At 35.9% G+C, this 57,671-nt stretch carries 50 protein-coding genes (1 of these 50 only partly in view); 8 read left to right on the top strand and 42 right to left on the bottom strand.

All coding sequences use genetic code 11. The features are described 5' to 3' along the window. Positions 1–232: 232 nt before the first annotated feature. The 7 genes from RTL21_RS03945 to RTL21_RS03975 all read right to left on the bottom strand — a co-directional run bounded on the left by RTL21_RS03945 (position 233) and on the right by RTL21_RS03975 (position 7,734). The gene (locus tag RTL21_RS03945) at positions 233–1,051 is read right to left on the bottom strand and encodes a carbohydrate ABC transporter permease (RefSeq protein WP_312093525.1); all 819 of its coding nucleotides are present in this window, start codon (positions 1,049–1,051) and stop codon (positions 233–235) included. A gap of 20 nt (positions 1,052–1,071) precedes the next feature. After that, positions 1,072–1,989 carry a carbohydrate ABC transporter permease gene (locus tag RTL21_RS03950; protein ID WP_312093527.1) on the bottom strand — a complete coding sequence of 306 codons (918 nt, stop codon included), beginning with the start codon at positions 1,987–1,989 and terminating at the stop codon, positions 1,072–1,074. 59 nt (positions 1,990–2,048) lie between these two features. Beyond that, positions 2,049–3,332: a sugar ABC transporter substrate-binding protein gene (locus tag RTL21_RS03955; protein ID WP_312093529.1), complete on the bottom strand. Its 1,284-nt coding sequence runs from the start codon at positions 3,330–3,332 to the stop codon at positions 2,049–2,051. 23 nt (positions 3,333–3,355) lie between these two features. After that, positions 3,356–4,837, bottom strand: a complete 1,482-nt coding sequence (argH, locus tag RTL21_RS03960; protein ID WP_312093531.1) for an argininosuccinate lyase — start codon at positions 4,835–4,837, stop codon at positions 3,356–3,358. Further along, entirely contained in the window at positions 4,824–5,771 is a 948-nt protein-coding gene (locus RTL21_RS03965) for an amidohydrolase family protein (protein WP_312093533.1), read from the bottom strand. Before RTL21_RS03965 ends, argH begins: the two co-directional genes overlap by 14 nt. A 26-nt stretch (positions 5,772–5,797) precedes the next feature. Then, a complete protein-coding gene (locus RTL21_RS03970) occupies positions 5,798–6,979 on the bottom strand; it encodes an ROK family transcriptional regulator (protein ID WP_312093535.1) in 1,182 nt (393 codons plus the stop codon). A gap of 317 nt (positions 6,980–7,296) precedes the next feature. Further along, the gene (locus RTL21_RS03975) at positions 7,297–7,734 is read right to left on the bottom strand and encodes a MarR family winged helix-turn-helix transcriptional regulator (RefSeq protein ID WP_312093537.1); all 438 of its coding nucleotides are present in this window, start codon (positions 7,732–7,734) and stop codon (positions 7,297–7,299) included. A 183-nt stretch (positions 7,735–7,917) separates the two neighbouring features. Here RTL21_RS03975 and RTL21_RS03980 point away from each other — a divergent pair, with 183 nt between their 5' ends. Next, positions 7,918–8,373: a CBS domain-containing protein gene (locus RTL21_RS03980; protein ID WP_312093539.1), complete on the top strand. Its 456-nt coding sequence runs from the start codon at positions 7,918–7,920 to the stop codon at positions 8,371–8,373. 47 nt (positions 8,374–8,420) lie between these two features. Continuing rightward, positions 8,421–9,662, top strand: a complete 1,242-nt coding sequence (locus RTL21_RS03985; protein WP_312093541.1) for an MFS transporter — start codon at positions 8,421–8,423, stop codon at positions 9,660–9,662. A gap of 158 nt (positions 9,663–9,820) precedes the next feature. Here the strand turns inward: RTL21_RS03985 and RTL21_RS03990 are convergent, their stop codons facing one another. The 3 genes from RTL21_RS03990 to RTL21_RS04000 all read right to left on the bottom strand — a co-directional run bounded on the left by RTL21_RS03990 (position 9,821) and on the right by RTL21_RS04000 (position 12,846). Then, positions 9,821–10,495, bottom strand: coding sequence for a DNA alkylation repair protein (locus tag RTL21_RS03990; RefSeq protein ID WP_312093543.1), 675 nt, complete (start codon positions 10,493–10,495; stop codon positions 9,821–9,823). Positions 10,496–10,522: 27 nt separating this feature from the next. Continuing rightward, positions 10,523–10,906, bottom strand: a complete 384-nt coding sequence (locus RTL21_RS03995; RefSeq protein WP_312093545.1) for a DUF1398 family protein — start codon at positions 10,904–10,906, stop codon at positions 10,523–10,525. A 281-nt stretch (positions 10,907–11,187) separates the two neighbouring features. After that, positions 11,188–12,846 (bottom strand): M20/M25/M40 family metallo-hydrolase, encoded by a 1,659-nt coding sequence (locus RTL21_RS04000; RefSeq protein ID WP_312093547.1) that lies wholly within the window; start codon positions 12,844–12,846, stop codon positions 11,188–11,190. Positions 12,847–13,140: 294 nt separating this feature from the next. On the opposite strand from RTL21_RS04000, the gene RTL21_RS04005 reads away from it, so the two are divergent. Both RTL21_RS04005 and RTL21_RS04010 read left to right on the top strand, forming a co-directional pair. After that, positions 13,141–13,347: a hypothetical protein gene (locus tag RTL21_RS04005; RefSeq protein WP_312093549.1), complete on the top strand. Its 207-nt coding sequence runs from the start codon at positions 13,141–13,143 to the stop codon at positions 13,345–13,347. Then, positions 13,344–13,673 carry a hypothetical protein gene (locus RTL21_RS04010; RefSeq protein WP_312093551.1) on the top strand — a complete coding sequence of 110 codons (330 nt, stop codon included), beginning with the start codon at positions 13,344–13,346 and terminating at the stop codon, positions 13,671–13,673. Before RTL21_RS04005 ends, RTL21_RS04010 begins: the two co-directional genes overlap by 4 nt. Positions 13,674–13,863: 190 nt before the next feature. Here RTL21_RS04010 and RTL21_RS04015 read toward each other — a convergent pair whose 3' ends face one another. From RTL21_RS04015 to RTL21_RS04030, 4 genes are all read right to left on the bottom strand, one after another. Continuing rightward, entirely contained in the window at positions 13,864–15,303 is a 1,440-nt protein-coding gene (locus tag RTL21_RS04015) for a glycoside hydrolase family 1 protein (protein ID WP_312093553.1), read from the bottom strand. Positions 15,304–15,367: 64 nt separating this feature from the next. Next, the gene (locus RTL21_RS04020; protein ID WP_312093555.1) at positions 15,368–17,236 is read right to left on the bottom strand and encodes a beta-glucoside-specific PTS transporter subunit IIABC; all 1,869 of its coding nucleotides are present in this window, start codon (positions 17,234–17,236) and stop codon (positions 15,368–15,370) included. Between the two features lie 152 nt (positions 17,237–17,388). Continuing rightward, positions 17,389–18,234 carry a BglG family transcription antiterminator LicT gene (licT, locus tag RTL21_RS04025; protein WP_312093557.1) on the bottom strand — a complete coding sequence of 282 codons (846 nt, stop codon included), beginning with the start codon at positions 18,232–18,234 and terminating at the stop codon, positions 17,389–17,391. A gap of 209 nt (positions 18,235–18,443) precedes the next feature. After that, positions 18,444–19,928, bottom strand: coding sequence for an aldehyde dehydrogenase family protein (locus RTL21_RS04030; RefSeq protein WP_312093559.1), 1,485 nt, complete (start codon positions 19,926–19,928; stop codon positions 18,444–18,446). Between the two features lie 420 nt (positions 19,929–20,348). Here RTL21_RS04030 and RTL21_RS04035 point away from each other — a divergent pair, with 420 nt between their 5' ends. Then, the gene (locus tag RTL21_RS04035; RefSeq protein WP_312093561.1) at positions 20,349–21,083 is read left to right on the top strand and encodes a hypothetical protein; all 735 of its coding nucleotides are present in this window, start codon (positions 20,349–20,351) and stop codon (positions 21,081–21,083) included. Between the two features lie 431 nt (positions 21,084–21,514). On the opposite strand, the gene RTL21_RS04040 is transcribed toward RTL21_RS04035, so the two are convergent. The 4 genes from RTL21_RS04040 to RTL21_RS04055 form a co-directional block, all read right to left on the bottom strand. After that, the gene (locus tag RTL21_RS04040; RefSeq protein ID WP_312093563.1) at positions 21,515–21,652 is read right to left on the bottom strand and encodes a hypothetical protein; all 138 of its coding nucleotides are present in this window, start codon (positions 21,650–21,652) and stop codon (positions 21,515–21,517) included. A 194-nt stretch (positions 21,653–21,846) separates the two neighbouring features. Continuing rightward, positions 21,847–23,466, bottom strand: coding sequence for an ATP-binding cassette domain-containing protein (locus tag RTL21_RS04045; protein ID WP_312093564.1), 1,620 nt, complete (start codon positions 23,464–23,466; stop codon positions 21,847–21,849). 26 nt (positions 23,467–23,492) lie between these two features. Further along, the gene (locus RTL21_RS04050) at positions 23,493–24,296 is read right to left on the bottom strand and encodes an ABC transporter permease (RefSeq protein WP_312093566.1); all 804 of its coding nucleotides are present in this window, start codon (positions 24,294–24,296) and stop codon (positions 23,493–23,495) included. A 357-nt stretch (positions 24,297–24,653) separates the two neighbouring features. Next, positions 24,654–25,865, bottom strand: a complete 1,212-nt coding sequence (locus tag RTL21_RS04055; protein WP_312093568.1) for a glycosyl hydrolase family 28-related protein — start codon at positions 25,863–25,865, stop codon at positions 24,654–24,656. 624 nt (positions 25,866–26,489) lie between these two features. On the opposite strand from RTL21_RS04055, the gene RTL21_RS04060 reads away from it, so the two are divergent. Further along, positions 26,490–27,329, top strand: a complete 840-nt coding sequence (locus RTL21_RS04060) for a DUF6270 domain-containing protein (protein WP_312093570.1) — start codon at positions 26,490–26,492, stop codon at positions 27,327–27,329. A 138-nt stretch (positions 27,330–27,467) separates the two neighbouring features. On the opposite strand, the gene RTL21_RS04065 is transcribed toward RTL21_RS04060, so the two are convergent. The 15 genes from RTL21_RS04065 to RTL21_RS04135 all read right to left on the bottom strand — a co-directional run bounded on the left by RTL21_RS04065 (position 27,468) and on the right by RTL21_RS04135 (position 47,958). Next, on the bottom strand, positions 27,468–28,262 hold the full coding sequence (locus RTL21_RS04065; protein WP_312093572.1) for a DUF6270 domain-containing protein: 795 nt from the start codon (positions 28,260–28,262) through the stop codon (positions 27,468–27,470). Between the two features lie 383 nt (positions 28,263–28,645). Beyond that, on the bottom strand, positions 28,646–32,101 hold the full coding sequence (locus RTL21_RS04070; protein WP_312093574.1) for a CDP-glycerol glycerophosphotransferase family protein: 3,456 nt from the start codon (positions 32,099–32,101) through the stop codon (positions 28,646–28,648). Positions 32,102–33,135: 1,034 nt separating this feature from the next. Next, positions 33,136–33,837 carry a D-allulose 6-phosphate 3-epimerase gene (gene alsE, locus RTL21_RS04075; RefSeq protein WP_312093576.1) on the bottom strand — a complete coding sequence of 234 codons (702 nt, stop codon included), beginning with the start codon at positions 33,835–33,837 and terminating at the stop codon, positions 33,136–33,138. Positions 33,838–33,862: 25 nt separating this feature from the next. Further along, on the bottom strand, positions 33,863–34,135 hold the full coding sequence (locus RTL21_RS04080) for a phosphocarrier protein HPr (RefSeq protein ID WP_312093578.1): 273 nt from the start codon (positions 34,133–34,135) through the stop codon (positions 33,863–33,865). A gap of 53 nt (positions 34,136–34,188) precedes the next feature. Then, positions 34,189–34,737 carry an SIS domain-containing protein gene (locus tag RTL21_RS04085; protein ID WP_312093580.1) on the bottom strand — a complete coding sequence of 183 codons (549 nt, stop codon included), beginning with the start codon at positions 34,735–34,737 and terminating at the stop codon, positions 34,189–34,191. A 13-nt stretch (positions 34,738–34,750) separates the two neighbouring features. Then, positions 34,751–35,863 carry a galactitol-1-phosphate 5-dehydrogenase gene (locus RTL21_RS04090; RefSeq protein ID WP_312093582.1) on the bottom strand — a complete coding sequence of 371 codons (1,113 nt, stop codon included), beginning with the start codon at positions 35,861–35,863 and terminating at the stop codon, positions 34,751–34,753. 13 nt (positions 35,864–35,876) lie between these two features. Further along, positions 35,877–36,347, bottom strand: a complete 471-nt coding sequence (locus tag RTL21_RS04095; RefSeq protein ID WP_312093584.1) for a PTS sugar transporter subunit IIB — start codon at positions 36,345–36,347, stop codon at positions 35,877–35,879. A 12-nt stretch (positions 36,348–36,359) separates the two neighbouring features. Next, positions 36,360–36,764, bottom strand: coding sequence for a PTS sugar transporter subunit IIA (locus RTL21_RS04100; protein ID WP_312093586.1), 405 nt, complete (start codon positions 36,762–36,764; stop codon positions 36,360–36,362). Between the two features lie 138 nt (positions 36,765–36,902). After that, positions 36,903–37,766: a PTS system mannose/fructose/sorbose family transporter subunit IID gene (locus tag RTL21_RS04105; RefSeq protein WP_312093588.1), complete on the bottom strand. Its 864-nt coding sequence runs from the start codon at positions 37,764–37,766 to the stop codon at positions 36,903–36,905. 2 nt (positions 37,767–37,768) lie between these two features. Further along, on the bottom strand, positions 37,769–38,521 hold the full coding sequence (locus RTL21_RS04110; protein WP_312093590.1) for a PTS mannose/fructose/sorbose/N-acetylgalactosamine transporter subunit IIC: 753 nt from the start codon (positions 38,519–38,521) through the stop codon (positions 37,769–37,771). Between the two features lie 94 nt (positions 38,522–38,615). Further along, positions 38,616–38,876, bottom strand: coding sequence for an HPr family phosphocarrier protein (locus tag RTL21_RS04115; protein WP_312093592.1), 261 nt, complete (start codon positions 38,874–38,876; stop codon positions 38,616–38,618). Positions 38,877–38,886: 10 nt separating this feature from the next. After that, positions 38,887–40,908 (bottom strand): BglG family transcription antiterminator, encoded by a 2,022-nt coding sequence (locus RTL21_RS04120; protein WP_312093594.1) that lies wholly within the window; start codon positions 40,906–40,908, stop codon positions 38,887–38,889. A gap of 229 nt (positions 40,909–41,137) precedes the next feature. After that, on the bottom strand, positions 41,138–44,464 hold the full coding sequence (locus RTL21_RS04125; RefSeq protein ID WP_312093596.1) for an Ig-like domain-containing protein: 3,327 nt from the start codon (positions 44,462–44,464) through the stop codon (positions 41,138–41,140). 280 nt (positions 44,465–44,744) lie between these two features. After that, positions 44,745–47,252 (bottom strand): bifunctional diguanylate cyclase/phosphodiesterase, encoded by a 2,508-nt coding sequence (locus RTL21_RS04130; protein ID WP_312093598.1) that lies wholly within the window; start codon positions 47,250–47,252, stop codon positions 44,745–44,747. Between the two features lie 205 nt (positions 47,253–47,457). Continuing rightward, complete coding sequence (locus tag RTL21_RS04135; RefSeq protein WP_312093600.1) at positions 47,458–47,958, bottom strand: sigma-70 family RNA polymerase sigma factor; 501 nt, start codon at positions 47,956–47,958, stop codon at positions 47,458–47,460. Between the two features lie 300 nt (positions 47,959–48,258). On the opposite strand from RTL21_RS04135, the gene trmL reads away from it, so the two are divergent. Beyond that, the gene (gene trmL, locus RTL21_RS04140) at positions 48,259–48,729 is read left to right on the top strand and encodes a tRNA (uridine(34)/cytosine(34)/5-carboxymethylaminomethyluridine(34)-2'-O)-methyltransferase TrmL (RefSeq protein WP_312093602.1); all 471 of its coding nucleotides are present in this window, start codon (positions 48,259–48,261) and stop codon (positions 48,727–48,729) included. A gap of 49 nt (positions 48,730–48,778) precedes the next feature. Here trmL and RTL21_RS04145 read toward each other — a convergent pair whose 3' ends face one another. From RTL21_RS04145 to RTL21_RS04175, 7 genes are all read right to left on the bottom strand, one after another. Continuing rightward, positions 48,779–48,964 carry a hypothetical protein gene (locus RTL21_RS04145; protein WP_312093604.1) on the bottom strand — a complete coding sequence of 62 codons (186 nt, stop codon included), beginning with the start codon at positions 48,962–48,964 and terminating at the stop codon, positions 48,779–48,781. Between the two features lie 61 nt (positions 48,965–49,025). Beyond that, positions 49,026–50,423 (bottom strand): dihydroorotase, encoded by a 1,398-nt coding sequence (locus RTL21_RS04150; protein ID WP_312093606.1) that lies wholly within the window; start codon positions 50,421–50,423, stop codon positions 49,026–49,028. Positions 50,424–50,461: 38 nt separating this feature from the next. Further along, positions 50,462–51,379: a dihydroorotate dehydrogenase gene (locus RTL21_RS04155; RefSeq protein ID WP_312093608.1), complete on the bottom strand. Its 918-nt coding sequence runs from the start codon at positions 51,377–51,379 to the stop codon at positions 50,462–50,464. Then, complete coding sequence (locus tag RTL21_RS04160; RefSeq protein WP_312093610.1) at positions 51,376–52,161, bottom strand: dihydroorotate dehydrogenase electron transfer subunit; 786 nt, start codon at positions 52,159–52,161, stop codon at positions 51,376–51,378. Before RTL21_RS04160 ends, RTL21_RS04155 begins: the two co-directional genes overlap by 4 nt. 101 nt (positions 52,162–52,262) lie before the next feature. Further along, positions 52,263–53,498: a Zn-dependent hydrolase gene (locus tag RTL21_RS04165; RefSeq protein WP_312093612.1), complete on the bottom strand. Its 1,236-nt coding sequence runs from the start codon at positions 53,496–53,498 to the stop codon at positions 52,263–52,265. A gap of 96 nt (positions 53,499–53,594) precedes the next feature. Continuing rightward, positions 53,595–54,368: an IclR family transcriptional regulator gene (locus tag RTL21_RS04170; protein ID WP_312093614.1), complete on the bottom strand. Its 774-nt coding sequence runs from the start codon at positions 54,366–54,368 to the stop codon at positions 53,595–53,597. Positions 54,369–54,606: 238 nt separating this feature from the next. Further along, positions 54,607–55,836, bottom strand: a complete 1,230-nt coding sequence (locus RTL21_RS04175) for an MFS transporter (RefSeq protein WP_312093694.1) — start codon at positions 55,834–55,836, stop codon at positions 54,607–54,609. 497 nt (positions 55,837–56,333) lie between these two features. On the opposite strand from RTL21_RS04175, the gene RTL21_RS04180 reads away from it, so the two are divergent. Beyond that, positions 56,334–56,903: a sce7726 family protein gene (locus RTL21_RS04180; RefSeq protein WP_312093616.1), complete on the top strand. Its 570-nt coding sequence runs from the start codon at positions 56,334–56,336 to the stop codon at positions 56,901–56,903. Here the strand turns inward: RTL21_RS04180 and RTL21_RS23215 are convergent. Together RTL21_RS23215 and RTL21_RS04185 are read right to left on the bottom strand one after the other, a co-directional pair. Next, the gene (locus RTL21_RS23215; protein ID WP_396954418.1) at positions 56,895–57,113 is read right to left on the bottom strand and encodes a beta family protein; all 219 of its coding nucleotides are present in this window, start codon (positions 57,111–57,113) and stop codon (positions 56,895–56,897) included. The two genes, RTL21_RS04180 and RTL21_RS23215, sit on opposite strands and share 9 nt — an antisense overlap. Before the next feature lie 81 nt (positions 57,114–57,194). Continuing rightward, on the bottom strand, positions 57,195–57,671 hold the 3' portion of the coding sequence (locus RTL21_RS04185; protein WP_312093618.1) for an amidohydrolase family protein. Its footprint extends 762 nt past the window's final position; the window shows 477 of its 1,239 coding nt (coding positions 763–1,239); its start codon lies beyond the right edge, outside the window — the gene reads right to left on this strand; its stop codon occupies positions 57,195–57,197.

A 57,671-nucleotide genomic window follows, 5' to 3' on the forward strand; every position in this document is an offset into this window, starting at 1 on the left:
AATCTCCGCATTGAATGCTCAAACTTACCTTTTGATGTCAACTGAAATCTGGCATACTTCATATATCTAATATTGCATCAATTAATCTCTTAAGATTTCTATACAGTGTCACCACCCAGAGCATAAAAAAAGAAACCGTAATGGTTCCTTTTCTGTTAACAAATTCAAGTAAAGTAATTATTTTCTTTAACGTCTGTGATGGGACAAGGAACCTGACCCCCATGTCCCATCCTCACTTCAACCCCGTCAACGTAATCCCCTTAATAATATGACGCTGGAAGATTAGGAATACGATGATAAGTGGTACGACTGCAATAGTTGCGCCGGCCATGACAATTTCCCAGTAGGTTTGGTTTTCTCCTGAGAAAAAGGCAAGTCCGACTGGCAGTGTACGCATTTCTTCTGTTTCGATGACGATAAGTGGCCATAGATACGCATTCCAGTTTCCTAGGAAAGTGAAAATACAAAGTGCTGATAAGGCTGGATAAACCTGTGGGATGGCGATTTGAAAGAAAATCTTGAATTCATTTAAGCCATCAATTCTTGCTGCATCAAGCAAATCATCTGGGATGGATTCCATAAACTGCTTCATCAGAAAAATACCAAATGCTGATATGACGCCTGGAAACATAATTCCCCAGTAGGTGTCGACCCATCCTAAATCGGTAGACATAATATACCAAGGAATAATAAGCATTTCGGTCGGAATCATAAGGGAACTTAAGATGAATAAAAAGATAATATTTTTCCCAACAAACGAAAATTTAGCGATAACATACCCAACAAGGGTGTCAAATAAAGCAACGCTTAAGGTAGTAATAATCGCAACGATAAAGCTATTCAAGAACCATTTATTAAATAAAGTATCCACCATGATTTTTCGGTAATTATCTAAGGTAGGGTGGTCGGCGAGTAGTTTTAATCCATATACTTCCGATGGTGGCTTAAAGGACGTTGATACCATCCAAATAAATGGAAACAACATAAAAATAGCACCAACGATTAATAAAAAATAGACAATCGATTTTTTAAAGTATCTTCTTTTTTTCAAGACATCACCCCCATAACGTACTAGTATTCAAATTTCTTCGTTAATACCTTCATTTGAATGATGGTAATGATCAAAATAATGATAAATAATAGAACAGTTGCCGCAGAAGCTAAGCCCATGTCAAAATGCTGGAAGGCTAATTCATATATATAAAGAACAACCGATATCGTCGAATTCAGTGGACCACCCTGTGTCATATTTTGGACTTGGGTAAAAGTTTGTAAGAAGCTAATACTTCCGATGACTGCGGAAAATACGATTGTCGGATTTAATAATGGCAAGGTAATATGAATAAATTTATTCCAGCTGTTTGCTCCATCTATTTCTGCTGCTTCATAGAACATTTTTGGGATATTTTCAAGGCCAGCTAAGAAAATAATCATTTGGAAGCCTAATCCTTGCCATATCATCGTTAAGATAATAATATAAATCGCTTGATCCGGCGATTTTAGAAAAAGCTGTGCTTCAAATCCCAGTTTCATCAAGATATCATTTACAATTCCGTTGTTCATCAGAATCCATTTAAAAACCCAGCTTACAGCGACAATGCTTGTCACATAGGGGATAAAATAAATCGCACGGAGCACACCGACAAATTTATTGATCCTTTGAAGGAGTAAAGCTACCCCTAATCCGCACAGCAGCTGCCCAATGACACCAAAAACAACATAAATGAACGTATTTACTAGTGCTTTTCGAAAAATTTCATCCTTAAAAAGGGCTACATAATTATCCATCCCGACAAATGGTTTATCCTCGGAGAGAATGTCCCACTCCCGAAATCCAATATTAAATGTATAAAGGGTTGGCAAAAATCGAATCGAGATAAAAAAGAGAAGAGGAATAAGCAAGCATGTATACACAAATATGTATTTTTGCTGTTTCAGCGTAAATCTAGCAGTCTTTTTTTTGACAGTAGAATGATTCTTACTAGCCATGAAGCCCCTCCTTTCTGAATAAAGAAAGACGATAATCGCCTTTCTTTATCCCGTCTAATTTACTTTTCACTCCAATAATCGTCATAGAGCTTCTGTGACTTCGCTGCGAATTCCTTATATGCCTCCTCAATCGAAACCCCATTTAGCAATACTTCATTAACAGCATCAATAACGTACTGTCTTTGGGCTGTTTCATCGACATAGAATTGGGCATTCGCATAAGGAAGCTGTTCAATAAATGGCCCATAGAATGGATCATTTACGTATTTATCCTGTGTGGCCACAGCTTCTTTTGCTGGTAATTCCCCAACTTCATCAATCCATCTTTCCATTACTTCGTCGCTTGTTAAAAATGCTAAGAATTTTTTTGATGCCTCTAATTTTTCTCCTTCTACTTTTGCAGTAATGCCATTTGCCCAGAACGAAGATTGCGTTGCTTTCTCTTTATAGGATGGCAGCGGTGCAACTCCATAGTTTAAGTCTGGTGCTTCTGTTGCCAATGTTCCTAAACGGAAGGAACCATCAATATTCATCGCCGCATTGCCTGTTTTGAATGCCGTTACATCATCTGTATAAAAACCACTTTCGCCAACTTTATGTTTGGAACCAAATTCAACTAAGTACGTAAATGCTTCTAACCCAGCTGGAGTATCGTCCCAAAGCACCTGCTTCCGATCCTCACTTAATCCTTGACCGTCGGCTTGATAAACAAGGGCATCATAAAACCAGTTATTCAGCTGCGCACCAACTTCGTACGCCATCCCTTCTGTTACCAATTTTCCATTTTCTCGCACTGTCAGCTTTTTCGCATAGTCTACTAATTCATCCCATGTTTCTGGTGGACTGTTCGGATCTAATCCTGCTTTTTCAAAAAGATCTTTGTTATAGAAAAGCGCCAGCGTACGAACAGCAGTTGGAATAGCCCAATACTTATCATCTAATTTCGCTGCATTTACTAGGGAGAAGTATTCACTTTCGATTTGATCAACAGGGAAGGCATCTTCCGGAAGTGGCTGCAAATAGCCAGAATCAATATATTTAGGAAGCCATCCATAATATAAATTAATGACATCTGGACCTCTTCCAGCTGGAACTAATGTAGCAACCTTCTCATTGTATTGCTCATAAGGGAATGTTGTTTGCTTTACTTTAATGCCTGGGTTTTCCTCCTCGAATTCTTTAATAAGCTCATCCATTAGATCAACCTTGGCTTTATAGGCATATTGCCAATATTCTATCGTTACCGTATCACTATCTTCTCCCCCTGATTCTTTCCCTTTTGAACAGCCAACAACTACCATTAACACCATGAGAAAAAGAAATAATCCTAGAATTTTTTTCAATAGAACCCCTCCTATTAAACAAGTTAATTATTATTGCTTAACATGTTGTAGCTATTATGGCGCAGTAATTGCTTATAAGAAGTAAATTTATGTCTATATGCTTCTACTTCTTTTGAAAAAGCATCTAGATTTTGAGTGGAGCGTATCCGTTGCCTCTCTGTTTCTTTCGGATTAGGACCTCCTAGAACAGAGCGAACCATCACAAATTGATATGGATCAATCGCACTTTTATAGTTTGCTTCTGTTAAAATAAGTGGGATTCCTAAAACTTCCTTGGCGATTTCTTTAACCAATTCAGCGGACCCATCTTTTATTTTTTTCCCAGAACTAGATAAGCGTTGGACCAAAACGCTGACAATTTGATGGGAATCGCGGAAGGACAAATGGCATTCCCTAACCAGTACATCTGCTAATTCCGTAACAGTGGAAAAGCCTTCACAGCAACGGGTAAAAAGCTTATCTACATTCACCTCCATAGATTTAAGGATTTCTGTCAGTAGTTCAATGATTTGATAAGAATGAGAAAATCCATTAATAAGAATCGGCTGGATATCATCCCCTATATCGACGATGTCCCCAAAGGGTGCATTATGTGTCATCATAAAAACTGCATTTAATTCTCCAATTGTTCTACTTATTAGGGATTTGGTATGTTCTAAGGATGATGGGTTTCGTTTTTGAGGCATGATGCTGGATGTTTGCACTAAACTTTCATCTAGTCTGATTGCTTCTACTTCATTTGTGGCAAAAAACATTAAGTCATGTGTAAAGCGCGATAAGGTGCTTAAACTGATTTTAATCACACTAGCTATTTCCAGCATATAATCTGCAGCACTAATAGAATCATAGGAATTATCCATCGGTTTATCAAAGGCCAATTGCGTTGCCATAAAAGGACGATCGATTGGAAAGCCAGACGTACCTAAAGCAGCAGCTCCCATTGGCGACTGGTTGATTCTTTTTAAAAGGGAAAAGCCCCGCTCCAAATCTCTCTCTAAACTACTGTCAACAGCTAAGAGATAATGGGCAAAAGTAGTTGGCTGTGCCTGCTGATTATGTGTATAGGCTGGCATAATCGTCAGTTCATGTTCTTTTGCCAAACGCAGCAATACCTTTTTTAATTCGGAAATCAGCGTGAGAAAATGCGAAAGTTTTTCGCGAGATAACATCCGATACATCGTGGCATCCATATCATTGCGACTGAAAGCAATATGCATATTCCCAACAAGCTCTTCGCCAATTTCTTTTTTCAAATCCTCTTCAATCATAAAAAATAAGTCTTCAAAGACAGGATCATATTCCTTTGCATAGCCTGTTGCTAATAACGCTTGGTTTGCTTTGATGATTTTTTCGGTATCTTCTATTTTTAAAATTTTTTGGCGGGCTAGCATCGTAGCATGTGCGATATTAATTTCTAATAAATAAGGAAGGAAATGTTGTTTGGTAAAATCGTAGGTAGGTTCTAGGATATGGTTTACATATATATTCGATCTACTGTCTGGCATTAAGCTGCTTCACTCCAATCTCCAAATTGAGTAAACGGCGAGCATTGTTTCCAAAAATATTCTCGATATCATCCTCTCTCATATTTATTTCTCTGCAAACTCTTACTTGATCTTGTAAATAACGATAAGAAAAACCTCTCGGAAAGCCATTGGAATCTGTACCGAATATAATCCTCTCCGATCCAATCAATTCAAATGTTTTTCGAAATAGCGTTTCTAAATCTAAGGGATATGGCATCCATCTCACCCATTGATTAGAGCCAGAGGTATCGACATAAACATTTGGGCAGCTCCAGCATAAATGCAATAGCTCTTTGAAATAGCCTGCGCCGAAGTGGGGAATAATAATTGGCAGATCTGGAAATTCTCTCGCTACTTGAAAAATGGCAAGGGGAGACATATTTTGGTGCTCCACAATTCCACCCGCTCTACCTAATAAACCAAAATGGATTAAAACTGGTAGTTGATTATCCGATAAATATTGCCAAACCGGCATTAAGTCTTTATCGTACAGGGGTCTATTCACAAGGGGACCAAACATTTTATAGCCTCTTAATCCTAATTGTTCAATCGCTCTTTTCAACTCTGGCAAGGCATCGTTTTTTTCGATAGCATGATGGGCAAAGCCAATAAATCGCTCGGGATGCTCGCTAATTTTCGCAGCCATATCATCATTGTCCTCTGCCGTAAGAAAGTTCATGATTTCCACACCATATGTATCAAGCTCTGCTAGCCATCGTTCCATGAGCGGGGTGGCTTTTTGCTCTTCTGTCTCCTCTGAAGGATGAGGAAAATCCCAGGTTAGCCTCATTCTTTCCGATCTTTCTGCATTATACGCATCCCCAGTTTTTGATCTTTTAATAAAACTACTTCCCTTTTTCCCAGGCAAATGTCCATGTATATCAAGCACTTTAAACTTATTTTGAAAGAGCATGTATATCTCCCTTCTAATCTATTTTTTCAACTAGGCAATAATGCATGTTTTTTCATACAAAGAACGGTTGCACCTAGCAATGAAGCTTGCGGCAGCTTTGTTAGCATGATCTCTGTCCTGCTTTGTTCAGGTAAATAAAGCTCCAGTTTCTCTTGCAGTTTTGGCAAAAACCAATAGCCTGATTTGGATATCCCTCCGCCTAACACAATGCATTCGGGATTTAGCAATGCCGCAACATTAATTAACGAAACAGCAAGGTGATCCAATGCCTCGTTAATGATGCTATTCGCTAACGCTTCGCCTTCCATCGCCTTTTCAAATATCTTCTCTGCACTATAATCTTCTTTATCTGAACCTCTTTGATACTGCTTCACTATAGATGGACCGCCAACAAGATTTTCAAGAAAACCATAACCCTTGAACATCGATTCGAATCCTTGACTTGCCTGATCTTTATTGGTAATCATATAGCCTATTTCTCCAGCAGCATATTGACCGCCGCGAAATAGTTCTCCATTAATCACAATCCCGCAGCCCACTCCTGTGCCAATTGTTATTAAAACGACATGGGATTTCGCTTTCGCCGCACCTTTCCAGCATTCTCCCAGCACTGCCATATTCACATCATTTTCTATGTAGATTGGAAAAGGAAAATGTTCTGCTATCTCATTTTTCAGCGGATAATGGAGCCACCCTAAGCTCGGTGCCTCAATGACTATTCCCTGATCAGAATCAGTAATTCCCGGAGCTCCAATCGCCAATCCCAAAACCTTTTCCTGATTAATTTTCTTGGCTTCTAACATGGCATTTATTTCATTCACTAATAACAGAATAAAATCTTTCTTTAATCCAGCCTGGGTATCGATTTTTCGATGGAGAATAAATGCTCCATCTAAATCCATAATCGCTATTTCTGTTGTGGTTCCTCCAATATCAATGCCAATGGTATATTTGTATTCTTTATCAAAAAGCAAATGTACCGGCTTTCTTCCCCCTTTCTTCGCTGCTTCCTTGCTTTCTTTTTCCGTAACCCACCCCTCTTCCACGAGCTCATCTACCAACGCAGAAATCGTCGGTTTGCTTAACTTCAACTTCTTGGCCAAGCTCGCCCTAGAATAAAGCTCCGCACCATCGATAATTTCCTGCAGCACTTTTCTTTTATTAATTATCTTCAAATAGTTGGGAGTTCCTGATTGCAAAATACTCATGCATTCCTCCATTCACAGAAGTTAAAGTTAGTAAACCTTACTTACTTCTTGAATAGTCTATGACTCTGGGGAATGTAATATGTTTGTGAATTTTCTGATATTTATAAAAAAAAAGAAACCAAACTGGTTCCTCTATTGTAATTCTTGTATTTATCTCTTTTAGGTGAATGATTGCTTTGATCATTGGAATGTATGCATTTTTTCGTTGTGTTGAGCCAAATGTGGTTTTCACCTTCAGAATAACGCCATTCTTCCAACATACAATGCCAAAAAAGCTTTCACCGTCAAAATGAAAGCCGCTTTCCTACTTTATTCCCTCACATATTATTAGCATCCATTGTAGACTGATTGTATTTTTTTAATAACTTCCCAAATGTTTCACGTTCTTCTTCTGTCCAAGCTTTTGTCACTTCCGCAACCCTATTCTTTCTAAACGTTTTTTCTTTTTTCAATTCTTCTAATCCTTTTTCCGTTATCTGTAGCGTATAAGCCCTTCCATCTGTTTCATCAGGAATTCTGAACAAATAGCCTTTTTGTTCCAATGCAGCTGCCTGTCTACTTACGGTCGAAACATCTAATTGAAATTCAGTTGCTAACGCTTTTACTCCAGCTGGTCCTGCTGTCACTATTTCATGTAATAACAGATAAGCTGACCGATCAAGAATGGTGTTTTTTTTATGGGAAGACGTATGTGTAACACGTCGTATCAGAATGGATAATTGAACCTCAAGTTCTTCCAACGATTTTTCATACATTGATTAACTACCTCACCGTTAAAAAGTATTTCTATAAAATATGATAGCATAGTTGATTAAAGAATTGTAATGGACAGGGAGAGCCAAAAAGAGAATTGACGTTTTGTCATATAGTTGTATAATACAATCATATAGTTTCCTTATACAACTACTTTTTCTAAAAAAATAAAGGGGGAAAGAAAAATGCTAGCACATGATATTATGGTAAGCCAAGTATATAAAGTGAAAGAAAGTGACACCGTCCGTTCTGTTATCGAAAAATTCATTGATTATAAAATTAGCGGTCTTCCAATAGTCAATGATCGAAACGAAATTGTTGGTTTCATCAGCGATGGAGATGTGTTGCGCTATATTGGTAAACATGATGATCATATTATCGACAGCATTTATTATGCTGTGGTGATTAAAGGCGATGATGAAGATTTTAACCAAAGATTACAAAGTCTATTGCATTTGAATGTAATGAAAATCGCGAAGAAAAAGGTTGTAAAGGTAGCTTGGGATGAAAAAATTGAAATTATTGCTGCGTTATTAGGTAAAAAGCAAATTAAAAAAGTGCCCGTTGAAAAAAACGGGATCTTAGCAGGCATTATTAGCCGCGGCGATGTAATAAGGAATTCTTTCAAAGAATTAATCTAGTCCATTCATTGAAACAAAGGGAATATATATAAAGGGGAGAAATATAAATGCCATCTTCACAATCTGTATCTGCAGATTCAACAAAAGCTAATTCAAATGCGGTGACTGAAGCTAGCCTATTAAAACAACCTAAGGCAGTGTGGGCCGTATTTTTTGCTGGAATTATTGCCTTTATGGGTCTTGGCCTCGTGGATCCAATCCTTCCTGCTATCGCAGAGAAGCTTGATGCATCACAAAGCCAAGTAACACTGCTTTTCACTAGCTATAATGCGGTTATGGCCGTGGCTATGCTCATAACTGGGATGATTTCATCCAGACTTGGAATTAAGTGGACACTTATCTTGGGTATTGTAATCATTGCTATTTTCTCTTGCTTAGGCGGTCTATCGGATAATATTTGGACGCTTGTCGGACTTCGCGGAGGATGGGGTCTTGGTAATGCGCTGTTTGTTGCAACTGCTTTAGCAGCTATTGTGTCTCTATCAAACAGCGGTACTGCTAAAGCAATTATTCTTTATGAAGCAGCTATTGGACTCGGAATCTCTGTTGGTCCACTTCTAGGCGGTTGGTTAGGAGCTATGTCTTGGAGAGGTCCTTTCCTAGGGGTTGCTACTTTAATGATCATTGCCTTTTTCGGTATTTTAATTTTAATGCCAAAAGCGGCTTCACAAAATAACGCGAAGCCTAAAACATCCTTGGCAGATCCATTTCGAGCATTAAAACACCGTTCCTTGCTTGTTTTTGGAATTGCTGCTGCCTTATATAATTTTGGATTTTTCACATTGTTAGCCTATGCTCCATTTGTAATGGGCTTAGATGAACATGGATTAGGCTTTGTATTCCTTGGTTGGGGAATTTTATTAGCTGTCACTTCTGTATTTATGGCACCGAAATTACAGGAGCGCTTTGGAACGGTTAAATCTATGTGTGCCATGTTAACATTGTTTGCTGTAGTGTTAGTTGCAATGGGGATATGGACATCAACACAATGGGTTATTATTGCAGCCGTTGTTGCAGCTGGTGCTTTATTAGGCAATAATAATACCCTTATCACAACTGCTGTGATGAATGCTGCTCCTGTTGAACGCTCAACCGCTTCAGCAGCATATAGTTTCCTACGCTTTATAGGTGGTGCCATCGCTCCATTCACAGCCGGGAAATTAGCGGAAATTTTCAATCCATCTGTACCATTCCTAGTAGGAGCTGGATTTGTGTTAGTTTCCGTGTTGTTTATCTGGTTTAATAGTAAGCATGTAAGCCATGTAGATGAAATGGGTTCTGGACATTAAGGAAGAAACTCTAAAAATAGTTAGCGTTTATATTAAGTAAGATAATGGAATCATAATATTTAATGGAGGATAGTTTATTTACTATCCTCCATTAATTTAAAGGTTATCTAGCAACCTTTAACCTAATTGTTGAGTTGACTTATTAGCTAAAATATCATTCATAGATTTTTCAACGCTTCTCGTCTACTAAGTGGCTTTAAATTGTTGAAAGAAACAAAATCTTTCACAGCTAAAGGGTTTGTTTTTGCATATTCGCGTAGCACCCATCCTATTGCTTTTTGCACAAAAAATTCTTCACTATCAGCCCTAGTAAAAATATATTGGAACAAGCGTTTTTCATCTGTTCTATTCTTATAATAAAGTTGGTATAGCAACGCTGATCTTTGCAACCAAAAATTCTCATCTAAAATCCATTGATCTGCATATTGCGAAATTAGTTTTGGATAGGCTGTAAATAGATAGCCCATTATATGAGGAGAAAGGACATCCACAGTATCCCACCATGACTTATTAACTAATAAAGTACTTAACCAAGGCATATCATCGGGGGTAAGTTCTTTTTTTACTTTTTCAAGTATATCGAGAGCTGCTTTTTGATATTCTCTTTCTGAGCGTTCCCACAATATAAAAATGATATCTTTTAGATTTTCTTTTGTCGGGACACCAAATTCACGAAAGAACTGTTTCGTTAGCTTTCTGCGTATTGGTGTTCGAATCCCTGAAAAGTCAAATTGGTTCCGTAAATAATTCTCCGACCATTCCGCATAATCCCTATCCATATGTTGGGTATATAGTTTAACAAGTTCCTCTACATAATTATTTGTTACGTCCATCACTTAGCACCTTTTTTGAAATTTTTTTCATATTTTAAGCTGTTCTTCCACTTTTTCTCCATTAGTACCCAGGTATATAACCTTTTTTTCTAGTATGAACACACGATAGGTGACAATTCCCGCTTCCGCAATTTCTTGTAAGAAGTCTAAGAAAGGAAGAGAGATATTAGCGATTGCCTCAAGTACCTTATTTCTATTAAAATTATCTGAAACTACCAAGTTTACTTGGGAGTCTGTTTTAAATGCTGAATATACTCCTTTATAGGTAGCTTGTCCTGACGCAACATCTATTTCGTATTCATTTATCCCTCTTTTGGACAATTCATCTAAGAATTCGGAGAAATCTATTGCACCGCTGCTTCTTCTGCTAATAATTTCTTGAAACTCGCTTTCTGTTATTTGGTCATTCAAACCTACTACCTCCAATTATGATTTTATTCCCTTCACTCTGCATCATCATTTTAACCTTGAACTTACTTCTTATTCTTGTAAAAATGGGACACAATCTTTATCACAAGGAAAAAATTACTCGATATGGAGGCTGTATGCTTTCGAAATCCTTTTTGTAAAGTATGATTGATCAGTATATTCCGCTTCCGTAATCCAAACTTAAAAACTTCGTAAAGCTTTATAAAAAATGCTACCTCTTTTAAGCGCTTATGTTTTCCCTGTTTGTCCATTACAATATTATATTACCTCATACCTAACCAACAAAGCGTCAGCTCCCTAATCAAATGAGGCAATGTCTCAAAGGAATATGGCTTATACACTCTTTCCGTCCAACGATGAGCATCCATCCCATATACGCCAATATTAATAGCTGGAACATTTAGCTCCCTTATCTGCTCGACAGGGACCGGGTAAATGTTTTTCCATTCTGGGAAATTATGAATAAGGGATTTTATCTCTTCTTCTGTATCATGAAGGGATAAATAGCTGCTGTCTGATAGATATGGAAAGAATCTTTTGATGGAAAATTGCTCGGTTGAAACAGCTCCCCATTTTTCTACCATTCCATCCATAACATCCATTACACGTTTATCCCGCTCGCTTTCTCCTATTAAATAATTATGAGGACAATAAGGAGGTGCAAAAAAGAGAACGATGCATGGCGATCCAGTAACATCTTGCTTTCGCAGAGAATCTACTATTTGAAAGCAAACTTCTCGTGGATCTTTTTCCTTATTACTTAATGCAATTCCCTCTGATATCTTCTCCACATCGACTCCCTGCTTACGAAGCTTCTCGCAATATTCTTCAAACGTATAAACTTCCATTTCCCAATTTGGCATATCCTCTGGAAATTGATTGCGGATGGAATATATTTGGTACTGTTTCTGATAATAAGCTTCCGTCGTTTTTGCTGCTTCAATCGCAATCTCCTTTAATCTACCAACGACCTCTGTTGGATTAGCCTCTAATACCATTAGATTAAAATAGATATGACTCGTTACCGAGGTTTGGACATTATAAAAATCTTTCATATCCCGATGATATAAAACAGAAGGAGGTGTCATAAGCTCTCCTTCTACTTGTTCGATTAACTCCATATTATTATTAATGAGACGATTTAATTCAGAGGTTACGAGAGTTGGATCCAAGCCGTCTAGTGTTCTTCCCACATGCGTTTCTCTTCCATATACATAGAAACAAGGAAGAAGCTTGCCAACTGCACCAGTGTAAATATATTTTTGTTGATCTCCTGGAAAGAGAGAGGTTATGTAATCCGTATTGATCGCAACGATATAATCCAGTTGTTCTTCTTTTCGAAGCCGCAGTAGTTCCTCTACAGCAGTAATTACCCCTGTATGCTGATTTTCCTCTACAGGATTGACCATTAAGATAATTTCTCCATCCCACTTATCCCTATGCTCACTCAGATACAGAACATTCGCTAAATGTACAGCAATTCCACTTTTCATATCAAGCGCTCCTCGACCAAACATCCAATCCCCTGAATTCGCTTGCTCCTGAATCTCCTTATTCCCATTCCAGCTTTTGAAAAATTCTAGTAAACACTCTGGTTTATTTGCTAGTTCTTGAAGTTTTCCATAATCCTCTGTCCCTACCGTATCCAAATGAGCATGGAAGATGACCGTCTTTTTCGATGTCCCATTGCCCTTTATCCTTGCAAAAACATTTTTCCTCCCAATCTCGTCATTAGGTAAGAGTTGTGTCCATATCTTTTCAGGGCTGTTTTTAAAATAGGGAAAACTACGCAGAATTCCCTCGATTTTATTGGCAATCTCTACTTCTCCCTTTGTTCCATTGATACTTCGTATATTTACTAGGGAAGTAGTTAGTAAGTCTACTTGATTGAATGTAGATAGGTTTTCTAGTTCTTCAAACATTTTATCTCCTCCTTTTCATTTTGCCGTTATTTGTTCAAGATACTTTATATGTATTACGATACAGAATTATTAAGATATTATCTTTGATAGTGTTAAATAAACTCACAGGCTTTTTTCAGAAGAAAAACTTACAATCTGTTCTACTTAAATCTGAAACTTTATTCTTGTTTCTATTTCAGGTACTCCTAAATGGAAGCCTGAAAGTGATACAATTCATCTTGAAAAGCGTAAAAAGAGAAAAGACATTCCACCTGATTGGGAACTAAAAGATATAATAAGTTGATTATGAATATAATGAATGGTAAAGAAAACGATAGTCACCTTTATCATCTCAAAACATTTGAACAAGAATACTTTGTTTTTAATGATGATAATTGGATAATCATTATAGGAGCAGACAATGTGATAGAAACTGCCTTTTTAAGCAAGAACACAAAAAATTATCTAAGTCCAGTTAAGGGTTATAACTATTTAGGTAAAGTAAAGGAGGTATTGGAATGAGTATGTATATGCAGGATATTCTTAATTACGGGGATGATGTTAATGACTTTGAAAGTAGCCCATTTGAAAGTCTACGGATGTTGCAAGATAGAAGTGATATTCAGAAAGTGTTTCATCAATTAAGTTTAGAAGATCAGCAGTTACTCGCTGAATATGATGCGCTCTTATTTAAAAACGTTCATAAAATGTACCGGCATATTAAGAAAGCGTATGATTTCAGCTTATCCAATCAACCTTTTAGTGAGTGGTGGTGGCATCTAGATAAAATAGTAAAAGGAAACCTTCAAATCGTACTATCATCTGACACAGGTGGAAAGGTTATGTAGATTTTTTCATATGAAGCAAAGAAGCATAGGAATTTCCCTATGCTTCTTATATACTATTCGGCACATCTACACTCAAGAAAAAACAAAAGCCTGCCCTTATCTCCCTTTTATTGCTTTACCACAAAGTCTAATATTTAGTGCGACATAAGAGCCGTACCTTTGATTCTCTTTCCATGCTTTCCTTTCCCAATTAAAGCTCTTCTCCATTAGTAGAAATAACATTCTTATACCAATAGAAGGATTTCTTCTTGCTTCTTTCCAGTGTACCGCTGCCGTCGTCTTGTTTGTCTACGTAGATAAAACCGTAGCGTTTGGACATTTCTCCAGTTGAAGCACTAACTAAGTCGATGCACCCCCATGGTGTGTACCCCATTAGTTCTACACCATCTTGGATGGCTTCTCCCATTGCTTCGATATGTTCCCGTAGATAATCAATTCGGTAATCATCGTTGATGGAGCCATCTTCTTCTACTTTGTCGTATGCACCGAGTCCATTTTCTACAACAAATAATGGTTTTTGGTAGCGATCATACAATTGATTTAATGAAACTTGCAATCCTATTGGATCAATTTCCCATCCCCAGTCGCTTGCTTTCACAAACGGATTTTTGATACCGCCTAAGATATTCCCATGCCCAACTTCTTCTGGCAATTTGTCTTTCTTTTCTGTACGAGACATGTAATAACTAAGTGCAACATAGTCCACAGTATTTTCTTTTAATAGTTCAAGGTCGCCTTCTCTTATATCTAGTTCAATTCCGTGTTCTCTAAAATAACGCTTAATAAAGGCTGGATAGTGACCACGCACCTGAACATCGCCACAGAAATAGTTAAAAAACTGTTCTTCTTTTAATGCATAAAGAACGTTTTCTGGGTTCGAGTCTACAGCATATGTTGGTAGATATACCAGCATACAACCAATTTGTGCACTTGGTATGATTTCATGACAAAGTTGTACAGCTCTTGCACTTGCTACAAATTGGTGATGATAAGCCTGAAATGTTGGTTGAAAACGGTCTTCTTCTTTTTGAATAGCGAATCCTAATCCAAGGATTGGCATGTGTAGACTGCTGTTTATTTCGTTAAATGTCATCCAATATTTTACTTTGTTTTTGTAACGATTAAAAAGAACAGTTACATATCGCTCAAAAAATGTTACTAATTCACGGCTTTTCCATCCACCATATTCTTTTACTAGATGAATTGGTAATTCATAGTGAGAAATTGTAACAACTGGTTCAATATTGTGTTCAATTAGTTCATCAAATACACGCTCATAGAATGCTAAGCCTTCTTCATTTGGAGTAAGCTCATCTCCATTTGGGAAAATTCTTGACCAGGCAATAGACATACGGAATGTCTTGAAGCCCATTTCTGCAAAAAGGGAAATATCCTCTTGATATCGATGGTAAAAGTCAATGGCTTCATGGTTTGGATATGTATATTTCTCATGATCTAATTCGAAGTTAAATCCAGGGTCTTTTAGCACATTTAAGCGCACTTTTCCACCGGGAAGAACATCCGGTGTATTTAAACCTTTTCCTCCCTCTTTGTAAGCCCCTTCTAGTTGATTGGCTGCAGTTGCTCCTCCCCAAAGAAAACCTTCTGGGAATTTAAATGTTGATTTCATTCTTGTTTCCTCCTTTATTTACAAGTAGATATAGTAAGATAGCACATAACTCTACTACTTTCTCTTAAACTAAAACAGTTAATAATTTCTCTGATTGTACAATTATATTTTTGCTTGTTTCAATAATTTCAGTATAATCACTTGTATTCGTTATAATGACTGGAGTTGTTACTGGATAACCAGCTTCTCTAATTTTATCAATATCGAATTCTACCAAAAGATCGCCTTGTTTTACAAGGTCGCCTTGTTTCACTGCTGGTTTGTAGTATTGACCATTTAATTGGACGGTATTGATCCCGACATGAATCAATATCTCTACCCCATCATTTGAAGTAATACCAATCGCATGACCAGTTGGAAAAATAGTCGAAATAGTTCCATCTACCGGAGATATCGCTTTTCCATCACTTGGCTCAATAGCAATCCCTTTCCCCATTGCTTCTGAAGCAAATACAGGGTCATTTACTTGTGAAAGTGGAAGAACTGCTCCTGTTAACGGGCTTAAAATAACCTCTTGTTTTAAAAAAGGCTGTGCTATTTCTTCCGCTTTCTCCGCTTCTTTTGCAACTGTTACATTAGGTAATTCTACTTCATCTTTTTTCTTATCTTCATAACCAAAAACCATTACAGAAATTAGTGCAATCCCCAGTGCAATAAGCATAGTAATCGTATAGGTAACCATTGGAGTATAAGCTGGAATGGTTAAGAAAGCTGGAAATGCAAAAGACATCGCTTTATTTCCTAAAACACCACTTATTGCTCCGCCGATTGCTCCAGCAATAGCAACATATGGAATGGTTCTTTTATATCGAAGAAGTAGACCATAGATAATCGGCTCTGTTACCCCTGATAATGCTGCTGGTAAAAAAGTAGAGCCTGCAAGTGTTTTTAGATTTTTGTCTTTCGTTTTTAAGAAAATACCTATCGCCAAGCCCATTTGTGCAAATGGAGCTGCAGCAATCATAGCTATTAGTGGATCAAAACCTTTTGACAAATTCTCAAGAATGAGTGGAACCAATCCCCAGTGAAGTCCAAGAATAGTTAAGAACGTCCAGCCTGCACCCATGATAGTACCTGCTAACCAACCATTTTTCTCACTTAAGAAGCTAATTCCATCGCCAATCCAATTTCCTACATATACTCCGAATGGACCGAATACCATTACTGTTAAAGGAACGATAATCATCAAAGAAAGCAATGGAACTAAGAACATCTGCAAATCTTTATAAATGATTTTTTTTAAATATTTATCTAAAAGTGCATATATACTAATCGCAATAAATACAGGGAATACCGTAGATGAGTAATCCATTAATACAACAGGTATCCCAAGAAAATGAGAAACATCCCCTGTTACTGTAAATAGTCCTGTGAAATTTGGCTCTAGTAGCGCAGCACCAATCGTTCCACCCACATAAGGATTTGCTCCTAGTTTAGTAGCAATTGTTATCCCTAAGAAAATAGGAAGGAAATAAAACACTGCATTCCCTGCTGCTGCTAAGATACTATAAGTACCGCTCGTTTCTGATAATAAACCAGTCATAGCAAGAATGGTTAGTACTGCTTTTAACATCCCTGCTCCAGCAAGAGCTCCTAATAATGGTGAGAAACTTCGTGAAATGACTTCAAAAATTTGGGCAGCAATGCCTGTCTTTTGAACATTCGATGAAGCTTGCTCCGCACCACCTATATTTGCAATCTTATTGATTTCTTTATACACTTCTGGTACATGGCTTCCAACTACCACTTGAAACTGTCCGCCACTTTCTACTACACTTAGCACTCCATCCAAGTTCTGAAGAGCTACTTTATCTGCCTTACTGTTATCATTTAGTTTAAAACGCAAACGAGTTGCACAATGAACAAGGCTTGAAATATTTTCTTCTTTGCCGACTAATTCAACAATGTCTTTAGCAAGTTTGTTATAAGTCATTTTTACTAACTCCTTTTCTATCTCCATTATTATACATTTATCTTCTCATGGAACTTCCTTATAAATCAGTCGCCTAAAAGTAATTAAGGCATTAAAAAAACCTAAATCAAACGTGTATGTTTGATTTAGGTTTTGCCCATAAGGTTACAATCCTATTTTTCTATATTATTACTTTTGACAACTCTTTCAATATGAATGGTCAAATAAATCATTTCTTCATCTGTTAAAACATACGTATACGTACTTTCAATAAATTTCTTTATTTTCAGTGCACAAGTATGCGCCTCTGGGTATTTCATTTGAATCACATGATATAAATCATCATCTGTGGAACTATTATAATGATTTCCTTTTACTAAACGCTGTGCGAAAAACTTCAGATGGGTAATAAAACGATAGAAAGGCAACGAATTCTCATTGAAATCCATTTTAAAATGATACCGAACAAGTGTTAAGATTTCTTGCATAATCTTTGTCATATCTTGAACAACAGGCATCTCTTCATTCAATTCTGCATTCACAATATGAAGCGCTAGAAACCCAGCTTCATCTTCTGGTAAAATGATGCCAAATTGATCACAAATCATATTTAATGCTTCTAGTCCTACTTCATACTCATCTTTGTATAATTGTCTCGTTTCCCATAGTAAGCCATTCTTTATTGGAAGGTTATTTTTATACCGCTCCACCGCATAATAAATATGATCAGTTAAATGAATATAAATGCTTTCATTTAATTTCTTCCCAAGCTTCATCTTCGCATAAGCAATTATTTTCTCAGATAATTCCATATAATCTATAGGCATATCAGAAATTAAAGTTTTGAATTTCTTCATAATATCTTCGTTTTCTAAAGTGAAAATTTTGTCTACTTGATGCTCGTCCACCTTATCACCAGCACGTTTTTGAAAGGCTATTCCACGACCTATGATGATAATTTCTTGGTTGTCTTTTATTGAAATAACTGCATTATTGTTTAATATCTTTTCAATCTTCACTTTATTACCTCCGATATATAGAGAAAAAGGCAAAACCCACCCCTTTTTCTAAGGTAATTGGTTTTGCCTGATTTAACAGTTACAATCCGTTCTGTATACGCTTCCTATATCATATCAAAATTTTTTAACAATAGCAATAGTCTTTTAATATTTACTTCATATTCTCTAGATGAAAAGAAATAGTTTATGAAAAATGCAAGAACGCGCTGTTATTGCATCGATACCCAAACACTCTTCACTTCCGTATAGTTATTCAATGCATAGGATCCCATTTCGCGTCCGATTCCGGATTGTTTGTAGCCGCCGAATGGGGAGGCTGCATCGAACGTGTTGTAGCAGTTGACCCAAACAGTACCAGTGCGTAGTTTACTGGCGATATAATGGGCATTGGCGATATCTCTCGTCCACACACCTGCAGCTAATCCGTACTCACTGTTGTTGGCACGATTGATTAACTCATCTAAATCATCATATGGCATGGCGGAAATTACAGGGCCAAAGATTTCTTCCTTGGCAATGGTCATTTCATCGCGGACATCCGCAAATACAGTTGGAGAGACGAAGTAGCCTTCTTCCCGTGGATTGAAACCGCCTGCTACTAGCTGTGCTCCTTCCTTAATTCCTCTTTCAATATATCCAAGAACACGCTCTTGCTGCACAGCAGAAACAAGCGGCCCAATTTCTGTATCGGCATGGATTCCAGCGCCTTGCTTCATATTTTTAGCCTGTGCAGCCATATCAGCAACAACATTATCAAAATGCTTCTTTTGAATGAATACACGCGAACCTGCACAGCAAACCTGTCCTTGGTTGAACATAACACCATTCAATGCACCTGGAATCGCTTTTGTTAAATCCGCATCAGGAAGGATAATGTTCGGTGATTTTCCACCAAGCTCTAGTGTTACTCTCTTCAATGTTTTCGAAGCATTAGCCATAATCATTTTTCCAACTTCGGTGGAACCTGTAAAGGCAATTTTATCTACTAAGGGATGGTCAACTAGAGGCTGCCCCGCCGTTTCTCCAAAGCCTGGTACAATATTGACAACTCCCTCAGGGAACCCAGCTTCCTGCATTAATTCTGCTAAATAAAGCGCAGATAATGGTGTTTGCTCAGCAGGCTTCAACACAACTGTACATCCTGTTGCAAGAGCTGCTCCAAGCTTCCACATCGCCATTAACAGCGGGAAATTCCAAGGGATGATTTGACCAACTACACCGACCGCCTCATGACGCGTATAGTTAAAGTATGGACCACTAACAGGGATAGTCTGTCCAACAATCTTCGTACTCCATCCTGCATAATAACGCATATGTTCAATGGCCAAAGGAATATCTGCATTCGTCGTTTCACGTATTGGTTTTCCATTATCTAACGTTTCTAATTGAGCCAGTTCTGCGCTATTCGCCTCCATCAAATCAGCAAGTATGTACATAAGACGACTACGCTCAGAAGCACTCATTTTTGACCATGGTCCCTCATCAAATGCTTTACGGGCAGCTTTCACTGCTAAATCAATATCTTCTGGACCCGCTTCATAGACACTTGCTAAAACCTCTCCAGTTGCAGGATTATAGCTATCAAATGTTTTTTGCGATTTACTCTCGACAAACTCACCATTAATGAACAACTTTTTCTTACCACTCAGGAACTTTTCAACCTTTTCTTTTAAAACAACAGTTTGTTGGTTCATCTAATTCCTCCTAAAAAGTATTTTAACGGTTAAACGCAACTAGAAAACGCTTACAAAAATAATGTTAACACTGTGGAAATGGAGATACAATAAATAAAAAAGGAAATATTGCGAGGAATTTTGACATTACGACAGTAATTGGCAGGCAGAGATTCTTACAAAAAACATCCTCTTTATTCTCATCTAATTAGCACTACGATATAATCATCTATTTAACCTTATATGTCTAATTAACTGATAAATCCATATCCCCATAAAGTGCAATTGCTGACCCAATTGTAGCTCTTTAAATCTTATAAAACCACATCCTATATATACTTTAGATATCCATTATAGAATGGGACTGCTGAAATAAAAAAGTGACATAGGACAATTTTTTATAATCATATTCTTAAACAAAAACTTAAAGGAGATAAGGTCATGCATATGATAAAATGGCTTGCTACTAATGAAATCAAAGCTGTACATCGATATCTTCCCATAAAGGCCACCGCTATAAAAAAATACAATGTTGCAGTGAAAACAAGTGGGCCATTAATGTATGTATATCAAAATACATCAAATGAGTTTCTCCTATTTAGAGGAATAAATGCCTATAATTCTTTATCCGTTCTTTTTCCAAACAAAAAAGTTCCATGTATAATAATCCGTGATGATATTCAAGAAATAGATTGGTACGATGCATGTTTGCTTAACTGTGTAAAAGAGAATGTTTATTATAAAATAAAAGAAGAAATTATACAGACAATCTTAACTAGTTCAAATAATGATACTAAAAAAATAGCAGACCTTTTGAACTGTTCGGAGGGTGAAATTCGGCAACATTATATCATCAACAAAAAGGTTCCTATAAAAGCTAAAAAAATAGTTGATAAACAAGGAAGAACTAGGTTGGTAAATGCTATTTATAATGATCCAACTTTTATCTCCTATCAACCATTACTTTTGCACTCAGCCACTAATGATATTAACAGATTAACTAATGAAAAATTAAAATACTTTAAATGGTACTTAAATGCAGGGTATTCCTTAAATCAGAAAGATACTAATCTGAGTAAACAACTATACGAATTGAACAAAATAGTAGATCTAAAAGAAGCTTTTAACACATATTGGCTCCAGTTAGAGCTTACTAAAATAAAATATCCTCTATAAAGAAAATACAATCACAATACTTCGAGAAAGAATCGTTAATTGATTTCTTGGGAATTTTAGAAGACATATGGAGGAACATTTTCTATCGCTCCCTTAACAAAAAAGAGGAGACGTTCTCCTTAGAACAGGAGAACCGCTTTTCTGTCAACACTCAGAAACGTGCTCCTCATAACAAGCGGGGCATAGAAATTCGTATGTACAGCTAGTATTAGGGCAAAATTTTAAATCATCGGGATGGAATTTTTCTTCGCATTTTTCACAGGCTATCATAAGTAACACACCTCCTTTTGATATGCTTCCAATATAATAGTTCCACCTTTCATTTGTAAATATGATTTAAAGACAATAAGAAAGCAAGTGAAGAAAAATACTGTTGTATTCCCTCACTTGCTTTCTAAAATGGTCCTATCGACCCATTCATACTTTTATGTTTATTTAAGTTCTCCATCATAACCGGGATCTTGGATATAATCCTCTTCTAACTCATTGTCCAAAAGTTCTTCATAATTCATATTATCTTCATCGACGCTATTTAGTACTTGCTTATTTTTAAATATTTTTTCAAACATCTCAAGCACCCCATTTCGTTGATTTAATACTATATACCCTCATTGTATAATAGTATTATTAACAATATGTTATGTTTTTATTAATTTTTGTAAACGATTTCATAATTTATTGTAAAGCATTTTTGAATGAAAAGCAAAAGTTAACTTTTATCAAACAACATGATAATCGCTTAGCATAGAAAAAGGACAGCTCCTCAAAGAGAAGATCTGTCCATAATTGTAATGGAATTATCCTTATTATTAATGATGTAATCGAAGCCTTCTCCTCTAATGAAATATTGCTGTTTATTGTTGCTATAAACAACGTCCTCTTCTGTTAGATTTACATTCTCAGGCTCCAATTCTTCCATGTCATTGATGACAATCCCAGTCACTTTGTCTTGCTCTATTAGATAATAAATACCTTCATATGGCAAGTATAAAGCTGGTTGTCCTTGAAACTCCGTCATTTCTCCACCATTTACATTTTCCTCTAAATCACTTGCATCTGATCCCATGAATGCCATTAAGAATTCATAGGAGCTCTGAACAGTTTCAGAGAAATACGGTGCGAAGCGAGAAGTAACAACCTCACCACTTTCGCTAGTAAAAGAAGAAACGTCTTCTTTGTTGATAAAATACTGTTCATTTTCATACTCTATTTTAGCAACATTAGCATTTTGCGCAATTAATCCCACATTGTTTCCAAATGGTAGCTTTAATTCTGATTCCTTTTTCAAGCTGTCATCTGCATACAAAGTTGTTTCCTCATTGAGGATGATTCCTTCCGCATTGACATTTTCCCATGCTGTTTCCTCAATAGATTTTTCCTTCTCTGCTTCCTTTACAGACATTGTCTCTTTTGCAAATAAATTGGCAGAAGCGATCGTTTTTAATGGTTGATCAATAAATAAAGAAGCTCCACTTAAAAGAATCAAGACAGCGAGAATACTAAGCTGAAGCTTAGACATTATTCCCGTATGGTTTCCTTTTTTTGATTTGGAAGACTTTGAAATAAGACGTGAAGAGTTGTCCTTGCTTTCAAGCGGCCTTTTTCTTCCTTCTTTATGTCTAGTTTGGTAGGTTACTTTTTCCTCTTTAGAAAGCTTATTAAAACGTTCAATAAACTTTTTATATTCAGCCACTACCACTTTTGTTTCATCGAACATTTTTAGTTCGCCATAATGCATCCATATAACACGATCACAAATCTTTTCAATCTGGCCTATCGAGTGACTGACAAAGAATATCGTTTTCCCTTGTTTTTTGAATTCTGTAATTCTATCCACACATTTTTGATAAAATGTCTGATCCCCTACAGATAAAGCTTCATCTATTATTAAAATATCGGGATCATTATGAATAGAAATCGCAAAACCTAACCGGGATTTCATCCCACTTGAGTAGTTTTTGACAGGTTGATCGATAAATTCGCCAATATCTGCAAATTCGACAATCGAATCATACATTTCTTCAATTTCTCTTTTTGTGAAACCCATCATTAAACATTTCAAATAAATATTATCTTTTCCAGTTAGACTGTTATTCAGCCCTGCAGCGATTGCAATAAGAGAAGGTTGTCCATCCATTTCAATTTCCCCAGAAGTTGGCGGAATCATTCTTGCTAATAGATTAGACATGGTAGATTTACCAGAACCGTTTATTCCAACAAATCCAATCGTTTCCCCTTCCATCACATCAAAAGATATATTTCTTACACCATAAAAACTGGACTTACTTTTATTAGGAAAAAACATATCTGTAATTTTTTCTTTTTTACTTGTCGTTAGACTATACTTTTTAGAAACATCATTAAACGAAACCTTGAGATTCATTTATATATAATTCTCCTTTGTTTACTTTAAAGAAAATCGACAAACTTATCCCTAAACTTAAGATGAAGAATAGAACCTGCAAGTAAGAGGATTAACGTTATCAGCCAAAAATAAATCGTATACTTTAAATCTTGGAAAAACCAAACTCCATTTAGGAAACTATTACGATAACCACTTACAATATAATAAAACGGATTTAATTTTAATATCGTTTGAATAGTACTACTCATATGAGATGAATCCCAGAATAAAGGTGTCACAAAAAATAGTAATCTCATAACTGCTTGTAACATTTGCTGGTAATCTCTTATTAACACACTAATAGTAGAATTTAAAAGAGTAAGTGCAAACATAAATACTATCATACTAACTAAATAATAGGGAAATTGCAGCCAATGCAGAGAAGGATATACTCCGTTACTCAATAGCACAATCAGATAAATAGCAACCATGACAAAATGAACGAATAAATTCGATGCAATCGCAACGGACGGTAACGAGCTTATCGGGAAATTCATTTTTGCTACCATATTTATTCGTTTAAATACACTATTAGATCCATCTAGTACGGTAGGACTCATAAAGAACCATGCAATCATTCCTCCTAGCATCCATACGATGAAATCATATTCTCCAACTGGCTGTCCTTTTCGGATCCCAAGACCAAACACAAACCAATAGGCAAATACCTGAATTAAAGGATTTAGCCATTGCCATAAGATACCTAAATAATGTTGCTCATATTTTGATTTTGTTTCATAAATCGCTAAACGAATTATTAAAGGGATTGATCTATACTGTTCTTTTAAGATTATTTTTATTTCATTCATGAAAATCTTCCTCAGTTAAATTAGATTTCTGCGGGCACCATTTGCAAATACAACAAATGTCATTATCCCATAATATAAGAGATTTTTAAAGTGATAATTTGATAACAAAAAAGTACTAGTGTCGTTCCCGTAGCCTTTCTAGTTGGTAAGAAATCAGTTTTTTTAGTATGGAGTCATCCTTTTGATTATACCACTTGTAAGGCATTGTTATGACTCGTGTATATGTACATATAACAACAAATAAAATACTCCTTATAATTTGAAATTTGGTAGTTGTGACCAAATTTCAAATTACAGGAGAATCAACATCTCTATCCTTCCCTTTATACGGTTTGGTAGATTTAGCTATATTACTGGTTATCCATTATTCTCAATGGTTACAAAGGATGATTTATCTGCAACAATATTATTCTTAATGCTATTTAACGTATTATTTTTGATCATAATGCCATTTACTAAATCAATGTGTATATTGACATAGGCACTCGCTTCAGCAGCTTTGCTACCAATAAATTGATTATCCAAAATCTCTACATTCTTTATTTCCGCAACTCCCTCTTCATTTTCGTGACCAGTTAATTTTATATTTTCACTTCTCGTATTTCTAAATAAGTTATTCACAATGAAAATATTCTTTCCAGCTTGTAGCTCTGGGCTTAAGGAAGCATCTCTTCGATAATTTTTTTTGGGAGTTTCCATCAATATTGCACTTTCCGTATTGTAAAAAGTATTTTTGGCAATCGTCACATCTTGATACGCATTTAAATGGATGCCAGCCATTGTCATCCCATTAAATACATTTTGCTGAATTTTAATCTCTTTATTAAATTCAGTTAAGATACCAAGTCCATGATTTCCTACCCCTACTGGCCAAGGACCGAATCCTGCCGTATCACTACGACTAAATGTACAGTTTTGGACTGTCACTTTCTCCGTATGCTTGCCATCAAATTTCCCAAATGCCATAAATCCTTTTTCCGTATGATTTGCGATTTGTATGGCTTCGATGTACCCTTTTGATTGATCTTCGGTTCCATCTTTAAACCCTGTGAAGCGAACATTATCAATTAAAACATTACGAGAGGAGTTTAAGTCGATGGCATGGGAATTATATTGATTTTTTATGACGATATTTCGCAGAATCATCCCCTCTGCTCTCCCTATCCCAAACCATCCACCTGGCACGGCAGAATCAAGGGATTCGTTCATAATATAAGTCCCACCTTCAACGAGGATATTTCCATTTCCATCGTATTCATCATACTCTGCGCCAACATCTCCATTAATCATAAATAAGCCGCTATGCTTTCGAATGATGGTAGTATTATCCGATAAAGATAATCGCGTGTTTTGATAAATTTTAATAATATGATTTAATTGAAAGGTCCCCTCTGGGATAACGACTGTTCCGCCGCCATTATTTTTCACTTCATCTAAGGCTAATTGAATGGCCTTCCAATCATCTTTATTATCATTTGCTCTCGCTCCAAAATCATCAACGATATTTACTTCTAAGTCTTCAAATTTTTCAAAATCCACTGCGCTATATACAAAATTTTTCGTAGACATTTCCCTATTGATCATTTTATGTTGATGAACGACTACTTTCTTAAAATCCACAAATACAAATATAGATATAAGTAATATACTTAGAATTATCAGGACGAAATAAATTTTCTTACTCATGACTCCCCCTATTATTGTACAACCCCTATGTTTATATTCTCATCAAATGCATGAACATAAACATAATCTTATTAAAAATGAAGCAAATACTTCATTCGTTCTCTTGTTTATGCCTTACTCCAAACAACCATTCTTTTCCTTTTTCTTCAAAAGTTCAGGAGTCAGGAAATTTTATTTCCTTTTTTATTACATTATACTCAAAAAAAGAAACGGTCAAGTTTTGCTACGTTCAATCATTTAACACTAGCTGGATATATCCTCTTCAATCTACACATGCTATGATATACCCTCAAATAGTTTTTTTAGCAGAAATCAGATGAATACGGTATACTAACTATTAAAGCTGAAAATAGATAACGGTATATCTTCTATTTTCCTGTAAATGATAACGCCTAAAACCTTGTATCTCTATTGTATTCAACTATAATTGGAAGGAAATATTTTATTCCAATTTATTCTATAGTTGTGATAAAATAACTTACTGAATTTAAGGGGGAGTATTTTTTTATGCCTAAAATTAAAGTAGCTATTATTGGTTCTTGTGTTACTAGAGAGGCCTTTATTACTAGAAATAATCCAAACTATAAAGAATTTTATGAAGTGGGGCCGTTAGCTTGGCAAAGCAGTATTGTTAGTTTTGTGTCACCACCTGTTGATCAGAATGTTTACAATATTGAGCCAAGTGAGGAAATGAATACCCATAGCACGGAAACTATGAGAAGTGACATGGAAAAAACAAGTATCAAAGCGATCGCGGAATATAAACCAGATTATTTGATCGTTGATTTCTACGCAGACGTTCGTTATGGGATTGCGCAAATTGGCGATGCTTTTATCACAAATAATCCAAATAACTTTAGAAAGACCGATTATTTTAAGAACAAACAAGAATTCATTTCTTATCATATGAATTCTAAATATAATGACTATATGGCTATCTTTAAAGAGAACCTTGACAAGTTTATGCAATGGAAATCAGAAACGCTGCCAGAAACGAAGGTAATCTTAAATTGCTTTAGGTATAGTACTCATTATCGTGAAAATGGAGAAGACGTATATTTCGTGAAATACAAAGGTACTAACACAAGAGATGATTTGTACAAGCGTATTTTAAGAGAAAATGATACTTTTGACACATTATATAAGTATGCAATCGAAAAGTATGATTTATTAGCAATCGATAACAGAGATAAAGTATACTATTCAGATGGTAATCATCCGTATGGTGTAAGTCCATGGCATTTTGGAAAAACCTTCTTTCAAGATTTCATGTTAGACCTGCATAGTATTGTGGTAAAAAGCAAATTAGAAGAAAATGCAAAAGCAGTACCAGTATCTCAAGTGTAAAAAGAATCAGGAATAAAGAGCCATCAAGTGTGGCTCTTTTTATTTTAACAAAACGAGATAAATTCGAATCAATAGGTATTTTGAAATAAGAAAAAAAGACCATAAAAAAAGTTACCCTTAAGGTAACTTTTTAATTAATCACTCTTTATTTTCGTTTTCAATAAAATCAATTAGTGCAATTTTATTCATCTCATGCATCACGTTTTCTTGGTAGGCTTTTTCTAAATGCCAAGGCGTTATGCCATATGGATGATTACCGTCTCCAATATACTCAGCATTAAGATTATTAATGAATCTCAACTCCGTATATGTTTCTTCCAGATATGTCTCGATAATCGCAAAATTCTCGTTTTCTTTTTCTAGATAAGGGTATTTACTTAAGTCAAATTCATATAACTTATTATTTTTCATATACTCTTTTGTATATCTAAATTTATTTACGATTATTTTTGTGTTTGGCAAATTTTGATTTTTCCATTCCATAAACTCAGCAAACTTCTTTTTAAAGATTGGAAAATACTCATTAAATTTATTATTTGAATGAATATGATAATCATGCTTCTTCTCTTTGTAGAATGTTGTTTTTCTTAAAGTGGAAGGATTATTCGTGATAAATGTCTCTCCGGCTCTAACAATACCATAACGCACATCTGCATATAGATCGATAATTAAATAATCTGGTTTATATTCTATCATTTGTGTAACGGCGCTCTTATAGATATCGGTGGTTAAAACACCTTTTTTATACTCCGAAAGCTCCTCTGGTAAATCAATAAGGCCTTCGTTTACCTGATTGCTTAAAAAGCTAACAATAGATGTTTGAAAGGCAACTGGCCCTATTTGGTACATTCTTTTGTATTCAGGATTATTAACCGTTGTAAAAGCCTCTCTTGAAACACATGATCCAATAATTGAAATCTTTACTTTATCCAATTTCATTCCCCTTCGTTATATAATTTTATGACGTTAAATGATTTTAGAGTTTTATAATATTATTGTAACAAACAAAAAACTATTTTTCCTGCATCGTACTAAAAACATGGATAATTCGGATGTGCATATATGCCTATGATAACATTTACATATTCATTAAACCAACTGATTTGCTAATAAAAAAATAGGAGATCACGTTTCTATCATTATCTATTGAATGGTTCTATATACTAAATCAAAATTAGTATACCCTAAATGCATTTACTCCCACTAGGTATTTTATCACTTTTCTCGCTATTTCCGACTAGTTAAATATGACTATTTACGGAACAAAAATATATAGCCATCAAAATTGCTGATAGGCTATATATTTATGAAAGATATTATTTAACAATAAGCTTCTGCGTTTTTAAGACAAAATTATATACAGCCCTATTTTTTCTTAATATCGCTTTTAATTTATTTGTATATCGATTATTTCTTAATCTTTCAGCAAAGCTTCTTTCTTGTCTAAGCGCTAGCTTTTTACTGTTTTTCATAATGGCAGTGAATGTTCGCTTACAGTTATTCTTATCCACATATTTAAAGTAATGCTTTCGATACTTTCCGTACTCTTCTTTCTCCTCAAAGTCCCGATTAGCATATTCCTGTATTCCATTGATTAAATGCTCTAAATCAAATGCTCGATCGCCAAATAAATCCTTATCCATATCAAGATAGCTGCCTTGGTACATATTATATTCATCAATATCAAACTGGTAGAATAAAATTGGCTTTCTCATATGGAACATTTCCCATGCCACACTAGAATAATCGGTAACCAGCATAGAAGAATGCATTAGTAATTCATTAACCTTTTCTTCGCCATATTGATAGATCTTTACATTCTTATTATCTGTCTTAAATTTGTCGACATAATCCTTAAATTTAGGATGAATGTAAAACTGCAGCTTAATATTTTTTTCCTCTAATAGTGCATTAAGCTTTGGCGAAGTAAGTAAGCCCGTGTAATTCTTATAATAATCGGTGTTAATAAATTTTTCTTCTGGTAGGTCATCCATCCATGTTCTCCATGTTGGCATGACGAAAATTACTTTTTCTTTGTTTTGTTGTGACTTATCCTCTAGTACATCCCATCGGCTTAGCCCTGTCACAATTACCTCTTTATCGTTATATCCAAAGCTATCTTTAATAATATTTTTTTCATAATCAGAGGAAACAACAAAGAGATCGACAAAGTTTTTGCCTGTCTTTCTAAATACATGGTCTACTTTCTTCAACGCAATAACGCCATGCTGTAAGAAGACATGCTTCTTCGTTTCTAGCGCTCTTCTCAGACGGCCTTTTTCAATTCGAATATCATAGGCATGTCCTTTGGATTCGGAGGATACTAATAATTCCGCTGCATATACATAAAGCATATGCTTAAAGCTCATATAATCAATAACCTTATCTTCCATGCCCTCTAAATTCGAATAATCTGGCGAGTCTTTTTTCATGATGTAATAGAAGTTTTTCTTTTTGTTATTGTCATAGCAATACTTAAAGAAAAAGTAGCCATTATCCTGTGCACCTTCTGAGAACTTTTCAAACCCTAACCAGATAGACTTTCTTTCAAAATAAGGCTTGAACAGCTTGTACGTATAATAAGCGAGATTTTCCTTTATTTTGTACGATAAGCCTTCATGGACTTCTTTCTTCTTATATCCAAAAGCTAATGTATTAACCGAAGTAATATACGGATAAACAAAGAAACCATTATCGTATTCGTATGAATAGCGAATAACTCTGTTCGTAATCGTTTTTCTTACTTTCGGTGCTGGGTTTTTAAGCTTTTGCAGATAGTTCTCCCCATCTACCGTAATTACTACAAATAAGTCCCAATAGTAATTCTGAAGCTCTAAATCCTTTAAATCAATGCGATAGCTAACCTTTGATGTATTCTTATTGATTTTCGTCTGTTCAGCTGGGAATGTATACTCAATATCTTCAATCTTATCGCGATATTTAAAGATAAATTGATTGACTTGATAATTGTCGCACTCCGGAAGCTCAAGAATCACATCTCCGCTAATGATGCCCTTTTTCATGCCGAATTTTTCAATAGACATCTTCGATTTTAACTTTTCATTATATAAAGCTTGTTCCGGACGAATGATGATCGCCAGTTCATTCTTAATCGTTAAATATGGTGTGACGACATTCGTGCTATCTGCCTTTATCGATGAAAAATAGCGTTTATGAGACGGTAGCTCTTGCTTATCAAAGCAGCCTATTTTATTAAATTCAATACGACCTTGATTATTTAGCTCTAAGAATAAATCCCAACGAGAAACCTCATTTTGATAAGAGTCAATAAAGGTAGATAAATCTACTGTAACCAAACCAGTTGAATTATCGACTACCACGTCTTGCCACCAAATGTCCTTGGATTTTCTTTCTCTAAACATCAATCTTCCACTGCTAATATTTCGATTAAAAGCATTCATTTTAAATGATAGTAACTGCCCAGTTACTTGTACATTTTCAATTGTGCTTTGTCCAGATTCCTTTTTATATACTTCTCTATTATAAACGGCTTCCCCACCAATAAGAAAAGCGAGCTCATTTAAACCAGTAAGATACGTAATGACACTTTTCTTAGCTTTTACCTTTACTGGCTTCATATGTCGATTAATTGGTGCTTCAATCACTTCATCTTCTTTTTTGATTTCATATACAAAGACAGTCTTGTTTTTGTACAATTTCAAATAGATTTTCCAACGTTGCCCATTGGAAAAAATCCCTTCCGAAAACATTCTCTCTAAATGGAAGCGAAGTTGATTCTCATTATTAAATGTTGCTTCTTTATGATGCAAAGTAACCATTTGAGCCGTCTTTACATTTTTTATAAGGATCGCATAGGATTCAAAGTCCTTTACCATCTTCCCTGCTTTAAGATCAACATTTAATACACTGCTGTCTTGTTGATAATTCTTAATGAATAAGGTATTGCGTTTTACATGTAAATTCTGTTTGTCCAAGAGATGATCATCGGTAACCATAAACGTGAATACCCCTTTATCGTTTACATAAGGAGCAACCTTTTTATCTCTTCTTACTTTAAAAGGTTTAAACTTATTCTTTTGGTCTAAAGTTAAACGATAATCAATCTTTGCATCCTTTGTTTTCGCCATCAAGAATAAATTATACTCAGAACTTAATTCGTAATTTTTCATATTAGATAAATCAATTTCAAACTCAGAAGGTTTATTAGCTTGGAAAGTATAATTTACAGGAATAAACTTCTTTTCATCTCTATTATATAAAGCAATGAAATAAGGAGTATCATCTGCAATGATCATATCAGCTATCTTAAATTTAACTTTGGATTTTGTAATCTTCACATTACTAATCGTCAACTTTTCTTTAACAGCTTCACAATAGGACGCAAAGACCGCTGGAGCATTTCCATACATGATGGACAAATTCCCTTTTTGCGTAATATACGGCACAGCAACTCTAGTATTGCTAATCTTATACATGGAAGAAGAGAAATTACTTGTAGCATTTTCACTATTAAAGTTCTTAAAGTATACTCTCTTTCTTTTTCCATCAATTACCAGGTGGACATCAATGATATTCTTATGCAATTGGTTAAATGGAATTTTCGCTACATTTATTTCTAAAACCGTTCTGCCATTTTTCGCCTCTAATAAAGGTGTTAGGGTTCTGTGTTTTTTTGTAGCTCTGTTTGTCAAATAAACTTCAACTTTATGATTATTAATTTCAGTCGGTTCAACATCTAGTCGAAGATAATTATCTATTAGCTCGTAGCCAAGAATAGATATTGATTTCATACTCTCACGCCTTTACTTATTAATTTCATTATCTATATTTTATGTATTAGTATTATAAAAATAGATTTTATCTATTTGTCAAAAAAATAAAAAATAGTGTTTGTAAATAAACACTGCAAGCTTTTTAATCCATATCCAAATTCCAGCTTTTATTGAAAACACCCTTAGAAAAAAATCCCTATACCACAAATAATTGTAAATTTCCAATAATTAGCTAGCTATTTTTTACGCTTTTTCATTCTATCATATTCTTTTATTTTTTTAGACATATTCTGATAAATATTACATAATATATCCAAAACGTAATCTTTATGAAATATTATGGCTTACTTTACCTTAAATAATCTGAGATTTCAATAATCCATTCTCAGTATTTTTTCTAGTGAAATTTGTCAAGGTTTCTTGTTTATTGACAGAAGATAGGAGAGGATGGGAGGGAAGGAGTTCGTTTCTTTCATATATACACTCTGGTAAAAAAATGAAGATAACTACTGTCTATTTATTTCCATCGAGTAACAAAATTTCCGATAAACGATTGTTTATTTTTTTCTAAAGTAAAATTTTTTCTTCTATTATATATTCCCAATTTTGCACGTAGAAAATACAGCTGAACACCAGCCATTATATTCCAATAATAGAAGTTCAATGATTCATTGTCCTTTATTAAAAATACAGATGAAGGGATTACAGTTTGACCTAGGATAGGACCATATTACTTGCATTTCTTTTCTCAAAATTTTATCGTTCCTCTACGGGTAATTAGTCCCCCACTATTTGAAAAATAACTTTTCGAAACTTTGTTTATTTAATTTCTTATTATTAATTGAATTGCCTCCAGCTCTTGAAGACATTTATATAAATTTTTCAGTAGTTACTTGGAGAAAAAATTAAAGGAGTAGATCATTCACATAAGCTCTTGATTTTTCACGGAAATGCGAGGAATAAATTAGAAAATTGTAGGCATCTTGAGTGAAGACACCTACAATTAGGAAAAAAACATCCATCACCTTATACTTTGAAATTCTATACATACTCTATTGCGAAGCAAAAGCATCTCCCCCACAACTTCCTACTTCCCGATTAAACTCATCCATCATTTTACGCCATGCCGTTTCAAGGCTTGAGTCTAGATTAAATAGACCGGAGCTGCCGACTATGAATACTTCCGCTCCTGCATCTGCGAGCTTTTTATACGTTTTTCGATTACAGGAACCATCAATCGTAATCATATAATGATAGTTATTCGTTTTTTTCCATAATTTTGCTTGTTTTATTTTGTCTATCATCTCTGCTATGAACGATTGACCCGCAAATCCAGGATCTACCGTCATGATGGTTAGCATATCCGCATAATGCAAATAAGGAAGAGCTGCTTCTAAGGGGGTTTCTGGATTTAAGACTACGCCAAACTTTTTCCCTCTTTTTCTAATCTGTTCGATTAATCGAAAGGCCTTACCATTAATGGTTTCAACATGTAAACTAATAAAATCTGCGCCTGCATCAATCGTCTCATCAAGAAAATCCTCTGGGTTTTCTACCATTAAATGAGCATCAATTGGTAAGGTAGCAAGTTTTTTTAGCTCTTTGATAAAGAAGGGAGACAACGTGATATTTTTAACAAAATGACCATCCATAATATCCACATGGTAAAAATTCGCATAGCTATTTAACAATGTGACTTGCTCTTTAAAGCTAGATATATCCATACACATTAATGAGGGGGAAAATTTATACATTTCATCTCGCCTCCATTTTTTTAACCTATGGAACTTCTGCTAATCCAATCATATCCATCGCCTGGGAAATGGCTACTATCGCTTCATCTTCATCTGCTCCGTCAGCTATAATGATAAGCTCGGATCCAAAGGGGATTCCTAATGACATCACGCCCATAATTGATTTTAAATTGACTATTGTTTCATTAAACTCCAAGTGTATATCTGCTACAAATTTAGATGCTAATTTAACTAACGCCATAGCTGGACGAGCGTGAATACCTCCAACATCTACGACTTTAAACTTTTTTTCAGCCATCTCTCGCACCACCTTGCTAAGTATGGAAAATTTCTTCCTTATCCATAATTGACCTATTCTAAATTTGCATGATTATTTTTAATCTCTTCTTCATTAAAAGTCATGCGATCCATAATTTCATAAGTAAGGGCATCTCCCATGATATAAAGAACCTGTTCAAACAATGTAGACATCGGCTGAAAAGAATGAAATTCATCTGGAAGACCCAATTTCGTTTTGCAAGGAATTCGAAGAGAATAATCTGCCAAAGTTCCTGCACTACTATCTGGATTGCTTCCAATATAAAGAACATCTACCTTTAAACTCTTTGCTTTTTCGGCTATTTTTACAGGAATAATGCTTTCTCCAGAAGAGGAAGCTACAATTAATAAATCTCCCTTTAAAACTGCTGCTTCCGTTTCGCTGCCTACATAATTTATATCGATTCCTAAGTGTCGAAGCCGTTTAACCCATGCCTTAAGAGAAATAAGGACACGTCCAACCCCAACAACAAGCACCCTATTCGCCTGAATAATAAGTTCTGCCGATTGAGTAACTTCTTTCTGATTTACTAATTCACAAACAGCCTCCATTTCTGAGAGTATCCTTTTGGCATAATTCACTTCTTCCCCCTCCTTACTTGCTGTTTGAGTAAATAGCTTTGCAAATAGAAATTTTTCTTTCATATATATGATCAAATAATGTTCCTAAATGGTCTAGATTCGATCTATGGGTGATTAAATCGGAAACAACGAGGTTCCCTTCATCCATCATATCCACTGTATATCTCCATTCATTAACCGGTGCATCTAGATAATAGGAATTCCAGACTCCTTTTAAAATGATTTCCTTTCGCAAAATATCACTATGATTCGCGAGAGAAATGGTTGTATCCTTATGGGGATTTCCAAGCAAGGCTATGCTTCCAAAGGTTCGAACACATTCTACTGCCGTGTTGATGCCATTGGAGGTTCCGGTTCCTTCTATTACCACATCGGCTCCTATTCCATTTGTCAAATGAAGAATGACCTCCTTGCAGTTCTCCTTTAAGGAATGAACCGCCTGAAGTCCTCTGCTTTTTGCAAAGTTTACTTTTTCATCCGTTATATCAACAACTACAACATTTTTAGCCCCAAATAACCTTGCCCATCTTGCCATTAATATGCCTATTGGACCTGCCCCTAAAATGACAACTGTATCACCAGCCTTTACCTCTCCTTTTCGAAGGGCATGCTGAGCAACCGTTGCTGGCTCTACTAAAGACAGGGATTCCTTCGAAATATTGGGATTATTGGAAAAAACTAAGTGCCACTTAGAAGGAAGGAGACAATATTCTGCAAATCCTCCATCACTTCTTGATCCTAAATAATTATAGTTTTTGCATTGTGCATAATTCCCCGTCAGACAGCATTCACATGTAAGGCAAGGAATCAAAGGGAATATCGCTCCTGTTTTCCCAATCAACTCTCGATCTTCCTCATCTCCAACTTCGACTACCGTTCCAGAAAACTCATGGCCTAACGTGACAGGAAATACCCTTGTACCCAGTTCATACACTCTCGGAATATCGGAGCCACATATTCCACAAGCTTCCACCTTTACAAGAATTTCGCTTCCCTTTGGTACCGGCTTTTCCACTTCATTTAACGTAAATTGATTGATCCCATGCAGTCTCATTGCTTTCATCTGAATTACTCCTTTATCCATCTCCGTTCCATTTTTCGGTAACGTGAAATGGTAATTATTCATATGACATGTTCCTTCACAAGAGATTTTTAATTTCTATCACTTTTTCCGAGGGAATAATGTGGATAGATGTTTCGATTCCTTTATCTAAGAACTCCTTCAATACTTTCCTTTCATCTTCTGTCGCTGCAATATTTTTATATAATGTCTTTCGCTCAGCATTTAGGCCCATTCCGCCAATATTAATTTTTTCAAAAGGAATGCCTGCATCGACCAGAGGTTTTAGCGTAAGTGGAGTTTTGACTAGAATAAAGGTTGGCACCTTTTGTTCTTCCTGTAACTCCTTCAATGCTCTCTCTTCATTTAAGACCTGCACCTTTACTCCACTAGGAGCAGCCAATTCTAGAATACTAATCATAAATTCGTCGTCTGCCACTTTATTGTCGATAATAATGATTTTCTTGGCAGGCATTACCTTCATCCATGCGGTCATGACCTGGCCATGTATTAATCGATCATCAATTCTCACTAAGTTCACGTTTTTCATCCGATCTTCTCCTTATGTTTTTTGATTTCTTTTCGGTAAGACTCTTATCCCATTCCTTCCGAATTCCAAAGCACTTTGTGCTAATGCTGATATATCACTGTTTGCTTCTCTCTCCAATGAAAGATGCATTAACATAGGCATATTCATGCCCGTGATAATTTCAACATTACACTCTTTGCTTATTAAGCCTATTTGGTTATACGGCGTGCCCCCAAGTAAATCTACTAATACAAGTACACCCTTTCCATCATCTAACTCGTTAACTGCTTGCTTCACTCTTTCTCCAAATACATCTGGACTTTCTCCCTCCTCTAATGCAACTGCTAGGACTCTTTCCATTTTTCCGGAAATCATTGCTGTACTATCTAACAGCTGTTTACTTAAATTCCCGTGACTTAGCAGCAGAATTCCAATCATATCCTCATCTCCTTCGCAACATTTTCTATTCAAGAAACGAACTAGGCTGTTCGAAAAGTTTAATAGTATTTAAGTCTTTGCAAAAATAGAGCAACTTTCGGACAGCCCGCTATCCTTCCCTATTAATCTCTTTTTGATTTATCCCGTAATGGTTAAAATTCCTAAATAAGAAGCAGCAATTCCTGCAACAAATAAAATCGCAATAATATAGGTTGGGTTCATTTTTTTCGATATTAATTTCCAAATAATTAATGTGGTTACTAATGGAAGAATTCCTGGCAGTAAAGAATCTAGTACTCCCTGCAATTCAAAACCAACTTCTCCCACTTTGAAATTTATCGGTGTCATAATGCCCACTCTGCTTGCTGCCATATTACCTACAACCATTAATCCAATAATGCTGAATACTTCCGTAATTTTATTTAGAGTACCAGCCTTTAAAAACTTCAAAATCGATGTTTTCCCTTGTTTATAGCCCATCATGTACATCGTATATCCCATGGAAAGCATGATTATTTTATATAATATTTCAAAAATAATTGGACCAGCAAAGTTACCTGCAATCGCTAAACTACAGGCGATGCCAGCTAAGATTGGATAAACGATTCCTTGCGAAATGGTATCCCCTATCCCCGCCATAGGTCCCATTAATCCCGTTCTTACAGAGTTAATATCCTCTGCTGTTATCTCTTTGCTTTTAGAAGATTGCTCTTCCATGGAAGCAGATATCCCATGTATTACTGTTCCAAAGTAAGAAGGCTCCGTATTGAAAAACACCATATACTTCTTTAAAGCTGCTGCTTGATCTTTTTTATTTTTATATAATCTTCTTACAATCGGAATCATTGCATTTGTAGTGCCAAGTGCTTGAAGTCTTTCATAGTTATAACAGGTTTCACTGGAATAACCGAGTAGCCAATGTTTAATGAGATCGGACTTTCTTAATGACGGAAGCTCGTTTTGTGGAGGCTGGATTTCTTCTATATCTTTCTTATCATTCATCCTTATGCATTCCCTTCTGCTTCATTTTTTTTATTTGAAAACAGATAGATTAATACACCAATCGCAGCGGCAAATATCGTTATTGCCATAATGTCTAATTTCAGATAAATCGTCGCAAAATACCCGACAAAGAAGAAGGCAACTAGTTTCTTCTTTCCTAAATAGTTTAGTAGCATCGCTATTCCTAGTGCAGGCATTAAAGCACCCACTACTTCTAAAGCAGAGATTAAGGACTTCGGTAATGCATCTAACATATTTGTAGCAAATGTTCCTCCAAAATATACAAGTATAAATGCTGGAACTCCATAAAGCAGGAAGCTTAAGATGCCCGATGGTAAATAGTTCATTAATCTAAGCCCAGTGATATTCCCTTCCTCTAGGTATTTATCTGCCTTATGAATCCAAAAGCTATTAATTGTCATATACGCTTGGTTAATAAATATTCCTAATAAACTAAATGGAACGGCAAAGGTAGGTGCTAATTTAGGATCAGCTCCCGATAATAACGTCAATGCTGTTCCAAAAACCCCCGCGGCCATTAAATTCCCCGGCATTGTTCCTCCTGCTGTTATCCATCCCAAATAGGTGAGCTGAATATATGCAGCAGCCTTCATTCCTTCTATTGGCTCACCCATCGCTAATGCAACTAAAAACCCTACCCATATCGGATATAACCAAGTTCTTGTGATGACATGGCTCACCCACCACTGACTTAAAGTAGAAATAATCGCTACAATAAATGCTGATATAAACATTTCCTTACACCCCTTCCTCAAATTAAACTTCAAAGAAAACGCAGGAAAACACTTGATAACCTATGTTGGCCTCACCTCCTCTAATTTTTTCCTACTACTCCTCAAGGGAATCGATAAATCTGCATATCTCATCAACCGTTTGTTTTTCATCTTCTCCAATAGCCTTAATGACAAGAAAAGCATTCTCCCTTAATTCTCCTTCTAACAAACTGAAAATATCTTTTGGGTCAATCATAATGGTGCCATTCATTATCTTAACCTCACTTTTAAAACGCTTACATTTTTCAACTAACTCAAATGCCGGTCTTGCATGCAAACCACTAGGATTATTAATTACTATTTCTCTCCTATACATATTTTCATCCCTATCTAAAATTTACTTTCCGTATCTTCCCTTCATCATTCTCCTCTTCCACTATTGATTTTATTGTTTGATATAAAGCTTTTTCATCCTTGCTAGCAAGCATTCTATTTACCTTTTTCTCCTCATTACAAAGCCTAACGGTTTCTTTTAATACAGAAAAATGTTCATTTTTATCCGTTGATGCGATAACGATTAATAATTTTACAAAATGCTCCTCGCTGAATCGCACGGCTTTCTTGATGGTCAGAACAGAGACTCCTGATTTACAAACATTATGATTGGATTGAGCATGGGCTAGATATACACCATTGCCAAAATAGGTATAACATCCATACAACTCAACATTCGTAATCATCGAATCAATATAACTACTAGTAATACTTCCATTCTCCAATAATGGATAGGAAGCCTGGGCTAATGCATCTCTCCAGTCGGAAATACTTTCAATGCATTGAACATTCTTTTCCTCTAACAATTGCAGTATATTAGGGATCGGCTTAAGAAAATATTTGCTAATTTCTTCTTTAACAGTCGCTTTATAAGCCTTCGGAATATACTTCTGGATACTCGTATAAAGATCTTCACTTAAGTCTTGATTGCTTATCATGCGGTATCTCAAATAAACTTCCAGTACCTTTTTCTCATCAGAATTGTTTAATTGGTTTGATATATAGGCATAAAAACCATTATATTTTAACAATTGAGTAGAGATAACTACACTGTATTCGCCTTCATAATCAGGCAATTGAGGAGGATGGATGATATCGATTACTTGAAACATCGGAAGACGCGCATTCATTTTCTCCTTCAATTTCTCTCCCTCTCCAAGCTCTTTAACAACCAGCAAAATTTTAATTTTGCCTATATCTATATTATTACGTCTCATATGGGCACTAACATGTAGCGTTAAATAGGCAACTTCCGATTCATTAATAGGGTAGCCAATTGCTTTGGAGAGCTCTTTAGCCGAGATATTCACTAAATCAAATATTTCCTTCGTGTCATTTTGAATTTCTTCTATGTCACAAACATCTAATAAACCATACATATAACGATAGATAGAGACATTCAAATGCTTTGCTAAATTATAAACAAGCAAATCCTTATTTTCGATCTCTATTCCAATTAGTCTTTGAAAATTATCTACCAATATTTCTGCTTTCTCCTTATAATAGGGTAGCTTATCATTTGAAATCGAAGAGCCATCTCTTAGTCTCGCTCCAAGCAGTTGGATTGTAATATATGCCTGATCCTCCCGCTTTTTTTCTGGGAAGTATTTATTTACTAGATGATAGGCTTTTTTCTCAAAAATCCCCTCTTCTTTAGCATCCATTAAAAAGGGAATATTACTGTCACAGCATTTAATCATTATGGCAATCTTATCGATTGTACTTGGTGAATAATGTACTTCTAATTCCCTCTCTATATGGGTCAATCTATCTTTTATGTCTATAATCTCTTCATCACGTAAATGGGGTAATATCCCATCCAGTATTAAGGGATATAAATAGGATAGAAAATACATAAAGACAGAGCGAGTTATTTTTCCATCACCTTGCACAATATAGCCAGACTTCGAAACATATTCAAACGAAATATTGTAATCCATTAGTTTTTCTTTCACCATTTTCATATCCAGAAAAATTGTATTTCTACTAACTGCAAGTTTATCTGCCATTTCATCTATCTTTATTACTTTATTGGCAAGAATACTTTCACAAATAATAAAGGCAACTCGTTCTTCTTGTGTAAAGATATAATTGATTTTCCCATGTTCTTTATAATTAAATGAATCCCACCATGCCTTATGCTCTATTAATAAACGAACGCCTTTATTCCTTCTACTATCAATCGGTGAAAGGCCTGCCTGATTAAATACGTCATTTAGTTTCACAATGTCATATTGTGTACTTCGCCTTGATTGACCCAGTTGATTCGAAACTATCTCAATGGTCGTAAAATCATCATATTTTGCTAATAAATCGAGTAAGTTCCTACATCTTCTTTCCAAATTAATGTACATCCCCACACCCCCTTTATCCAAACATATGACTAAACCCGTTGGAAGATGATAGATTAATATTCTCAACCAATTCCTTTGAATAGTTAAAGTTTATCATCGTACCTGTTTCACTTTAAGTCCAAAAATTGTTCTATTTGCGTTTGAAATAAAACGATATTTAAATCTTGTGTGTGCAGAATCCTGTTTCCACAAGAAAAAACACCTCCCAAACCTGGAAGGTGCTTTCTGTCTATTTCACTTTTATCTCTCTTTTTTTACTCATATTTCCCGCTTTATCCTGTGCATAAAGAGTTAAAACGGTATTCTTCTTTTGCTTCTTTATGGTGATTTTATAGGCACCTTTTTTATCTACTACACTTTTCCCTAGCTTGCTGCTTCCTTTATACACATACACCGTTGCGCCTTTTTCAGCTTTTCCTGAAATGCTAGTGGATTTTGTTGTGACGGTGCTAGCAGTTGGAGTACCTGGTGCCGTTTTGTCTGCTACTGTCACCGTTACTACTTTGCTTTTATTCTTCGCCTTATCTTCTGCATATACCGTTAGCTTTGTTCCTGCCTTTTGTTTGGCAATCTTCACTTTAAATGCGCCTTTGCTATCGGCTGTTGCCTTGCCTAACGTCTTACTTCCTGCCTTAACTGTTACGACTGCTTTTCCTTCTGTAGTTCCAGTAACGGATGTGGCAGAATCCCTGACACTATTTACCTTCGATAATCCTGGACCTGTTTTGTCAACCACTGTTACGGTAATGGTCCGGCTCTTATTTTTTGCTCCATCTTCCGCATACACAGACAACTTCGTGCCTGCCTTTTGTTTGGCGATCTTCACTTGGAATGCGCCTTTGCTATCGGCTGTTGCTTTGCCTAACGTCTTACTTCCTGCCTTGACTGTTACAGTTGCTTTTCCTTCTGTTGTACCTGTTACAGTTGTTGCAGAATCACTGACACTGTTCACTTTTGATAATGCTGGTGAAGTTTTATCTGCTACTGTGACGATTACATCGCGACTCTTATTTTTCGCCGCATCTTCTGCATACACTGTTAGCTTTGTACCGAGCTTTTGTTTGGCAATCTTCACTTGGAATGCACCTTTGCTATCGGCTGTTGCTTTGCCTAAAACCTTAGTGCCTGCTTTCACCGTTACTACTGCTTTTCCTTCTGTTGTACCTGTTACAGAAGTTGCAGTGTCCCCAACAGCATTTACCTTCGAAATTACTGGCGCCGTTTTATCTACTACTGTGACAGTTATTTCTCGGCTTTTATTTTTCGCTGCATCTTCTGCATATACCGTTAGCTTCGTGCCTGCCTTTTGTTTAGCAATCTTTACTTGGAACGCGCCTTTTGTATCGGCTGTTGCTTTGCCTAAAACTTTGGTGCCTGCTTTCACTGTTACGGCTGCTTTTGCTTCTGCTGTTCCTGTGACCACTGTTGCAGCGTCGCTGACACTATTCACCTTCGATAATGCTGGTGCGGTTTTGTCTTTCACTGTTACAGTTACTTCTTCGCTTTTCACGCCATTTTTTTCTGCGTAGACGACAAGCTTCGTGCCAGCTGCTTGTCGCGGAACAGAAACAGCAAAGGAACCGGAAGTGTTTGAATAACCTGTGCCTAACACAGATTTATTTTTCATGATGACAATAGCTGTATTCTTATCAGCCTTTCCATTCACCACAATATCAGAATCGCCTACTTCCTTAACACTAGGCGTTGTAGGTTTCGTGCTTGTTGCTGCCTTCTTTGTTAAAAGCGTATACGTAATATTTTGTCCCTTACTAGCAGGTACACTAAAGTCCTTTTCCGATTGAATCGCTTTAACGATTGCTCCACCACCTTGCAGGTATGTGTAACTGCCGTTATAAATTTTCTCCTTAATCGAGTCAAAGGATGCATTTCCGTTAAATCCATAAGGACCTGAATCCTCTTTTAATGTGAGTGCTCCCCTGAAGTTTGTCATCAATTGACCAAATGTTAATTTGGAATTATATTTTTGCATTACTTCCTGTATAGCTAGATAGTTCGTGTTTTTATTATTAATGATTTCTTTAAAAATTCGATTTCCTTGGCCTGCTTGCTCTTTTACATATTGCATAAATAAATAGGACAAGGAATAGTTCGCAAGCGTATCGCCATAATAATCCCAATAGATAAGAGAATGACCATTTGTAATATTGGAATCACTGTTATAATAATCAATTCTGCTTTGCAGTGCTTCTCCTAAATAGATTTGCTCTGCGGCCATCGCTAGTCCTTCATCCATCCAGACATCCATATCTGTCTTGCCTTGAACAAATACCTTTTGATTATAATTAATCATATGCTCAAACTCATGAGCAAGCGTAGAGTAAGCAGCAGACACATCCTTCGACGAATACATTCCCATTAGCGGATAAGTATCGATATAAAATATTTCCGAACGATTGGATGTTGAATATGCATACAGATCCTGTGGCGAGAAATATCCTGCAACATATCCGCCGCTTCCACTGAAACCATCCTGAATGTCATAGGTTAGTATATTAACCTTGCCATCCCCATCTACATCCGATTCCTTTCCGAAATTCGTGACATCCGATGTGTAAATTTTATTATCAAATTCTTTCCCTAATTGTTCTGCCTGCTGTTTGGAGATTTGGCTATTATGAACCCAGACATTCGCATGTGCTCCACTATAAAGCAGGGTTGCATTTAACTGATAATCTTGATTTGTTTCCACATTTGTTACCCAAAAGCTTTTGCTTGACCCAACTTGATAGCTTTTTTGTATGGATTTCATGCTTTTGTTGATCTTCTTACTATCACTTTTCTCTGGATCAAAGGGTTTTACAAAATCCATTTTGTAAGCTTCTTGATCCATCTTCTTATTAAAGCTGTATTCCTCATTATTTATTTGAAAATAACCAGTATGTTCAAAATCATATTCATCAGGAGATTCATTGCTAATTAGCTCAAAGTAACGACCACCAGAAGAATCAGATGCTCCTTTATAAAAGGGATTCGCTACTTTAAAATAAGTGGCATCCGAATAATAGCTATCGTAATAACTGCTATATGTACCGATTCTCATATAGATATAAGGATCCTCTTCATATAGTGATTTATCCAGTGTAATTCCTAGTAATACTTTTCCTGAATACCAGCCCATATAGCTAGTCGAAGTACCTAAATAGGATATTTCTCCACTGCTTCCTGTATAAAAATTCACATCTAAATATGGATCTTTGTAATAATCATTGTTTTCTATCTCTAGGGAGACTTCCATTTCCGATTCCGTGTATTCGGTAGTAGAGGAATAAGTAAGCTTATGTCTACTTCCCACACTATCAACTAATGAATCTATAAAGCTACCTTGTTCGATTAACGGATAGTCATCGGGATTAAGGTAATCTTGATTACCCTTTTTGTTTTTTCGAAGACTTTCCTGTTTGGTAATGCTTGTTTGGATCTTTCCATTTTTTATAGATGACTGCTTAATCTCATTGTTTGCCAATACATTAGATGATAATCCAAAAAATAATAGCAACGACATAAGAATTGATAATAGCTTCCTAGTTTTTCTCATCATGTTCCCCTCCGTTGTTATCATACTATGATTATCCATATATTTCTATATAAATAGTAATATATACACACATTATAAACATGGTAAATTTCCCCTCTATACCTTTTTACCAAATAAGCATATAGACGGAAATAAAATGAATATATAGCTTGTTTAAATGGTGGCTATAAACAAAGAAAGCACAAATATAAGTCCCTTTGCCTTTATACTTCTCAGAAAATCAAATTATATGATGTTTTTTACCTGAGTTGGGGGACGGTTCTATGTGAGGTCATTGACCTCACAAGAACCGTCCCTCTGCCCCCTTTAATAATGAAAGTATTTCATTAGGTGGCAGGGGCTTGCTATATAAGTATCCCTGGAGTTGACTGCACCCTTTGTCTTTTAGGAAGTCAAATTGTTCTTGCGTTTCTACACCTTCTGCAATCACATTCATACCTAATTCTGAAGCAAGAATGATGATAGCTGAAACAATGGCTATATCTACCTGACTAGTAGGAAGATTGCTAATAAATGTTTTATCGATTTTAATGGTATCCGCCTGAAACTGTTTTAAGTACATGAAGGAAGCATATCCAGTTCCAAAGTCATCAATGGAAACCTTTATTCCCATATTCCGCAATTTGGAGACCGTATCCCTAATCAGCGATTCATGGTTAGATAACATACTTTCTGTTATTTCTATTTCGAGATATTCTGAAGAAATCTTAAACTCTGTCAGTTTTTCGCTTACTAGTGTTGCGAAATTTTGTTTTAATAGCTGTTTAATCGATACATTTATGGCGATGGGGATTTTTATATTTAACTTTTCCCATTCTTTTATTTGATCACATGCTTTATTAAGTATCCACTCACCTAGCAGTAAAATAAAATCACTTTCTTCCGCTAGGGGAATAAAGGTGGCAGGATTGATCAATCCTTTCTCTGGATGCATCCATCTAATTAATGCTTCCACTCCAATAATAGTACCTGTTTCTGTATTAATTTTGGGTTGATAATAAAGAACAAATTGATTTTCTTTCAGTGCTTTTCTAAGATTACTTTTTAATTGAAAAGCACTAATAGCGTTTTTATTCATTTTTGGATCATACAGATTAAAGGCGTTCCCACCCATTTTTTTCATACTATACATAGCTATGTCAGCGTTTTTCATAAGCTCCTCAAATGTTTGACCATGTTTCCCACTAAGACTTATGCCTATGCTCCCATAGGTGGAAAATTCTTGACCATTGATAATGATTGGCTCTTCTATTGCTTTGAGAATTTTATCTGCCAATGCACGTAGCATGGATTTATTATTACAATTACTAATTAATAGAACAAATTCGTCCCCGCCCATACGTGCAACAACATTCGTTTCTCCTATGACATCTTGAATTCGTTTCCCTACTTCTTGTATTAACTTGTCTCCAGAAGAATGACCAAAAGTATCATTATGTGGTTTTAAGTTATCTAAGTCTAAAAACATAACAGCAAGGTTGTTCGTTTCTTGTAAGCGTTTCGGAAAGACCTCTTTTAAATATCGCAAATTCGGTAAATTTGTTAAACTATCATAATTAGCTAGATATTTAATCTTTTCTTCATGGTAATGGCGCTCCAATGCAATTCCTGTCAGATGACTAAAATCTTTAAGCATTTCAATATCAGAATCCTTTGGTTCCATTGATTCTTTATAATAAACAGCAAATGTTCCTAATACGGAGTCTTTAGAAGAGGTAATGGGCAATGACCAGCAGGAACGCAAACCCTTTGTCAGGGCAATTTCCTTCCAATTTGACCATGATGGATCTGTTTGTATATCAGATACAATTTTTAAATCTTTCGTATATGCTGAATGTCCACAGGATGCAAAATTTTCACCTACAGGAAACTTATCAATTTTTTCAATAAATTCAGGGTCTAACTTTGGACCATAACCAAAACGCAACCAATTATGATCTTCTTCATAATACATAATAGAACAAATCCCTTTTGAAAGTTCTTCTACACTTTCAGTAATGTATTCTATTATTTGTTCCAATGGCTCTCCAACTGCAATTCTCGCTAAAATAGTCTTTTGTTTCTTTTGTAGTTCCTCTATGTTTTTCTTTTCTGTTATATCTTGCGCGATTCCATGTATACCGATAACTCGATCATTTAACTTCAATGGAATAGTGGTCAATTTGATATCCCTAATGCCTCCATCTTTTCGAATTATTTGAGACTCAAGACCTTGAATACTTCCACTTATTACTTTGTTAAAACGCTGCATCACTTTCGGAAGTTTTTCAGGTACTATCAAATCGCAGAAATTTAATTTCGTTAATTCCTCTTTTTTATACCCGCTAATTTCTTCTGCTACTTTATTAACATCTAAAAAATTCCCTGCCTTGTCCAAGGTATATACTCCATCTGGATCGTGTAAAAATAGAGATTTATACGTTTGTTCACTTTTTTCCAATTCCGTTATGTCTCGCCCAAATACTATCAGGTTTTGGCGATTTCTAGCTGAATCAAATATCGGTACCTTAATTACCTCATATATTCGTTCCGAATTATTGAAAATAACAGACTCTTTTACTTCTATCTGTTTTCCTGTCTCCCAAGCCTGAAGATCACTTTTCATAAAAACAGGCACATATACAGCAAAATGAGGGTATAGTTCTCCTAATTCATCTTCCGTTTTACCTTGATATTCCTCTATATTAAAAAGTTCTAAAGTTTTACTATTCGCTTCAATCCAGCGTCCGTCTTTATCTTTTAAAACAATAATATCCGGACTTGCATTAATAAACGGTTCTAATTTCATAGCTTTCTCCCTATTTTTTACAATCATATACAATACATTATATAATTTTATCAAAATTTGTGCTATATGGATTCTCGGACAATTTATTAAGAAAAAATGGTTATAAATCCAAATAAAGGATTTCCTATTATAAATAAAGATATTTTCGTTAAGTTTGTTACTAGTCTCCGAGGTTCCACCTTTTCACTAATTTTCCATAAAATAATTATGCCCCTCTTTTAGGATCCAGTGTCTGCTTCAACTTCTCCTTCGCTCCCTTCCTCCACCATTTCACTGCCGAAGGAGAGACTTGTTCCTTCTTCGCTATTTCTTGGACGGTCAGCTGTTCAACAAAGGTAGCAATCACCCATTTTGTTTCTCCTTCGTTTAATTCATAACAAAGCCCTTTTATGTAGTCCGCTTCTTCTCGATATAAAACCGGACTTTCCATCACCTCCCAAAATTCTTCACTCGGATAGGTGCTTCTTTCTGCCTCTCTTGTCCGGCGCTTCAATTCATCGAGAAATCTTCCCTGCATATGACGATATAAATAATTGCTATATTTGCCCTTTTCTTCATTAAATGTATTGGTTGTTTCCCAGATGCTGATTAAGCCAATTTGGTAAAACTCTGGCTTATCTTTATAAATTGCCAGCTTTTTCATCATATGGTGGATCATCGGCGTGAATTCCTCTACTAGTTGATCATATGTCTTCCCTTTCATCATCGGTTCCTTTTAGAAAAGCACTTTTCTTTGTTATTCCTAGGTATCTTTACTTTATAGAATGAAGAGCTGTACATCGATTGAAGGAAAAGAAAGTAAATATGTAAAATATGGAATTCTTTTCCTGTAATAGAGTTTTATCTTTCTATTTGGGTAGTGCTTACTTGATAAATAGTAATAATTCAATTTTTCTATGAAAATTTTAATCCAAGTGGCATATGTAGGTTATTTTCAAGGACTACCTGAAACTAGAAGAAATTATGCTATAATTTGAAGGGGAAAAGAAAGATAGAGGTGACATTCATGGCAATACATGTTGTATTATATCAGCCAGAAATTCCGGCTAATACTGCAAATATTGCACGTACTTGTGCAGGAACAAATACAGCCTTGCATTTAATTCGACCACTTGGCTTTTCAACTGATGAAAAGATGATCAAACAAGCAGGTCTTGATTTCTGGGAGACTACAAGCATAAATTATTATGACTCATTGGAAGACTTTTTCACAAAAAACCAAGGTGAGTTTTACTATATTGAAACATTTGCTGAAAAAACCTATACATCCTACGATTTCACGGATCAATCAAAGGATTATTATTTCATATTTGGAAAAGAAACAACGGGATTACCAAAAGATTTACTAGAAACAAATAAAGATCATTTTTTACGAATCCCAATGACCGAACATATTCGGTCCCTGAACCTTTCCAACACAGCTGCTATCTTAGTATTTGAAGCTTTACGTCAGCAAGGATATCCTAATTTAAAATAAAAAAATCTTCCCAGATGGAAGATTTTTTTATTTGCAGTGCCGTCTCCTCTTACAATCGCTGCAGGCGAAGCTCTTGAATAAAGGAGTCATAATCGATTTCTAATGTATCGCAATTGGTTTTCACTTCTTCAAAGAAATCAAATTCTTTATCTGCTGGCTGGTCACGATTTTCATAGTAAAAGTTAATTAAATGATATAGTTTTACAAATGAATCTAATTTGTCTTGTTTATTCATTTATCCTCTCTCCTCCTACATTTTGACAACGTCTTTTTATCTACTATTAACCAAAATCTGCTTATCTCCGCGGTGTGACAATTCTACCAATTGGCTGGCTAATGATCTCCCCATTGTCCATCACTTTTATGCCTCGAACGATTGTCGCCACAGGCATTCCTGTAATAGGTGTTTGGTCGTAAGCTGTCACTTTACTTTTACTATGAAGCTGTTCTCTTCTAATTGTATGTTTTTTATTTATATCCACTATCGTAATATCAGCATCTGTTCCTATCTTTAAGGATCCTTTTTGCGAATAAATTCCATATTGCTTGGCTGGATTTTCAGAGAGTAGCTTACATACATCTACCAAAGAAATTTTCCCTTCGCTAACTGCATTTAACAACAATGGGGCAAGTGTTTCTACTCCGCACATTCCAGCAGGTATGTCCCAGAGACTTCCGTCTTTTTCTTCTTCCGTATGGGGAGCATGGTCTGAACAGACAACGGATACTGTTCCGTCCTGAATCCCTCGCCAAAGCTCCTCTTGATCCTTTTTATACTTAACAGGAGGATATACTTTCATTTGCGGGCCAACTCTATCATAATCCTCATTGGATAAAAAGAGATAATGTGGACAAGTTTCTGATGTAATATTCGAAAATCCATCCGCTTGTGCTTGTCTTACTAGTTTAACGCCTTCTCCTGTGCTTACATGAAGGATATGCAGTCTCGTTCCAAGATTTTTTGCAAGCGCAATACCAGATTGAATCGTCATTTCCTCTGCTAAGTTCGGACGCCCTTCCAGAAGTGCTTTATAATCTCTTTTTCCAGAAGCCTCTACTTCTTCTGTTAACCTTTGAATAATTTGATTATTTTCAGCATGAATAGCAAGAATTTGCCCTGTTTTTTGCACCTCTTGAAAAATACTATATACCTCTCCATCTGAGAGTGGCGGAATGACTCCTTCTTCCCCATCCTTATAGTTATACATTAGCTGGAAGGTCTCTTTATTAATCGCATATCCCCAGAAAAACTTAAACCCAATAACACCAGCATGATGAAGGGGAAGAATATCCTTTCGATTGACATCTCCTAAACAAATCCCCCATATCCCGAAGTCAACATGTGCTTTAGATGTGAGATTTTCCTTTTGCTTCTCGAAATTTCCGACATTATTAATAGGAGGATTCGTGTTTGGCATTTCAAAAACAGTGGTTATTCCTCCTGCAGCTGCTGCTTGGGTACTGTAATAAAAATCTTCTTTATATGTGGGACCTGGATCTCTTGAATGAATATGTGTATCAATAAAGCCAGGACACACATACAATCCTTCTCCATTTGTTACTTCCAAGGCTTCTCCCTCTAACTCTTCGTTTGAGATGGCAGCAATTTTTCCATCTTTTATATAGAGATGCCCTTTATCAAATCCATCTCCATTATATAAATAGCCGTTTTTTATCACATGATCCCACAACATTTTCTCCACTCCTTTTATTTATATCAGCAAAAAACTTCCTAAGGTTTATGAACCATTACTCCACCAATTATCTCTTGGATATCCTTTATTCCATGCAGCTTCATATAGTCTTCTATCTCTTCACGTATTGTGATCATGGCTTCTGGATCAACAAAGGAAGCTGTTCCAATTTGAACAGCAGAAGCACCTGCTAACATTAATTCCACTGCATCCTCACCAGTCATTACGCCCCCGCATCCTATAATCGGGAGGGAAGTAGCTTGATGTACTTGGTAAACCAATCGCACGACAAGTGGTAAAATAGCTGGCCCTGAATATCCTCCCATGACATTGCTAATCTTCGGCTTTCGTGTGTGAACATCGATAGACATTGCTATAAAAGTATTAGAAACCGTTAAAATATCTGCGCCAGCTGCTTCACATGCTCGAGCAATTTCTGCAATACTGGTTACATTGGGTGATAGCTTCGGAATAATCGGCTTCTTTATCACCTTTCGCACACGATTAACTAATTCGTACGATACAGATGGATCCATCCCAAAAGCTACCCCATTATTTTTCAAATTTGGACAGGAAATATTTAATTCGATGGCATCCACCTCATCCATTTCCCCAAGTTCTTCACAAACCTCGGTAAATTCCTCGATACTATCTGCTGAAACACTAGGAATAAATGGTGTAGAAAAGGAAGCATAAAAGGGGATCGTCTTTTCCTTAAAATACGTTAACCCTTCACTTTGAATCCCAATCGAATTAATCATGCCACCAGCCTTCGTTTCACATATGCGCGGAGTTGGATTCCCTGTTCGACGATGCTTCGTAATACTTTTGGGAATAATCGCACCAAGCTGATTGACATCTATATAGTTCGTCATCTGTTCAGCAAATGTTCCCGATGCCGGCATTATTGGATTTTTTAAATGAAGCTTGCCTAACGTTACTTCCAACCCACTCATGCAAAAACCACCTTTTTTAATGGCAAGACAGGACCTTCCATGCAAATCCGTACAGGACGAATGCGTTCCTCCTCTTCCACATTACACACACATCCATAGCAGGAACCAATCCCGCATCCCATATTTTCTTCCACTGCAATTTCAGCAAATAGTTCATACTCACAGGCTAATTGCTTCATTAATATTGATAATCTTCGTGAACCGCATGTATAAATTCCATCAATCTTCTTTTCTTTAATAAGTGTTTCCGCTAAAAATCGTACGCACTGAGGATTACTTGTTCCATCCTCGTCATTCACAAAAACTGCTTCTACACCAGCTTCCTTTAACTCCGCTTCCACTAAGTAATCCTCTTGTGATCTTGCACTTATAATCGCAAAACACGAAACATTCTCACCTTTCGCTTTAAACGCAAGAGCTGAAAGAGTTGCAATCCCTACCCCTCTTGCAACAACAAGAATATTTCGACTTTCTTCTTTCATGGTAAAACTCGTCCCTAATGGTCCTAATATATCCAGCTTTTCCTTTGGTCTTCGCAGTGCTAACGCCTTTGTCCCTATGCCTTTCACTAGATAAAGAAACTCCAATGTACCTTCCTCTTCATTTATTCGAAAAATGCTGAACGGTCTGCGAAGCAAAGGCTTTTGGTCATCACTGCATTTGATATGAAAAAACTGTCCTGCTTGAACGGGGAAAAGCTGTTTATCTGGGACTTTTACTTTTAGATGAAAATATCGCTTGCTTACTTGCCTATTAAATATAATTTCCGTCTTCACTGCCATTCTTTTCTCTCTCCCCTCTGTCTCGCTGCACTTCGCTATCGTAATCTCCGTACGAGAATCTTAGAGCGATTCCTCTTTTTTTAGAAAGAACATCAATCCGGTTATACGCCTATCGCCTGCTCCAGAACAGCTGCCTCTAATACATCGATTCCTTTCAATATATCTTCTAAATCGGTATGCTCATCTGGATGATGACTAATTCCGTTTAAGGAAGGAATAAAGATTAAGCCTACCGGACCTAAGGAAGTCATATTCATGGCGTCATGCCCTGCCCCACTTTGCATCCATTGATAGGGAAGCTCTTTTTCCAGACAAATTTTTTCTACCTTTAGAGAAAGCTCCTCTGATAACTGAACAGGATCTTCCTTACTAATCTCCTGTGCTCTAATCTCTAACCCTCTTACTTCCTTTACATCTTCCATCCTTTTATAAAGAGCATCGAGTACCTTATTTCTTGATGTAACAGAAGTGGAGCGTATATCTACTTTCATTTCTACCATTCCTGGAACAACGTTCATTGCCCCCATTGGAATGGAAAGCACGCCAATCGTTGCAACGGTTCCATTATGCTGTTCCCTTTTAGCCGCTTCTTCTAAAGCAAGGGCTAGTTCACTTGCTCCAAGGAGGGCATCCTTGCGCATATTCATTGGGGTGGTACCAGAATGAGAGGCTGCTCCTTTTATTTCGATAATTAATCGGACAGGTGCGGCAATCCCTGTTACAATGCCAATTTTCTTGTCATTATTCATGAGAATGGGGCCTTGTTCAATATGCAATTCAAAGAAAGCCTTAAAGCGTTCTTGCGCTCTACTTGCTAAATCCAATTGATCAAATCGTAACGCACAAAGAGAAAGAGCTTTTTCAAAGGTGATTCCATCCTTATCCTTTAAATGCTGATACTTCTCTTTTTGCAGTGTTCCTGCCATCGCCTTACTTCCAACAGTAGACACACCGAACCTTGAGGATTCCTCACAAGCAAAGGAAATAATTTCAATGGGATGTTCGGTTTCGATTCTTTGTTCATTTAGTCGTTTTATCACTTCTAATCCTGCTGTCACCCCTACTACGCCATCATATTTACCACCTTGATAAACAGTATCTAGATGGGACCCTATTACTACTGGAGGGAGTTCCTTGTTCTTTCCTTCTCTTTTGGCAATAATATTTCCGCAGTAATCCATCCTAATTTCTAGGCCTTCATTTTTGCACAATCGCATAAATGCATGACTACATGCCTGTTCCTCATTCGTAAAGGCAACCCTTGTGATTCCTTCCGTTCCTGAATTATATTGATTCATATTATTTAAAAGTTCTTCATATCTTCTTTTTCGATCCATCCTTCTATCTCCTTAACGGTGGGTTATGGAGAAAAACTACTCATGCCATGATAATCCTATCTATTCATTATCATGTTCCTATTCCCACACCTCTCTTTATAAGCGAATAGAGCTTAATAGATGCATAGATTTCATATATTCACTTGCATCTTGTGCCACTTCGTTTATTTGTTTCCTTAAGCTTTCTTGATGTATCTCCATATAATCACTTGCTCCAACAATACTTATACTTACATTCGTTTTTTTATCATCATAAAATATCGGAGCAGAAATAGCCGATACGCCCATTTCCAATTCTTCGATGCAAAAAGCAAGCTGGGAATGATAGATTTCTTGTAACTCTTCTTTTATTTGGATAGGATTTGTTTTGGTAAATGGGGTGGCCGCCTCAAAGTTCGTTTCCTGCAGCATCTTCTCAATAATCGCTTCCTCTTGATATGCAACAATTACTTTTGCTGCAGCTGCAGAATGAATCGGCATCCGTTGCCCGACATGGACAAAATACTTATTGCGTAAATCAGATGGTTGATGTGTATAAACACAGTACACATCCCCTCCATGAAATCGACTAATGAATGTATATAGATTGGTTTCATTGGATAATTTTTCTCCATACCGACCTAATAGCTTGATAGGATCCTGCAATCTTAAAAATTGACTTCCCCAAAGCATTGTTTTTGGTCCAAGATAATATTGTTTAGAAGCATTATCCTGTATAACAAGCTGATACTCACACATACTTGTTAGCATTCGATGAATTGTACCCTTGCTTAAATTGGTTTCTCTAGCAAGTTCACTTACTCCCATCCCCATATTCGGGTTAGAAGAAAGGCAGTCCATTACATCAGTAAATCGATTTAACCATTCCAAGCCTTTTCTCTCCCTCCAAATGAGTTCCTCTTAGCGGAACACCGTTTCATTTTTTCAGAATAAGAGAAGGTGTTATAGAAGCACCCTTCTCTCTCACAAAAAACATCCAAATGAACCAATCGCCATAAAAACGGTAAATAACGTTTTTCTAATAGTATTGTTCATTCTAAAGATACTTCTATCTTTATCGAATCTTTTCAGTGCAGATTATCTCTTCTACAACACCCTGCCTTGTTCGTTATACGATTTCTTTATCTTTAGATTCAGGAATTAAAAAGATAAAGGCTAATGCAGATAAAATATATACACCAGATAATAGGCTAAGTGCATAGCTTAAAGAATGATTAAGCGAAATATAGCCGATAACTAATGGTGCAAATCCAGCAATTGCTCGCCCTACATTAAAAATGATATTTTCAGCAGTGGAACGAACCTCTGTATTATAATGTTCCGCTAGAAGCGCTCCATATCCTCCCATCATTCCATTTACAAAGAATCCTAATACTCCTCCAAGAAGCAATAAGGCTGCCGTAGAAGTAACTTGGAAATAAACCCATACAATAATGGCTGCTGCAAACAGAAAGGCTATATAAGAAGGTCTGCGTCCAATTTTATCTGCCAAATAACCAAAGATTAAGATACCCACAATCATTCCGATAATAGTAGTTACCGTCCATAACGTCGTTTTATTAAAATTATAGCCTAGCTCTGATGCAAGCATCGTTGGCATCCAAGTCATAATTCCATAAAAACCAAAATTTTGAACACTTGTAGCAATAATTAAGCCAATCGTTATCTTCGTTGTTTTCTTGGAAGCAAATAATTGTCCAATCGCAATTTTATTTTTATTTTCTTCTTTAAGCTTTGTCCAAACCTCTGGCTCTTTTAAATTTTTTCGAGACCAAAAAGCAAAAATTGCTGGTATTACTCCTGCAAGGAATACGCCCTGCCAACCGAATTTTGGCGCAATGTACAATACAGTTAAGGTAGCTAGAACAATCCCTAATTGAAAGCCAACCGCTACAACAGATGTAGCGCGAGATCGAAGCTTCTTCGGCCAAGTCTCACTTACTAGGGTCATCCCAATTCCAAATTCTCCCCCAAGTCCTAACCCAGCTAAAAAGCGGAAGACTGCAAAGGTTTCTAAATTAGGAGCAAAAGCACATAAACCTGTAAAAACAGAAAAAATTAAAATAGTCCATGTAAACACACGTACTCGCCCAAATTTATCAGCCATTACCCCAAACACAATCCCGCCGACTACTGCTCCAAGCAATGTAATAGTAGAAAGACTTCCCGCCTCTGCTTGATTAATGCCAAAAAAGGCAATAATCAGTGGCAAGGTATAGGATAAGATCATCATATCCAATCCATCCATGGCATACCCAATCGTAGAAGACCATAGCGTTTTCCACTGATAACCTGTTATTTTCTTTTCTTGCACCTCTGTTGTTTCATATGCTTTCATATTCACTGGTTATATCCTCCCTTTGCCCAAATATGGCTCTTTCATTCTAGCTACCTCTCAAAAATGTCTTCCTCTTTCTGTCAGAAACAATAAATAATAATCCTATTCTCTCTCTCGTAGAATATAATCTATACTGTCAGATGTTCCGCCAAACGGAACGATGTTTCAAAATTAAGTAGCATAAACGTATAATACTATTAACTATTTTATAAATCTATCATATTGTCAGAAAATATAACATATTTTTTATTTTCAGTTTTCAAAAAAAGAGATTGTATTAGGTAGTGAAGGTTTTAATTGGAGATGAAAAATGCTTTTTTTGGATTTTATTTCTGTGGAATGGTGAATGCTAGACTAATAATAAAAGGAAAACATAAAGTTATGAAGAATTATAGAAAATATAATCCCGTATAAGGTTAAAAATGGCATTATAACATCAAAAACTTTGTCTTGTTTTTGATGTTATTTGTCAATATTATTATATTTAGGTGATTAAATTGGAACTATTAAATGATGCTAAAATCAGAAAATTATTATTGGTGGAGTTGAATGAAAAATATAAGGGACGGAAAGATACAAGGATTATTAACGAGTTAGGTTTGGACTTTGGAGCTAGTCGAGTTGATGTGGCAGTAGTTAATGGGATTATGCATGGATATGAGATTAAAAGTGATTTAGATACACTAATAAGATTACCTAGACAAATCGAGTATTATAATAAGGCATTTGAAAGAATGACTATTGTTGTTTCTAGAAAATATGTAGAACAAATAAAAGAGATTATCCCTAGTTGGTGGGGGATAAAGACAGTTAGTAAAGATAACACCCGACTTATAAATATCCGAAAAGGGAGAAAAGTCTCTCAGCAAGATCCTACATTAATCATAAAATTGCTATGGAAAAAAGAACTTGAAGGATTAATTGATTATTTAGGATATCCTAAATCCTATAAGAAAATGAGAAAAAAACAGCTCCTGTCTTTTTTACAAGAAGAAGCTGATTTTAGTATTATTAAGGAATTTGTATATAATACTTTAAAATTCCGAGATAATTGGCGGTTAGATTAACAGCTGCGCGACTGTAGTCTCTATATGATGGTTAACTGATATTGCGATAGGAGACTGATGATCGCCAATTATTATTTCTTGATTAGCACATTTATAAATTTCCTCATCTCCAAAAGAAAATTCTCTCCCTGGATAGAAGTCCTGATCAATTAATTCTCTACATACTTCATAAAACGTTAATTCACCATCATCACCAATTAATTTTGTAATATTTGAATTTTTCGTGAATTCATTTTAATAGATCAAAAAATCAGTACCATACAAGAAACTTTAATTACCTTAAGCCATCTCTCAGATATTCCAACAAGTTCTCTCCGGCTCCGTTTCCACCATCAGCTCTCCCTTTCTAAATAAATATCTACACTTTGGTTGTTTAAAGAAAATATCGTAAACATCTTTAACTGGGAAACAGGCAAGGTTAGCTTCTTTGCCAACTTCTATCCCATACTGATCCTGTATAGAATATGCAGTTGCTCCATTGATAGTAAGCATGTTCACTATTTGTTTTAACTCTTCTCTTCCGGTCATATGAGCTAAGTGAATAGCCATGTGAGCTGCTTGTAGAATGTTTCCATTTCCGAATGGATAAAATGGTGTTCGAATATCATCATGGGCAATGCATACATTTACGCCTTGTTCCGCTAACTCCTTTAGGCGTGTAATCCCTCTCCCTTTTGGATGAGAATCCGTTCTTCCTTGCATCGTCGTGTTTACGAGAGGACAACAAACGATTGTCACGTTCGCCTGCTTAACCAAGGACATCACTTT

The sequence above is a fragment of the Niallia sp. genome (assembly GCF_031978665.1).
Taxonomy (GTDB): domain Bacteria; phylum Bacillota; class Bacilli; order Bacillales; family Cytobacillaceae; genus Niallia.

Excerpts from the sequence above, each read along its gene's own strand:
- RTL21_RS03950 (WP_312093527.1), bottom strand. The coding sequence starts at position 1,989 with ATGGCTAGTAAGAATCATTCTACTGTCAAAAAAAAGACTGCTAGATTT.
- argH (WP_312093531.1), bottom strand. The coding sequence starts at position 4,837 with ATGCCAGACAGTAGATCGAATATATATGTAAACCATATCCTAGAACCT.
- RTL21_RS03965 (WP_312093533.1), bottom strand. The coding sequence starts at position 5,771 with ATGCTCTTTCAAAATAAGTTTAAAGTGCTTGATATACATGGACATTTG.
- RTL21_RS03970 (WP_312093535.1), bottom strand. The coding sequence starts at position 6,979 with ATGAGTATTTTGCAATCAGGAACTCCCAACTATTTGAAGATAATTAAT.
- RTL21_RS03975 (WP_312093537.1), bottom strand. The coding sequence starts at position 7,734 with ATGTATGAAAAATCGTTGGAAGAACTTGAGGTTCAATTATCCATTCTG.
- RTL21_RS03980 (WP_312093539.1), top strand. The coding sequence starts at position 7,918 with ATGCTAGCACATGATATTATGGTAAGCCAAGTATATAAAGTGAAAGAA.
- RTL21_RS03985 (WP_312093541.1), top strand. The coding sequence starts at position 8,421 with ATGCCATCTTCACAATCTGTATCTGCAGATTCAACAAAAGCTAATTCA.
- RTL21_RS03990 (WP_312093543.1), bottom strand. The coding sequence starts at position 10,495 with ATGGACGTAACAAATAATTATGTAGAGGAACTTGTTAAACTATATACC.
- RTL21_RS04000 (WP_312093547.1), bottom strand. The coding sequence starts at position 12,846 with ATGTTTGAAGAACTAGAAAACCTATCTACATTCAATCAAGTAGACTTA.
- RTL21_RS04005 (WP_312093549.1), top strand. The coding sequence starts at position 13,141 with ATGAATGGTAAAGAAAACGATAGTCACCTTTATCATCTCAAAACATTT.
- RTL21_RS04010 (WP_312093551.1), top strand. The coding sequence starts at position 13,344 with ATGAGTATGTATATGCAGGATATTCTTAATTACGGGGATGATGTTAAT.
- RTL21_RS04015 (WP_312093553.1), bottom strand. The coding sequence starts at position 15,303 with ATGAAATCAACATTTAAATTCCCAGAAGGTTTTCTTTGGGGAGGAGCA.
- RTL21_RS04020 (WP_312093555.1), bottom strand. The coding sequence starts at position 17,236 with ATGACTTATAACAAACTTGCTAAAGACATTGTTGAATTAGTCGGCAAA.
- RTL21_RS04030 (WP_312093559.1), bottom strand. The coding sequence starts at position 19,928 with ATGAACCAACAAACTGTTGTTTTAAAAGAAAAGGTTGAAAAGTTCCTG.
- RTL21_RS04035 (WP_312093561.1), top strand. The coding sequence starts at position 20,349 with ATGCATATGATAAAATGGCTTGCTACTAATGAAATCAAAGCTGTACAT.
- RTL21_RS04040 (WP_312093563.1), bottom strand. The coding sequence starts at position 21,652 with ATGTTTGAAAAAATATTTAAAAATAAGCAAGTACTAAATAGCGTCGAT.
- RTL21_RS04045 (WP_312093564.1), bottom strand. The coding sequence starts at position 23,466 with ATGAATCTCAAGGTTTCGTTTAATGATGTTTCTAAAAAGTATAGTCTA.
- RTL21_RS04050 (WP_312093566.1), bottom strand. The coding sequence starts at position 24,296 with ATGAATGAAATAAAAATAATCTTAAAAGAACAGTATAGATCAATCCCT.
- RTL21_RS04055 (WP_312093568.1), bottom strand. The coding sequence starts at position 25,865 with ATGTCTACGAAAAATTTTGTATATAGCGCAGTGGATTTTGAAAAATTT.
- RTL21_RS04060 (WP_312093570.1), top strand. The coding sequence starts at position 26,490 with ATGCCTAAAATTAAAGTAGCTATTATTGGTTCTTGTGTTACTAGAGAG.
- RTL21_RS04070 (WP_312093574.1), bottom strand. The coding sequence starts at position 32,101 with ATGAAATCAATATCTATTCTTGGCTACGAGCTAATAGATAATTATCTT.
- alsE (WP_312093576.1), bottom strand. The coding sequence starts at position 33,837 with ATGTATAAATTTTCCCCCTCATTAATGTGTATGGATATATCTAGCTTT.
- RTL21_RS04080 (WP_312093578.1), bottom strand. The coding sequence starts at position 34,135 with ATGGCTGAAAAAAAGTTTAAAGTCGTAGATGTTGGAGGTATTCACGCT.
- RTL21_RS04090 (WP_312093582.1), bottom strand. The coding sequence starts at position 35,863 with ATGAATAATTACCATTTCACGTTACCGAAAAATGGAACGGAGATGGAT.
- RTL21_RS04095 (WP_312093584.1), bottom strand. The coding sequence starts at position 36,347 with ATGAAAAACGTGAACTTAGTGAGAATTGATGATCGATTAATACATGGC.
- RTL21_RS04100 (WP_312093586.1), bottom strand. The coding sequence starts at position 36,764 with ATGATTGGAATTCTGCTGCTAAGTCACGGGAATTTAAGTAAACAGCTG.
- RTL21_RS04105 (WP_312093588.1), bottom strand. The coding sequence starts at position 37,766 with ATGAATGATAAGAAAGATATAGAAGAAATCCAGCCTCCACAAAACGAG.
- RTL21_RS04110 (WP_312093590.1), bottom strand. The coding sequence starts at position 38,521 with ATGTTTATATCAGCATTTATTGTAGCGATTATTTCTACTTTAAGTCAG.
- RTL21_RS04115 (WP_312093592.1), bottom strand. The coding sequence starts at position 38,876 with ATGTATAGGAGAGAAATAGTAATTAATAATCCTAGTGGTTTGCATGCA.
- RTL21_RS04120 (WP_312093594.1), bottom strand. The coding sequence starts at position 40,908 with ATGTACATTAATTTGGAAAGAAGATGTAGGAACTTACTCGATTTATTA.
- RTL21_RS04125 (WP_312093596.1), bottom strand. The coding sequence starts at position 44,464 with ATGAGAAAAACTAGGAAGCTATTATCAATTCTTATGTCGTTGCTATTA.
- RTL21_RS04130 (WP_312093598.1), bottom strand. The coding sequence starts at position 47,252 with ATGAAATTAGAACCGTTTATTAATGCAAGTCCGGATATTATTGTTTTA.
- RTL21_RS04135 (WP_312093600.1), bottom strand. The coding sequence starts at position 47,958 with ATGATGAAAGGGAAGACATATGATCAACTAGTAGAGGAATTCACGCCG.
- trmL (WP_312093602.1), top strand. The coding sequence starts at position 48,259 with ATGGCAATACATGTTGTATTATATCAGCCAGAAATTCCGGCTAATACT.
- RTL21_RS04145 (WP_312093604.1), bottom strand. The coding sequence starts at position 48,964 with ATGAATAAACAAGACAAATTAGATTCATTTGTAAAACTATATCATTTA.
- RTL21_RS04150 (WP_312093606.1), bottom strand. The coding sequence starts at position 50,423 with ATGTTGTGGGATCATGTGATAAAAAACGGCTATTTATATAATGGAGAT.
- RTL21_RS04155 (WP_312093608.1), bottom strand. The coding sequence starts at position 51,379 with ATGAGTGGGTTGGAAGTAACGTTAGGCAAGCTTCATTTAAAAAATCCA.
- RTL21_RS04160 (WP_312093610.1), bottom strand. The coding sequence starts at position 52,161 with ATGGCAGTGAAGACGGAAATTATATTTAATAGGCAAGTAAGCAAGCGA.
- RTL21_RS04165 (WP_312093612.1), bottom strand. The coding sequence starts at position 53,498 with ATGGATCGAAAAAGAAGATATGAAGAACTTTTAAATAATATGAATCAA.
- RTL21_RS04175 (WP_312093694.1), bottom strand. The coding sequence starts at position 55,836 with ATGAAAGCATATGAAACAACAGAGGTGCAAGAAAAGAAAATAACAGGT.